Source organism: Kerstersia similis, assembly GCF_965139615.1.
GTDB lineage: Bacteria > Pseudomonadota > Gammaproteobacteria > Burkholderiales > Burkholderiaceae_B > Kerstersia > Kerstersia similis.
The window spans coordinates 1-57671 of the sequence record NZ_CBCSIQ010000002.1; the positions used below are offsets into that span (position 1 = coordinate 1).

The following is a 57671-nucleotide window of genomic DNA, read 5'->3' on the forward strand; positions in this document are numbered from 1 at the left end:
GGGAGGTGGTGCTAAGTCGCGCCGCGGTGGCTCGCCGGGCTTGGGGTGGGTCGNGTGGTTCCGGCTANACCNGAGCTTCNCGTGCCGGGAGGTGGTGCTAAGTCGCGCCGNGGNNGNTCGCCGGGCNNGGGGNNGNTCGCGTGGTTCCGGCTGCGCCGGAACTNCCCGTGCCNGGCGGCGCCAGCGGGGCGGACGCACAACTCGCGAGGCGGACAGTCCACCGGACTGTCCGCAAGCGTCTCGCTCAAACATGTGCGTCCTTGCTTCCCCGCTGACACCACCCGACACGGCACGCTCCACTGCCCCAGGCCCGACGACCTGCCACGACGCTGGCATGGCCAAGTGCCACGGTTAGAGGGGGCGTACGTATCAGGGTTGTACGTGTCAGGGGCGCGTGTAGCGGGAGTGTGTGTGTTGGGGCGTACCTATCTGGGGTGATGCATCGGGACGGTGTGCGTGGGCGATCGCGGCGTTTCGTGGTGTGTATTTGCCGGGATGACGGTTTGCGGTAGCGCTTGTTCGGTGTGTCAGCGCGTCGCCGCTTGCTTGTGTGCTTCGTGACTTGCCGGGGTAGAACCCCCGTCGCCAAGTGTTTAGAGGCCTCGTCGCTGCAGGGTGACGCTGGGGGTTTCGCCGAAGCGTTGGCGGTATTCGGCGCTGAAGCGTCCCAGGTGAGAGAAGCCCCAGCGCAGGGCGATGGTGGAGACGGAGTCGGCTTGCTGCGCGTCCAGCAGGTCGCGGCGGGCACGTTCCAGGCGAATGCCGCGCAGGTATTGCATGGGGCTGATGCCGCAGTATTCACGGAAGCCTGCATATAGGCTGCGTAGGCTGACGCCGGCAAAGTGAGCCAGGTCTTCGCCGCGTACCGCTGTGTGCGCGTGTTCCTGCAGGTAGGCTTCTACCCGTTTGATGTGGCGCGGCAGGATGCGTTGGGTGAGTGCAGGGCTGTCGTCAAGTTGGCGGTGCGGGTGCAGGCTGAGCAGGGTGGAGGCCGCAAGTTGTTCGATTTGTGTGAGCAGCAGGGGAGAGTCCGCGCCTTGCCCTTGTGTGTGGGCGCAGTCCAGCAGGTAGCGCATCATGCGTTTCCAGGGGGCACTGGTATGCGCTTCGAAGCGGACAGGGAAGCTGACGCTGCGAGGCGTTTCCACGCCGTCCATGGCGGCGGCCAGGCCTTCTACCAGGTTGCGGTCCAGTTTGAGCATGACCTGGTCGCTGTCGCCACGCCAGCGCATATCTATGTCTTCGTTGGGGTTGAGCAGGCTCGCCGCGTTGACGGTGGAGTCCACTTCGTCGTTACCGCAGCGGATGTTGGCCGAGCCGTAGAGCGGGATTTGTACGAGGTAGAAGCCGGCCAGATGTTCCGGCTGGATGCGTACGTCTGCGCCATAGCAGAGCCTGCTGAGCGTGATGCGGCCGAAGTCGGCGTGCCGGACGCGCGTGTTCAGCGCCTGCCCGGTATGCTGCATGCATAGGCGGTGCGGCTTGAGCATATTGCTGACGGCGGCCTGAGCCTGGTCCAGGTCACCGTAGGCGTGGTCTTCCCAATGGCTGAGCATGGTCTGCATGGTGAATTCCCTGTCGAGGCGGCAGGTGCCGGAAGTTGCGCGATGTATGCTGCCGCAGCGTCCTGGCCTTCCGCCGGACCATGGTGAAAACGTTATTTTAGTTGTAAAGTATTTGGGTTGACATCGGGGTTTCCCGGTGTTTTGGATAGATCAATAGCGGAACGCAGGCAGAAAATGGAAGATCGCAATTACCACTTTTACGAAACCGCCAAGGGCCATGGGTTGAAGCATGACCCGATTGCCGCGATTGTCGGTCCGAGGGTTATCGGCTGGATCGGGTCGCGTTCTACCGAGGGGCAGCTGAATTTGGCGCCATATAGTTTTTGCAATGTGTTCAATTACCGGCCGCCGGTCATCGCCTTTTCCAGCGTCGGGTACAAGGACAGTGTGCGCAATGCCATTGAAACCGGCGTGTTCACCTGGAATCTGGCAACGCGTGTGCTGGCCGAGAAGATGAACGAGACCAGCGTGGAGCGGGATGTGCGCGAGTTCGAGCTGGCAGGGCTGACACCGTTGACCGGGCGCCTGGTGGATGCGCCTCGTGTGGCGGAAAGTCCGGTGTCGCTGGAGTGCCGGCTGACGCAGCATTTCCGGTTGCAGAATGCCGCAGGTCAGGAGTTGGATACCTGGATGGTGCTGGGGGAAGTGGTGGCAGCACATATTTCCCGGCATTGCCTGGTGGATGGGGTGTATCAGACGGCTTTGCCCGGCCCGATCCTGCGCGCCGGCGGCCCTGGGGATTATTTCGAGGTGACGGAGGCGAACCGCTTTTTCATGCGGCGTCCAGTCTGACCCAGGGGGCGCGTGCCGTGCGTCGGTAGGCGATCTGTCTGCCTGCCGGTCGCGGTTTCTGCCGGGTGGTGCGTCGCTATTTGGTGACTTTTGTGGCGCTGCACAAAAAATGCTTGCCTATACGGAAAAATCTGGAAGAATAGTCCCATCGCCGGTCGTTCATGCTGCATTGCACAGTGTGTTGCCGGCGATCCTGGAATAGGCTTTCGATAACAGGCAGGCAGGCCGCAGCAAGCAGCCCTGTCCATGCGCTGGCAAGGAGACGACCGTGCAGGAAAAAGAAAAAAAAGCAGCAGTCTTGGCGCCCAGCGGTTCGCTGCGTGTCGCCATCAATCTCGGCAATGCCGTTCTGGCCGGGGTGACTGATAAAGGGGTATTGAAGGGCGTGACGGTAGATCTGGCACGGCGTCTGGCCAGTGAGCTGGGCGTACCGCTGGAGCTGATCGCCTGCCAGGCTGCACGTGAGTCGGTGGCGCTGGTATCGGGCGGCAAGGCCGACATCGGTTTTTTTGCCATCGACCCGCAGCGTAGCGGTAGCGGCATCGCTTTTACCGATCCCTATGTGCTGATCGAAGGTTGCTATGCGGTGCGCCGCGATTCTCCCTTGCAAGACAACGAAGATGTCGATGCCGAAGGCATAGATCTCGTGGTCGGCCAGGGCAGCGCTTATGACCTGCATTTGTCGCGCACCTTGCAACATGCGCGCCTGGTGCGGGCGCCCAGCCCGAGGGCCGTTCTGGATATCTTCCTGGAGGCCGGCTATCCCGTGATGGCAGGGGTGCGTCAGCAACTGGAGAAAGACCGCGATCATGTGCCGGGCTTGCGTCTGCTGCCGGGGCATTTCATGGTCATTCCTCAGGCCATGGGCGTGCCGCAGTCGCGCGGGCAGGAGGCGCTGGCCTATTTGCAGACGTTCATCGAGTCTTGCAAGGCCGACGGTTTTGTGGCTCAGGCGCTGGATCGCCATGGTATGCGAGGCGTTTCCGTGGCGCCTCTGGGCGAGTGGCTGGCAGCCTGAACCTGAAAGGCCCGCGTAACATCGGGCAACGCTTCGCGTAGGCAATCTGGAGGAATTTTCAGGCTGCCGTCCGGCGATCGGGTCGGGATCAGGGATAATTGCCATCAGTTTTTCCTGGCAGGAGTCGCCATGCCCATGATTTCCCCGTCCTTGCCCGTCGCCAGCGCCGAAGACACCCAGGGCGCTGCCGGCGCCGCCCGGTTGGCGCAGGCCTTTCAGCGTGCCTTGGTATCGCTCTGGCATCCGCGCATGCTGCTTGCATTGCTGCTGCCATTCATCATCATGGCGGTCGGCGGCGTGTTGCTGGTCTGGCTGGCCTGGACGCCGGTCAGTGAATGGTTGCTGCAGCAACAGTCCAACTGGTCACCGCTGGAAAGCGCCGATGCCTGGATGACAGGCATCGGGCTTTTCTCCCTGAAAGTCTGGCTGACGCCGCTGCTGGCTGCGTTGCTGCTGTTGCCGCTGGCCGGGTTGCTGGGCTTGTTGATTGCAGCCGTGTTCATTACGCCCATGGTCATGTCGCACCTGGAAAAGACCCGCTATCCTGGTTTGCAGCGGCGCGGCAGGCATGGCTGGGCTGTCAGCCTCTGGAATGCATGCTGGGTGGGCGTGGTGTTCTGCGTCGGCTGGTTGATCACTTTGCCTTTCTGGCTGCTGCCGCCCGCGGGCATGGTGCTGTCGATCTTCTGGTGGACGTTCGCCTTTACCCGTCTGATGCGTCTGGATGTACTGGTGGAGCATGCCAGCACGGCCGAACGTCAGGTGTTGTTGCAACGCCAGGGGAAGGGGTTCTGGTATGCCGGCCTGATCTGCGCGCTGCTTAATCTGCTGCCGCCCGCATGGCTGATATTGCCGGTGTATTCCGCGTTGGTGTTTGGCCATTACGGCCTGGACGGGCTGACGCGCTTGCGGGCGCAGGAGGCCGGCCGGACCACAGACATGCTGACCTGAAGGCTGGCGCCCGTCGCCGCATGAACGCTTGTGGGAAGCACAGGCCTTGCATCTGCCATGTGCCTGGTATCTGCCGGCAATGAGGCAGGCAGGACGCGCGGATCAGGAATAGGCGCGAGGGGGGCGAGGGCGTGGTCCAGGCCGCTGGCGCAGTATGATATGCACTCAACGGCGGGCACGGCGGTAAGCCGTGTCCATGATTGAATCCATGGATGCACATATGACTCACGAGTCCCCGGCACGACGCTTTTCCTTGATCCTCGTTGGCGACGAGATCCTTTCAGGCAGGCGTGAAGATAAACACCTTAGCAAAGTCATTGCCTTGCTGGGCGAACGCGGATTGTCCCTGTCGCATGCGGAGTTCCTGCCGGACGACTTCGATAGTCTGGTGGATGCTTACCGGCGCAGTTTTGCCAGCGGCGATATCGTTTTTTCGTGTGGCGGGATTGGCGCCACGCCGGACGATAAGACGCGTCAGGCGGTGGCTCGAGCGCTGGATGTGGATCTGGTGCTGCACCCGGAAGCGGCGCGCCTGATTACCGAGCGTTGCGCCGAAATGGCGGAAAAAGGTTCGGGCAGCGCCGATATGAATACGCCGGAGAACCAGCAGCGCCTGCAGATGGGCGTGTTTCCGGCAGGGGCAGAAGTGGTGCCCAACCCGTATAACCGGATACCCGGATTCTTTATTCATGACCATACCTTCCTGCCAGGCTTTCCGGTCATGGCCTGGCCCATGATCGAATGGACGCTGGATTACCGCTATGCAGAGTTGCAGCATAGGCAGAATCGCGTTGAATATTCGTTCCTGGTGTTCAAAATGCCGGAATCCCGCATTACGCCGGCCATGGAGGAAGTGGAACGCCGCTGGCCCGGCGTCAGCGTTTTCAGCTTGCCCACGGTGGGAGATGGCCAGAACATCATGCCGCACATCGACCTGGGGGTGAAAGGGGAGCCCGAGGCTGCCGCGCAAGCATTGGCCTATCTGCGCGATGAGGTAGTGCGATTGGGCGGCTTGTTGCAGGCGCCTGCCTCACAACGCGCTTGAGCGCTTGAAGCTTTCGGCAAGCATTTTGCCGTATTCCTGCGAGCTGCTGCGGCTGGCAGGGGTGCGGCTTTTTCTATGGCGGCGCGTACCTGGCCGAGGGCAATCGCATCCATGAATGGCGTTCATGGATGCCTAAGCATAATCCCTTGCATTTTGCATGGCACTTTTTCACGATATGGGATTACAATAAAAATTGCTGCACCGCCGCATGCGCTATTCCAGCTGCATGGACGCCATAGCCGATAAGAAAAATGACTCGACCCTCAGTCAAGCTATCGCCGGGAGATCAGGTGTCCCAGACCGAATCGTCAGGGATCGCCATACAGGTACTGGAGCGCGCCATGCGCCTGCTCGATGCGCTGGCCGCGCAGCCCGATCCCATCTCGCTCAAGGACCTATCGCTAGCCACCGGCCTGCATCCCTCGACGGCTCACCGGATATTGCATGATCTGGTGCAGGGCCGGTTTGTCGAGCGTGTGGATAGCGGCATGTACCAGCTGGGCATGCGCCTGCTGGAACTGGGCTCGCTGGTGAAAGGGCGCCTGGACGTGCGTGAAGCCTCGATTGCTGCCATGCGCAACCTGCATCGCTTGACGCGCCAGACCATCAATCTGTCAGTGCAGCAAGGCGATGAAATCGTCTATATCGACCGGGCCTGGAGCGAGCGCTCCGGCATGCAGGTGGTGCGAGCCATCGGTGGCCGCGCGCCCTTGCATCTGACATCGACGGGCAAGCTGTTCCTGTCCACGGTGGATAGCCGCCAGCTGCGTTCGTATGCCATGCGTACCGGTCTGGCCGGCAATACGCGCAACAGCATCACGGCCGTGGATGCGCTGGAACAGGAGCTGGCCAAGGTCAAGCGGCTGGGGTATGCGCGTGACAACGAAGAGTTGGAACCTGGCGTTTGCTGCATTGCGGCAGGAATACGCGACGACAGCGGCAAGCTGGTCGCCGGTCTGTCCATTTCGTCGCCTGCCAGCCGTATGCAGGATGAATGGGTGGATATGCTGGTGCAGGCCGCCGACAGCATTTCCGCAGCGCTGGGTTTCGAGCCTGAGCACGGCTGAGTGTTCCCGGCCCATGGGCGGTAGGGGAGCGGCAAGCCGTTTTCCTAAGTGTTTTTTGTAAAAGGGAAATGTTTCTGCTGCGGGGAAATATCACCGTCACCGACGGAAAAGCGGCGTGAATGCTTGCGTTGCAAAATCTGGGTGGCCGTGATGGCAGGTGACTGTAACAACTCCGTCATGGCTGTAGCGTTGACATTAATGAAGAAATGTATAAAATTCAGTTTGTGCAGCGCAACAACCGGCCTCTTTGGCTGGCAAGTGTGGTGATCGCGCTGCCTATCGCTACGATTCGCTGAGATTCACGTATTCCAGGGTCAACCTTTTCCGTCTCTGCCAGGAGAGACGGTATCCAGGAGATAAGCATGAGCGCCATTCCGCAACAATTCGCCGCCGGTCAGAAATCTGCCGTTGAAAGCATTGTCAATTTCCAACAATCCCTGTTCGGCGGCTTCGAGAAGCTGGTTGAACTGAACCTGAAGACCGTGCGCGCCTCGCTGGACGAAGCCGCACAACTGGCGCAACGCGCCCTGGAAGTGAAGGATCCCCAGCAGGCCGCCGGCCTGGTGTCGGGTCTGGCACAACCTTCCGCTGACAAGGCGCTGGCTTACAGCCGCCAGGTCTATGACATCATCGCCGCCGTGCAAGGCGAACTGACCCGCCAGGCGGAAGCCCGCGTGGCCGAACAGCAGCGTTTCGTGTCCGAGCTCGTCGAGCAAGTGGGCAAGAACTCCCCCGCTGGTTCCGAGCACGCCCAAGCCCTGCTGAAGTCGGCCCTGGCTTCGGTGAATGGCGCTTACGACACCTTCTCGAAGGCTGCCAAGCAAGCGGCTGACGTCGCTGAAAAGAATGTGCATGCCGCTGCCAACGCTTCGTTCCAGGCTGCTTCCGAAGCTGCCGGCGCTGCTGCCAAGGCTGCCAAGGTCGGCTGATTTCGCCCGGTTCAGCAGGTAAGAGCCGCCGCCCTGGCAACGGGGCGGCGGTTTTCGTTTATGGGTCGTATGGTTTGGCCCTGCTGCCTGTTGGCGTCAATACCGCGCACTCAAAGAGCCGGGCATCAATCCGTGCGGGGTCTTGCGGGTGTGCCGGCCCATCTTACTGTGGCGGAAGGCTGGCCCCGCCTAGATGGGCTCGGTTTCCGGAGCCGGGCCAGGGCGGTCCTGCATCACTTCGGCGCACACCTCCAGCCAGGCGCGCGCAGCGTGGGAAATATAGCGTTCGCGTGGCCAGATATGGCCAACCTGCCATTTCAGATCCGGCTTGACCAGACGCATCAAGCACATATCCGTCGTTTTCAGGCGGCGGATCAGCGGGTCGGGCAGCACCGCATACCCCAGTCCAGCAGAGGCCATGGACACCAGAAAATCCCAGTGCGCGCTGTGCGTGGCCACCTTGGGCGTGAAGCCGGCGCTGCGAAAGGCCTGGCGCAAACGTCGGGTCAGGGCGAAATCCTCGTCCAGCATCAAGAGGGGGAGTTCAGCCAGTTGCTCGAAGGCCAGCGTCTTGCGGCCACGCAAGGGTGAACGTGCCGGCCCGACCACCCACAATGGATAATCGCCAAAGGCCTGGGAAATCAATTCCGGATGATCGGCAGGCAGAATCGTCGCACCCACCTCAAGCTCGCCCGATGCGACGAGCCGCTCGACCCCCTGGCCGGTGGCCTCCCGTAGTTGCAGCTCGATGGCTGGATAGCGTTCCCTGAAGCGCTGTACCACCGGCGTGAACAACAGGTTGACCATAGGCGGGATGCCGACAGTCAGCGCGCCCCGGGTGAGACCCGTGGTTTCCTGGACTTCCAGGGTGATGCGCCGCATGCCGGCAAGGATTTCCTGGCCCCGTTCATAGACGATCTGCCCCACATCGGTCGTATGCACGCCGCGGGCCTCGCGTATCAACAACGGGGCGCCGATTTCCTCTTCCAGTTGCCGGACCATCTTGCTGATGGTGGATTGCGTGACGTAAAGCGCTTCTGCTGCCTGGGTGAAACTGGCGCGCTTCACCGTTTCGATGAAATAGCGCAAAGCCCGGATATCCATGCCTGGTTTTCCATGAAAAAAGCGAATGTCTGGAATGAGTTTAAGTCATAAACTGACTGATCACCAGTGCCTATACTCGGCTCATCGGCACTGTTCAATGCTTGTTTCCTGGAAAGAACGGCATTGCGCATACCCGCAAAAAGGGCGTTGCATCCGCAGTCAGCTGCGGCCTGGGCAACGGAAGAATGTCGCCGGGAGACCTTCTCAAGAAGGCCAAGGTTGGGCAATCCCGGCCAATAGCGATATCGGATCAGGAGACAACACACTATGCACAGCGATCGTATCCGCCTTGCTTCCCTGAAGGACAAGATCGTATCTGCCGAAGCGGCAGCAGAAATCTTCCGTGACGGCATGGTCGTCGGCATGAGCGGTTTTACCCGCGCCGGCGATTGCAAAGCCGTTCCGCATGCGCTGGCACGCCGCGCTGCCCGCGACCCCTTGAGCATCACGCTCATTACTGGCGCTTCGCTGGGTCATGACACCGACAAACTGCTGGCCGAGGCGGGAGTTCTGGGCCGCCGCTTGCCGTTCCAGGTGGACACCACCCTGCGGCGCAAGATCAACGCCGGCGAAGTGAAATTCATTGACCAGCATTTGTCGGAAACGGTAGAGCAATTGCGCGCCGGTTTCCTGGGCAAGCTGGACGTAGCCGTCATCGAAGCCTGTGCCATTACCGAAGATGGCGGTATTGTGCCCACCATGTCGGTCGGTAATTCCGCGACATTCGCGACCATGGCCGAGCGCATCATCATCGAGCTCAACACCCAGGTGCCAGCGGCGCTGGAAGGTTTCCACGACATCTATCTGCCGGAAAACCGCCCGCATCGCCAGCCGGTGCCGCTGACCGATATCGGTCAGCGCATAGGCAGCACCAGCATCAAGGTGGATCCTGCGCGTATTGCCGCCATTGTCATTACCGATCAGCCGGACAGCCCTTCCAACGTGCTGCCGCCGGACGATGAGACGGCCGCCATCGCCGGGCACATCAATGACTATCTGCTCAACGAAGTGCGCCAGGGCCGCCTGACGCATTCCCTGGTGCCACTGCAGGCGGGTATCGGTACCATTGCCAACGCCGTGCTGCATGGTCTGGTGGATTCGCCTTTCCACGACCTGACGATGTACTCCGAAGTGCTGCAGGACAGCACCTTCGCGCTGCTGGATTCGGGCCAGATGACGTTTGCCTCGGCTTCCTCCATCACCGTCTCCAAGCCGGTCTATGAACAGCTGATCCAGAACGTTGAAAAGTACCGTTCGCGCCTGGTGCTGCGTCCCCAGGAAATCAGCAACCTGCCCGAATTGGTGCGTCGTTTCGGCTTGATCACGCTGAACACCGCCCTGGAATTCGATATTTACGGCAATGTGAACTCCACCCATGTGGGCGGTACGCACATGATGAACGGCATTGGCGGTTCGGGCGACTTTGCCCGCAATGCGCATACGTCCATTTTCGTGACCAAGTCCATAGCCAAGGGTGGCGATATCTCCAGCGTGGTGCCGATGGTGCCGCATGTGGATCACTCAGCCCACGACGTTGACATCCTGGTGACGGAAACCGGGCTGGCGGATCTGCGTGGTCTGGCGCCGCGTGAACGTGCCGCGACCATTATCGAGAATTGCGTGCATCCCTTGTATCGCGATGAACTGCGCGAGTACTTCCGCGCCGCGTGCAAGCGTGGCGGCCAGACGCCGCATGTGCTGGAAGAAGCGTTTGCCTGGCATACGCGTTTCCAGCAAACGCACAGCATGCTGGCCAATCAGGAGCATGAAGTCGCCGTTGTTTGAGACCGCAACGGTATTTGCCTAGCGCCCGGAAATGTTCCGGGGCTTTTATCGGCCGTCACGGTGTGGCGGCCGTTTTTTTTGCACAGCGAATTTGTGGGTGCGGCCTGGCGCATTCATGGGCTGGCGCCTGAGGTTTCTCATGAACCTCAGGCGCCCAGGCACACGAAGTATGCAGGCAGGCAGTGGGGTCAGGTGGGCGTTTCAGCGATCTCGTAGTGGAAGACTTTGCTGACAATTTGCCAGCGCCCATCCAGCTTGAGCAAGGTCAGGAAGTCAGTGAAGTGCTTGGGAGGGATGGAGCATTCCGCCTTGACGAATGCCGTTACGGGGCCGGCGAACTCAATGGATAGGATACGGTCCGTGGGTTGCCAGCCCTGGCTGGCTGGAGAAGGGCGCTGATCCACGACAGGGAAATATTGCGTCATATCCCAATGCAGCAATGTTCCCGTGGTCGCGCAGAAATAATGCGCTTCCGGGTGGAACACCCGTTTCAGGCGGGCCGTGTCGCTATGGTGCAAGCCGGCAAAGTAGTCATCCAGCGCGGCAATGACATCGGCAAAATCGGTCTGGGCGCTCATGGGTTTTGCTTCCGGAAGTCAGGAACCGAGACACCGCCCAGGCCCCAGTTGTCCAAGTCCACCTCATCAATGACGACATGTGTGACGGCGGGCGGCTTTTGCAGGACTTGAAACAGCAGATCCGTGACACCGGCTATCAGTGCGGACTTCTGTTCGCGTGTCACGCCTTCTCGCGTGACCTTGATGTTGACGTAGGGCATGGTGTGTTCCTCAGTTCAAATGCCGCACGGTGTCGGCGATACGTTGGCCAAACAATGTCGCAGTGCGCAGGTCGCCCGCGCTCATTTCATCAGGAGAGGCATCGGCCGGCGTGGCCGTCATCAGGCCGGCGAAGGAGGCCAGGTAATTGATGTCATCGCGTGCGGAAGCTTTCACGTTGCTGGGCATCAGGCCGGTGCCTACCCACAACATGCCGTGCTGTTGTGACAGGGTAAAGAGGGCATGGAGCGTTGCCAGTTTGTCGCCGTTGATGCCAGCACTATTGGTAAAGCCTGCGGCCAGCTTGTTCTTCCAGGCTTGCTGGCTCCAGGCTGCAGCGCTGGCATCCATGAAGCGCTTGAACTGCCAGCTGACGCTGCCCATATAGGTGGGGGAACCGAAAACAATGGCGCGAGCACTTTCCAGGCGGTTCCAGCCATCAGCAGGCAGTTGGCCGTGCTCATCAATGGCAATGAGCACGGCTTGGCTGCCTGCGGCGACGGCTTGGGCAACTTTCGCGGTGTGGCCATAGCCACTGTGGTACACGATGGCAATAGAGGGTGGGGCTGTCATTCGAGGGGGCTCCTGTGTGGTGTTTGCAGGAGTCAAGAATATTCATCCCGGATGAATTGATAAACTGAGCAGATTTAATTTTATAAATTACATCAGGTAATTCATGATGCGTCAGTTTGACGATGTGATGATCGGCAGCCTCGAGCTTTTCTGTTTGGCCGCAGAGCTGGAGAGCTTTACGCTGGCTGCGACGCAGGCAGGTCTTACGCCCGCGGCAGTCAGCCGGGCGATCGGCCGGCTGGAAGATCGGCTGCAGGTGAAATTGTTCGTGCGCAGCACCCGGAAAATCCGTCTGACAGACGGGGGGCGCGCCTACTTTGCGCATTGCAAACAGGTGCTCAATCAACTGCTTGAAGCCGAGCGTGAACTGACCGGGCGGCAAACGGAGCCGGCAGGTATTGTGCGTATCAGTGTGCCCACCACCTTGGGGCATTATGGTTTGCTTGGCCTGCTGCCGGGTTTTCGCAAGCGCTATCCTCAGGTGAAAATCGAAGTGCAGTTGAGCAATCGCAATATTGATCTCACTGCGGATGGCTTCGATATCGCTGTGCGCGCCCGGACGCCGCCAGATTCCGGCATGATTGCCCGCAAGTTGATGGATGCCGCACTGGTGGTGGTGGCGACCCCCGAGTATCTGGCGCAGGCTGGGACACCCATGACGCTGGAGGACCTGACACAGCATGAGTGCATCCAGTTTGTCTTGCCCAGTACCGGCCAACGTGTTCCCTGGGAATTCTGCCGGGCAGGGGAAGATCTCGATGTCGTCACCGACGGCAGCTACACCTGTTCCGATGATTTGCTGGGTGTCGTTACGCTGGCCAGGGCGGGAGCGGGGCTACTGCAAACCTATCGCTTCATCGTGGATGAAGACATCCAATGCGGCCGGCTGGTGGAGTTGTTGCAGCCATTTGCCGGGCGTTCGCGGCCTTTTTCATTGATCTATCCCGGCAACCGGCACATGCCTTTGAGAGTCCGGGTTTTCATCGACTATATCCTGGCGTGCTTGGGAGACAGGCCCTTGCGGGGCCGCTAAGGGCCTGTCAAACATATCGGATCAGAGTTGCCGCAAGGCCTGGACGCACTCCTGCACCAGCCCTGGGCCGCGATAGATCATGCCGGTATAAATCTGTACCGCTTGCGCACCGGCAGCCAGCTTTTCCTGGGCGCGTTTGCCGGAGTCTATGCCGCCAACGCCGATGATGGCGCAGCCGCCAGCCAGGCGGGCGTGCAGACGCCGAATGACTTCCAGCGACAGTTCATGGACAGGGGGGCCAGAGAGCCCGCCTGCTTCTTCCGCATGCGCCTGGCCGGCGACAGCCGTGCGCGAGAGCGTCGTGTTGGTTGCGATCACACCGTCGATGCGGTGACGCAGCAGGGTGTCCGCAATGGCATCGACTTCTTCGGTGCTGAGGTCGGGTGCAATCTTTACCGCCAAGGGCACATTGCGTCCGTGATGGTCTGCGAGGGCCTGGCGCTTTTCCTGCAGGGCGCCCAGCAGGGCATCGAGCGCATCGCCGCTTTGCAGGCTGCGCAGGTTCTTGGTATTGGGCGAGGAAATATTGACGGTAACGTAGTCGGCATGAGGATAGACGCCCTCCAGGCCCAGCAGATAGTCATCCACGGCCCGTTCTACCGGCGTATCGGCATTCTTGCCGATATTCAGTCCCAGGATGCCGCCATGTTGACGCCACTGGCTGTTTTGCACGTTTTGCAGAAAAACTTCCAGGCCCTCATTGTTGAAACCCATGCGGTTGATCAGCGCCTGGCCCTGGGGCAGCCGGAACATGCGCGGCTTCGGGTTGCCGGGTTGCGGGCGTGGCGTGACGGTGCCGACTTCCACGAACCCGAATCCCAGGGCGCCCAGCGCGTCGATGCAAGCGCCATTTTTATCCAGGCCGGCAGCCAGGCCCACGCCATTGCGCAAAGACAAGCCCATGATTTCTACGGGTTTGCCGGCACAGCGTTGTTCCAGCAGCGGACGGGTCAACTGGCAGCGTTGCAGGCGAGCCAGATTGCGCAGCGTCATTTCGTGCGCGGTTTCCGCATCCATGGCAAAAAGGGCGCGGCGCGTCAAAGGGTAAAGAGAGGATAGCAAGGACATGGCTGGCGGTCAGGAGGTCAAGCGGGAAAGGGAGGGGCCGGAGAGGCGGCAGCATACGCCGGGCAAAGAAGTACTGGCGTATGGGCAGCAAGAGAGCAGCCGGCTGCCGGCCTTCCGGGGAAATCGGGTATTCATGGCTTTTGGCGTGGGGTGGCTAGCAGGCCGGGCCAGTGCTGTGGGGGCAGTTCATCAAAGGGGAGCCAATGCCCCTCGAACAAAATCTGTGCCGGCGTGTAGCTGGCCTTGTAGTGCATTTTCCCATGGCCAGGGATCCAATACCCCAGGTACAGCCAGGGGCGGCGATTTTCCTGGCATTGGGCGATCTGCCACAGAATGCTGTAGGCACCCAGGCTGCCGGGCGTGTCAGGGTCGTAGTAAGTGTAAACCGCCGATAGCCCGTCATCGAGCAAGTCGATGACAGACACCATGACCAGGCGATCGTCCGCCGGGTCGCGAAACTCGACCAGGCGGGTTTCGACCCGGGACGCCAACAGGAACTGCGCATATTGTTCCTGATCGCCGTCATCCATGCCGCCGCCAGGATGGCGCGAGGCTTGATAGCGCTGGTACAACGCATAGCTTTCCTCGGACCAGGTGGGCGTCAGGACACGGGCACGCAAATGGGCATGGCGTTTCCAGGCGCGCTTCTGGCTGCGGCTGGGCTGGAAATGCAGCGCATCAACCCGCAGCGGCGTACAGGCCTGGCAATGATCGCAGTGCGGACGATAAATATGCAGGCCGCTACGCCGGAAACCCAGCCGAATGAGCTGGCTATAGGCGTTTCCCAGCAGTTCCTGGCCGGATTGCACCACTTGCGAGCGGGCCTGGCGTTCGGGCCAGTAGCTGCACTCATAGCTTTCCGTGCCGTAGCAACGTAGCCAGGTGTTGGAGGCTGAGGCAGTCTCAGGCGCATGCATCACCGTGCTCCTTGTGCGGAGCTATCCGGGCGGGTGGGGCCAGTGGGCGGGGCCTTACCGATTGAACCTGGCTCCAGCGTGGCGCTGGTGGCATCCGGCAGCGGCCGGATGTGTCCGTAACTGTCTAGCCAGCCGGTTTGCCAGGGCGGCGTGGCTTGACCGATGGCGGACGCAACATGTGCCAGGAAGTCCTCGCGGCTGCGCGGCCGGGCGCCCAGGCTGGCCAGGTGAGAGGTTTGTTGCTGGCAGTCGATCCAGCTGACGCCGTGCCGCATCAGGAAACGAACCAGATAGGCCAGGGCGATTTTCGAGGCATTGCTGCGCCGGGTGAACATGGATTCACCGAAAAACATGCCACCCAGGCTGACGCCGTACAGGCCGCCTGCCAGCTGCCCGTCTATCCATGTTTCGACGCTGTGAACGGTGCCCGCCCGATGCCAGGCTTCATAGGCCTGGCGCATGGCAGGCACAATCCAGGTGCCGCCGTCGGCAGACCTGGGGGCCGCGCAGGCAGCGAGAACATGGGAAAACGCCGTATCCACCTGTACGCGTATATTCGTTGCGCCTGCTGCTTCATGGCGGGCTAGCTGGCGCAACTGCTTGCGCAAGGCATGGGGAGGCGCAAACTCGGCACAGGCAAGCACCATCCGTGGGTCGGGGCTCCACCAGAGCACCGGGTCACCGGCAGAAAACCAGGGGAAAATGCCCAGGCTGTAGGCTTGCTGCAAGCGAGCAACAGACAGATCGCCACCCGCGGCCAACAGGCCATCCGGCACGGTGAGTGCCTGGCTGGCGGGAGGGAAGGGGGTATCGGCTTCCAGCCAGGGAATGCGCATATCGGTCAATGCACAGGCAAGGTATAGCGGTGCACCCCAAATTCTGGTTGCTTGCGGTCTTCAAAAAAGTGCCGCAAGGTGGAGGACACACTGAGAAAAGATAGCTGATCCCATGGGATATCCGCCTCGTCAAAAAAGGCGGCTTCCAGGCTTTCCGGGCCGGGATCCAAGGTTTCGCTCAGGACATTGGCCAGATAATAGAAGTGCACCTGGTTCACGCCGGGCACATCTATGACGGTAAATAACGGGCCGGCTTCCACCTGGGCGCCAGCTTCTTCCAGGGTTTCGCGCAATGCTCCCTGTTCTGTGGTTTCTTCCAGTTCCATGAAGCCGGCCGGCAAGGTCCACGCGCCATAGCGCGGTTCAATCGCGCGGCGGCAAAGCAGCACTTTGCCGCGCCAGACGGGCACGCAACCCACGACCATGCGCGGATTTTGATAATGCACCGCGCCACAATGCCGGCATAGATCGCGCACACGATTGTCGCCAGGCGGCGTCGCCCGCGTCAGCAGGTTTCCGCATTGGCTGCAATAGCGTTGCTGGCGTGGTGCCGGAAAATAGAAATCAGCAGGGAGGTCGCTCATGCAGGCATTTTAGCGATAGACGCCGCTGCCGGGGGAGTCTGGCGTGCCAGAAGGCTTCATCCAGCGCTGAGGGCGGGGCCAGGATGCCGTCGATGAACTGGAAACGCTGCCGGACGCGGCTGGCTGGGGCCGTTGACAGGTATGTGGTTGCTACTCGGACGGAAAACGCTGAAACCCCAGTGCAGCGGGCAGCAAGGTTGCCCCTATTCCCATCAGGGGCGCGCCGGGGGCGTGTTGATCCAGCCGGAGTGCCGGCAGCAAATGCCGGGCCGGGGCGTCCGGCGCCAGGGGCGGGTAGTGCGTTTGCCAGTGATCGAGCAACGAGCTGCCATCAGGCAGGCTAAGGCGGCTGGCAGTGGTTTCCAGTTCGCGGTCGTCCAGTGCTGCCGGGCCGATGGCGGTTTGCGCGTACAGCCGTCCGTCGCTGCTCAGCCACCAGCAGGCAATCGCGCCGGCTGCTTGGCCCAAATGCGTTTCCAGCCGGGTCTGGGTGGCATTCCAGCGCAGGATGTAAGGCGCTGTCTGCAAGGTGACGAAGACACGTTGCGGGCCGTTCTGAAAGAACCAGCGGCCTTGAGCGTCATGACCGTAATTGCGGTTGATGAACGCCAGCAGGCCATCATGAGCAATGCGTTCGCCCTGGCTATTCTGGTTGGCATCGCCATGTTCATGCAGGCGCCAGGCACCGCGTGCATCCAGCGAAAGCCAGCCGTACGCGGCCGGCACATCCGGCCAGCGTTGCATGGCCTGAAGGACTTGCTTATCCATGGTCGGTGAGCCTCAGCGGGAGCTTGTGCAATATGTGCACACAATCATGATAAAGATGATTCTTTAGAAGCATAATGAAAAGATTGGAGGTATAAATATAGTCACTGATGTGCGACAAAATCTGTACGGCAAGTTAGCATATAGGCCAGTTGTCAGGGATTGTCCGGGTGTAGCGCCAGGCGTCTCTTGAATAACGGCAAGGATTCATGCCACGCTGCTTGTGATTGCATACCTGCAAGGCATGCAACATGGTGGCCTGGGGGCTGTTACTTAGGATACAGACGGAAACTGACGGTGGTGGAATCTGCCTTTCTTTCTTGGGATGAAGCGAACAGCACGGCGCGTTTGAGCGGTGAGTGGACGCTCGCCCATTATTCGCAGTTGCAGGCTGCCACAGGGAACTATCAGGCAGCCAAAGTCAAAGCGCTGGAACTCGGTGCCATCCAATCCCTGGATACCGCTGGTGCGGCCATGTTGCTGGAATGGCTGGGCAAGGACACCCTGGAACGTTTGCTGGGGCAGGGGGATGGGCTGGAGCCCGCGCGCCTGGCCTTGTTGCAGGCCGTCATTCAGGCCGACCCGCCCTTGCAGGTGGTGAGCGACAAGAAAGGCAACGCGTTCAGCCAGTTTCTGGAAAATGTCGGCACAGCCACGGAAAACATCTGGCGCAATCTGGTTGGCTTGATGGGTTTCATCGGCCTCATCATCCAATGCACGGTGGGCGTCATCATTCGGCCGCGGCGCTGGCGGGTGACTGCCATGGTGGCACAGATCGAACAGGCTGGCTTCAATGCCATTCCCATCGTGATCATGTTGTCATTCATGGTCGGTGCGGTGGTGGCATTCCTGGGGTCAACCATCCTCGCGGATTTTGGCGCTTCCATCTATACCGTCAGCCTGGTGGGCTTTTCGTTCCTGCGCGAATTCGGTGTCTTGCTGACGGCCATCCTGATGGCAGGCCGCACGGCCAGTTCTTTCACTGCGCAGATAGGCGCAATGAAATCCAACGAGGAAATCGACGCAATACGCGCTCAGGGGCTGGACCCCATGGAGATGCTGGTCGTGCCTCGGGTGCTGGCAATGTTGATTGCACTGCCCATACTGACTTTCATTGCCATGATGTCCGGTATCCTGGGTGGCATGCTGGTCTGCGCGTTCAGCCTGGATATTTCCCCGACCATGTTCCTGGCCATCATGCAGGAAAATATTCCGGTGCGGCATTTCGTGCTGGGCATGGTCAAGGCACCGATATTCGCGTTCATGATTGCAGCCATCGGGTGCCGTGAAGGTTTCTGCGTGCGTGGCAGCGCGCAGTCGGTGGGCGAACACACGACATCAAGCGTGGTGCAGTCGATCTTCCTTGTCATCCTGCTGGACGCTGTGGCTGCATTGTTCTACATGGAGATGGGATGGTGACGGAACAGGATGTTGCTGCCGCCAGCGCTGCGGCAGCTGCGCAGCATGCAGCGGGCACTGCTGATGCCGAACCCATTATCCAAGTGCGCGGCGTGCGCAATCAGTTCGGCAAGCAAGTCGTGCATGACAAGCTGGATCTGGATGTGCGCCGGGGCGAGATTCTGGGCGTCGTTGGCGGGTCGGGCACCGGGAAGTCGGTGCTGCTGCGCACGATAGTCGGTTTGCAACGGCCTGCGGCTGGCGAGGTCAAGGTGTTTGGCCAGAACTTGCTGGCATTGCCTGAAGCACAGCGTTCCAAACTGGAGCGCCGCTTCGGTGTGCTGTTTCAAAGCGGCGCCTTGTTTTCCTCGCTGACGGTGACGGAAAACGTTGCATTGCCGCTGATTGAACATGCAGGGCTGTCGCGCCCTGAAGCCGAGCGTCTGGCGGGCTTGAAGCTGGCGCTTGCCGGTTTGCCCCCGGATGCTGGGCCGAAATCGCCGTCTTCGCTATCCGGTGGCATGGTCAAGCGCGCTGCGCTGGCACGTGCGTTGGCGCTGGATCCCGACATCCTGTTCCTGGATGAACCCACGGCAGGCCTGGACCCCATCGGCGCGGCGGCATTCGACCAATTGATTCTGACCCTGCGCGGTGCGTTGGGTTTTACCGTGTTTCTCGTGACTCACGACCTGGACACGCTCTATACGATTTGCGACCGCGTCGCCGTGCTGTCCGATAAGCGCGTACTGGTCGCTGACAGCCTGGATGTCGTGGAGGAGGTTGATAATGACTGGATTCGCGCCTATTTCCACGGCCCGCGTGGGCGCTCAGCCGAGCGTGCGGCACGGCAAGTGAAGGAGAGCAACTGATATGGAAACCCGCGCCCATCATATTCTGATCGGCACCTTTGTCACGCTGGCCGTGGCCGCCATCATGCTGTTTGCGTTGTGGCTCCACAAATCCTACGGGGATGGTGCCGTTAAACAATACGAAGTTGTATTCAACGAGACCGTGCGCGGTTTGTCGCAAGGCAGCTCGGTGGAATACAGCGGCATTGTGGTCGGGGAGGTGGCGGCCTTGCGCCTGGATCCGAACGACCCGCGCCGCGTGCTGGCTCGTATTTCGATCAAGAGCGATATTCCTGTCCGCAAGGACACCACCGCTGTGCTGGCCCTGACAGGCCTGACGGGCACGTCGGTGATTCAGCTGGGGGGCGGCTCGCCCGGGAGCCCGTTGCTGGAAGGGCAGCATGGCCAGATCCCGGTCATCGTCGCCGGCCCATCGCCGTTCGCCCGCATCCTCAATAGTGGCGAAAACACCGTCGCCAATATCAACGATCTGCTGCGCAATGCCAACCGCGTGTTCTCGGAAGAGAACGTGGACAACGTCAGTAAAATCCTGGCCAACGTTGAGCAGGTCAGCCAGACCATGGCACAGCAAAGCGGCCATGTGTCGGGTATGCTGGAAGCGCTGGCGGACGCAGGCAGGGGGGCGGACCAAGCACTGTCGCAGATTTCCCAGCTCGCCAGTACGGCAGAGAAGGCCGTTGGCGAACGGGGGGCGGCGATCATGGATAACGTACGTAAGACCACGGAATCCCTGTCGCGTATCTCGGCAGAAACCGAACACCTGCTGGCCAATCATTATGGCGCGCTGGCCAGCGGCATGCAGGGGCTGAGCGATATCGGCCCGGCGATCCGCGAGCTGCGCAGCACGCTGGTCACCCTGCGCGCGCTTATTCAGCGTCTGAATGAAGACCCGGCAGGCTATTTGCTGGGCCGCGACACCATACAGGAGTTCAAACCATGAGCGCAATCCTTCGTGGCCGCGTGCTGGCTGCTGCTGCCATCCTGGCCGGCCTGGGCGCGTGCTCCATCTTGCCGCCGCCGGTTGTGCGGACGCCCTATGTTCTGCCTATGACAACGACATCTGCTGATGCGCAGTTGCCGCAAGCGGGCTGGAGTGTGCGGGTCGTGACGCCGAATGCGGTACGTTCGCTGGCTAGCCGCCAATGGTGGGTGGTGGCGCCTGATGCCAGCGTGAGCGCATACAAAGATGTACTTTGGGCAGAGGCGGCCCCGGTCATGGTGCGTGAGCGCCTGATTACCGCATTTGTCGATGCGCGCCGTTTCAGTGGCGTCAGCAACGAACTCTCCGGCTTGCCGGCGGATTTTGAGCTGGAGTCCAGCCTGCGTGCGTTCCAGGTGTTAAGCCAGCCGGATGGCACTGGGACGGTCTATGTTCGCCTGGATGCCGATTTGCTGCACCTGGATTCCCGCCGTGTCGTCTCGGACAAAGTGTTTGAAGAACGGGTAACAGTGCCCAACCTGAACGCTGAAACCTTGGTGCAAGCCTATGGCCGGGCAACGGATGCCCTGGCGACGGATGTCCTCAGCTGGGCGATTACTGAGGGCAACAAGAACTGGAAAACTGCCGCTACGCAGGTAGAGCCGGTGCTGCTGCGCAAGCTGCAGTAAGTCGAGCGGTTAACGACAGCCGGGGTATTGCCCTGGTAGTTCGGAAGAACAGGCCCCTGCCTTAACGGCAGGGGCCTGTTTTTTTATGCCCCGCAAGCCCGCAACGCGTGGATGGGGGAGGGCGATCCTTCATCTGATATGCTTTTTTTTCTGATTTCTGATTCTGTACTGAAAAAGCGCTGGCGCTTAAGGTTCAGGTGTGGTCATGAGCAGCTTTCAAGCCTGGATGTGGCCACCTGTGCCACGTTGCAGCGCCGTGCCTGGAAACCGGGGAAGGCGCCGCGCTCTTGGGAGTTTCATGATGGAAGCAAGCGCATTACTGCTGGCGCGCATCCAGTTTGGTTTTACTGTTTCGTTCCATATTATTTTTCCAGCCATCACAATCGGGCTGGCCAGCTATCTGGCGGTGCTGGAAGCCTGTTGGCTGAAAACCCGCCGGCCGGAGTATCGCGATCTGTATCATTACTGGAGCCGTATTTTTGCCGTCAATTTCGGCATGGGCGTGGTATCCGGCCTGGTCATGGCATATCAGTTTGGTACAAACTGGAGCTATTTTTCTGAATATGCCGGCAGCATCACCGGCCCGCTGCTCGCCTATGAAGTGCTGACGGCCTTCTTCCTGGAAGCCGGTTTTCTCGGGGTCATGCTGTTTGGCTGGCAGCGGGTCGGCCCTGGCCTGCATTTCTTTTCCACCGTCATGGTGGCGATTGGAACGCTGATTTCCGCCACCTGGATTCTGGCCTCCAACAGCTGGATGCAGACGCCTGCCGGTTACGCGATAGAGGCGGGCAGAATCATTCCTACCGACTGGTTGGCCGTCATTTTCAACCCCTCGTTCCCGTATCGCTTGGCGCATATGGGCCTGGCTGCCTTTGTGGCGACGGCGTTGCTGGTGGCGGCAACCGGTGCATGGCATCTGCGCCAGGGGAATCAGAATATCCGCGTGCGCCGCATGTTTGCGATGGCGCTGGGCATGTTGCTGCTGGTGGCGCCGCTGCAGGCGGTGGTAGGGGATATGCATGGTCTGAACACCCTGAAGCATCAGCCTGCCAAAATTGCGGCCATGGAAGGGCATTGGGAAAATCATCCCGGCGAAGGCTTTCCGCTGCTGCTGTTTGCCGTGCCGGATATGGAAACCGAATCCAACCGTTATGAAATCGGCATTCCGCGGTTGGGCAGCCTGATTCTCACGCACAGCCTGGATGGCGAAATTCCGGGCTTGAAGGATTTCCCGGCGGCGGATCGGCCGAATGCCACCGTCGTGTTCTGGTCGTTCCGCATCATGGTGGGGTTGGGCCTGCTGATGATCCTGCTGGCGCTGTGGGCCGCCTGGGCACGGTGGCGGGGGAAGCTGTATCACGCCAGACGCTTGCAGACATTCGCAATATGGATGGGCCCCACCGGATTGATTGCGATCCTGGCCGGTTGGTACACCACGGAAATCGGCCGCCAGCCCTGGGTGGTCTATGGCCTGATGCGCACTTCCGATGCGGCGACACCGCACAGCACGCTGACCATGGGCATCACTCTGGCAGTATTCATCGCGGTGTATTTGCTCGTGTTCGGCGTGGGGATCTGGTATCTGCTGCGTTTGTTGGCCCAGCCGCCGGAAATCAGCGGCCCGGACGGGCATGAGCCGGATGACAAAGCGCCCGGCATGTTGCATGCGCATGGCATGGCCGTGCCTGCAAACTTCCCGGCAGCCACTGCAACGCACCGGAATACGGAGGCCTGAATGGGCATTGATCTGGCAGTTCTTTGGGCGATCATCATCCTCTTCGGTGTGCTGATGTACGTCATCCTGGATGGTTTCGATCTCGGGGTTGGCATTCTGTTTCCCTTCGTCAGCGAACGCGAGGATAGGGATGTCATGGTCAATACCGTGGCGCCGGTCTGGGATGGCAATGAAACCTGGCTGGTCTTGGGCGGTGCTGGCCTGATGGCGGCTTTCCCCCTGGCCTATGCTGTCTTGCTGCATGCCTTCTATATCCCGTTGCTGCTCATGCTGCTGGGGCTGATCTTCCGGGGTGTGGCCTTTGAGTTCCGCTTCAAGGCCACTCCGGGCCATCAGCGCTACTGGGATATCGCCTTCATGGGCGGCTCGCTGGTCGCTGCGCTGTGCCAGGGCATTGTCCTGGGCGCGTTTGTGGAAGGTATCACCATGGATGGCCATCGCTACGCTGGCGGTATTTTCGACTGGGCAACACCCTTTTCACTGCTGTCTGGTGTCGGGGTTGTCGTGGCGTATGCCTTGCTGGGCAGCACCTGGCTGGTGCTGAAAACAGAAGGTGCCTTGCAGCGCCGGATGGCCCGCCTGGCACGGCCGCTGACCTGGCTGATGCTGGCATGCATCGCGTTGGTCAGCCTGTTCACGCCGCTAGTGCAAGGCCATATTGCCCAGCACTGGTTCAGCTGGCCCGGGATGTTGTGGCTGGCGCCCGTGCCGATACTGGTAGTGCTCCTGGCCATGGGGCTGTTGCGCGCACTGGGCCGGCATGCGGATGGCGCACCATTTGTCTTGGCCTTGTGCCTGATTTTATTGGGCTATGGCGGCCTGGGGGCAGCGATCTGGCCGTACATCATCTTGCCTGGCATCACGATCTGGGACGCCGCTGCACCGGCGCAGAGCCAGGGCTTCGCATTGGTAGGCGCCTTGCTGATCGTACCCGTCATCCTGATGTACACGGCATGGTCATATTTTGTGTTTCGCGGGAAAGTCAAACGCGGTGAGGGGTATCATTAATGGTAACTAAACAGCGGGCAATCAGACTGCAGGCAATCGAACTGCAAAAACCGATGTCAGGCGAGGTGCGCCCGGCATCCTGGGGCAAGCGGCTGGCCTGGCTGGCGGGGATATGGCTGGCAAGTATCCTGGTGCTGACGCTCATGGCCTATGGCATGCGGCTGCTGATGTCAGCCGCAGGCATGACGGCAGGGCAGGATCGCAGCGTCGCGGTGATGGAAAGCATGGTGCCCGGCCCAGGCCGGCTGATGTTCAAGGCGCCGCCGGACGCCGTCTCCGGGCAGGCAGCCACTGCGCAAGCGACTGTGCTTGCCTCGGGCGAGAGGGCAGGCACAGCTTTGCAGGCAAGGGGAATGGAACGCTCATGAAGCGCTACGAAGTCCTGGCCAATGAATTTTCAGAGGCCATCCGTAACGGCATCTGGCGTGCGGGCGACCGCCTGCCGTCGGTGCGCAGCCTGGCCCGCGAGCGCGGCGTCAGCCCGACCACGATTTTCAGCGCCTACTATCTGTTGGAATCCTGGGGGCTGGTGCGGGCCCAGGATCGTTCGGGCTATTACGTTGTAGGCCATCCCGTTGTACGCCCGCCAGAGTTCGACGGCACGCAGGCTGAAGTGGCGGGCCAGGTGGTGCAGGCCAAAGTGATTGACCGGGTATTCGATCTCCTGAGCGCCATGCTGCGCCGGGATGTGGTGCCGCTGGGCGCCGCTTTCCCCAGCGCGCGCCTGTTCCCGCTGGAGCGCCTGGGGCAGTTGGTAGGAAAGGCCGCCAGGAATGTTGATCCCTGGTCCACGGTGGATAATCTCAGCATGGGCGATTTGCGCCTGCGCCGCAATATCGCGCGCCGCTATGCGGCGACAGGCAAGGCCGTGCATGCGGATGAGGTCATCATCACCAACGGGGCGATGGAAGCGCTGAACCTGTGCCTGATGTCGGTGGCCCGGCCGGGCGACGCCGTGGCGGTGGAGTCGCCGGCATTCTATGGCGTATTCCAGGCGCTGGAACGCCTGGGCCTGCGTGCCATCGAAATCCCGACTCACCCGGAACACGGTATGGATCTGCAGGTGCTGGAACAGGTGTTCGCCGAGCAGCGTCCTGCTGCCTGCTGGGTCATGAGCCATTTCCAGAATCCGCTGGGCAGTCTCATGCCCGAAGCCAAGAAAAAAGCCATGGCAGACCTGGCTGCCAAGTATCGCATCCCGCTCATCGAGGATGATGTCTATGGCGAGCTGCATTTCAGCAATGAAGCGCTGCAACCCATCAAAACCTACGACCGCGACGGCTGGGTGCTGCACTGTTCATCATTTTCCAAAACCCTGGCGCCGCATTATCGCGTGGGCTGGGCCATTCCAGGCCGCTTCATCGACCGCATGGCCCGACAGAAACTGACCTTCAGCCTGGCAGCCTCCATGCCGGCGCAGGTGGCGCTGGCTGCCTACCTGGAACAAGGCAGCTACGACAAGCAGCTGCGCCTGTTGCGCCGTACCCTGCAAGCCTCGCAGGGGGAAATGCTGCATGCCATTGCCGACAGCTTTCCCGCTGAAACGCGATGCACCCGGCCGGAAGGCGGTTATTTCCTGTGGCTGGAACTGCCGCAGGATGTCGATGCCATGGCCTTGTTCCAGACCGCGCTGGAGGGTGGCGTCTCGCTTGCGCCCGGCACCATGTTCACGGCCAAAGACGGTGCCTATGGCCACTGCGTGCGTCTGAACTACGGGCTGGAATGGAATGACGCCGTCGCCCGGGCCGTGCAATGGCTGGGGCGCAGCGTCCGGGCCGTCGTTCCCTTGCAGGCGGCCTGAGGCTTTCTATTGGCAGTGGCAGCGCCTGGCCTGGCCAGCCTGCCTGATTTTCATACTGCCGGTATCAGCTTATAGAAAAACTGTCTAAGAGCGGGGTGGGGTGTTCTTATATCCTTGTCACTCCCCATTCCCGCCTTCATGCGGGGAAAACGGTCGCCTGGGGCCCGCAGGCAGCTGCTGATGGTACTGCCTGACCATAGGTTTGGCGTCCTGGCGCATCTGGATTCCTGTATGTACATTTACGATGAAATAGATCAACAGCTGGTCGAGCAGCGTGTCACGCAGTTCGCGGACCAGACCCGCCGCTTTCTGGCCAATGAACTGACAGAAGACGAATTCCGCGTCTTGCGATTGCAGAACGGCTTGTATGTGCAACGCCATGCACCCATGCTGCGCGTTGCCATTCCTTATGGCATGCTGGCATCGCGCCAGCTGCGCAAACTGGCCTTCATTGCGCGCAAATATGACAGGGGCTACGGGCATTTCAGCACGCGCCAGAACATACAGTTCAACTGGCCCAAACTGGAAACCGTGCCGGAAATCCTGGGCGAACTGGCCACGGTGCAAATGCACGCCATTCAAACCAGCGGCAACTGCATTCGCAATACCACCACGGATCACTTTGCCGGCATTGCGCCCGATGAACTGGTCAACCCACTGGTCTGGTGTGAAATCATTCGCCAATGGTCCACACTGCACCCGGAATTTGCCTTCTTGCCGCGCAAGTTCAAGATCGCCGTCAGTGGTGCAGTCGTTGACCGGGCTGCCGTTGGCGTGCATGACATCGGCTTGCAGGCTGTCGAACAAGATGGTGAAATCGGTTTCAGGGTCTGGATCGGCGGCGGCATGGGGCGCACCCCCATCGTCGGCAAACTGGTCAAGCCCTTTGTCGCCTGGTACGACTTGCTGACCTACCTGCAGGCCGCGCTGCGCGTCTATAACCTGCATGGCCGGCGCGACAACAAATACAAAGCCCGCATCAAGATTCTGGTCAAAGACCTGGGTGTCGAAGCCTATGCGGAACAAGTGGAAGAACAATGGCGGCACATCCGTGGCGGCCCGGACACCATTCCCCAGGCAGAACTGGATCGCATCGCAGCGCGTTTCACCTGGCCCGCCTATGAAACGCTGAGCACACAGGCCGGCATTCATGATGCCCAGGCTCAGGCGCACCCCTTGTTTGCACGCTGGCTGCGCACCAATGTCCACCCGCACAAAGTACCGGGTTATGCAGCCGTCACCGTATCGCTCAAAGCCACCGGCATTCCTCCGGGGGACATCACCGCGGACCAAATGGACTATGTGGCCGACCTGGCCGATGAATATGGCTTTGGCGAACTGCGGGTATCGCATGAACAGAACCTGATCCTGGCCGATGTGCGGCATGATCGCCTCTTCGAACTCTGGCAACAGCTGCGCGAACAAAACCTGGCAACGCCCAACATCGGCTTGCTGACCAACATCATCGCCTGTCCTGGGGGAGATTTCTGTGCATTGGCCAATGCCGTATCCATCCCCGTTGCCGAGGCCATCCAACAGCGTTTCGACAATCTCGACTACCTGTACGACATAGGCGAACTGGATCTGAACATCTCCGGCTGCATCAACTCCTGCGGCCACCACCACGTGGGCCACATCGGCATCCTGGGCGTGGATAAGGCCGGGGAAGAATGGTATCAAGTCACGCTGGGTGGCCGCCAGAGCGGCGCCGGTGGGTTGGCGGATGGCGGGGCGGCCATAGGCAAAATCATCGGCCCATCCTTTGCCCGTGAACATGTTCCCATTGTCGTGGAACGGCTGGTGGAAACCTATCTTTCATCGCGTGACAGCGAAGCCGAACGCTTCATTGATGTGGTGGAACGCCTAGGCATTGCGCCGTTCAAGGAACATGTCTATGCCGACCCCACGTTGAACCCCAAGAAAACCGCAGGAGCCGTCCATGCCTGATCAAGTCGCAGAAAATGTCGTCGTGGAGGCCTTGCCCGACGCTGCCCCTGGCGCAGTCAGAACTGCTGCTGCCGGGCAGCAGCAAGCCCACCTGATTTATCACGGGCAGCTGGTGGACAACGACGCCAGGCTGTATGAAGCCGGTGATGCAGAAACTGCCCTGCCAGCGGATGAACCTGGCTGGCTGGTGCGGCTGCCCGTATGGCTGGCAAACCAGGCCGAGGCAAAAAACCGCCAGCACCCATTGGGCATATGGATAGCACCGGATGATGACATCGCCAGCCTGCCGGGCGCGGAAAACGCGGCCATCGACCCGCAAGGCATCTGGCTACTGGCCATCGACTTCCCGCAATACACGGACGGCCGAGGCTATTCCTTCGCGCAGATATTGCGTAATCAATACGGATGGAAAGGGCAATTGCGCGCGGTGGGGGATGTGATGATAGACACCATTCACTACCAGGCGCGTTGTGGCTTTGACAGCTTTCTGGTCAAACCCGGCCATGATCCGCAGCTGGCCTTGAAGGCTTTCCAGGCGTTTACGGTGCGGTATCAGCGGTCTTATCCGGCTGCGGAGACTATGGCTATAAACTAATAAAATTTTCTGGAGAGCAGGGTAATGAATTAAATCTCATCGTAGGTGGGATTTAATTCCCACTCGGATCTAAGAATTGCGACAACTGATCGCCCTTTTATTTCTCCGTGTGAGTAAACATCATCTTTAAGAAAGCCCTCCACAGACCAGCCTATTTTTTTTACCGAATTGTGTGCCTTGTGATTGTGGCCTAATTGATAACCGTACACTCTATTAAGACCGAGTTCGATGAAGCCATAATTTGTAAGCAGTTTGTAAGCTTCCCGACCATAGCCCCCCGACCAGAAATCCCTGCCGATAAAAATATACAGCTCTGCTTTTTTTGTAGTACGGTCAATATTTATATAACCAGCAAATCCAATGGTATTGCCTTCTGTATCTACAATGGCGAAATCCATTCTATTGGAAACTAACAAATTTTTTGAAAACCATGCCTCTGTTTTTGCCAATGAGGTAGGGTAGTCGAAATTTAGGGTCGCTTGTACTGCTTCGTCATTGATATATTCAACCCGTTTTTCTAAATGTTTTTTTTCTAGTGGCGTTAGTTTTATACGTGAACCTTGAAGGATATTCCTTTGAGTGCTAGTCATGTGTATTATTCTCTTTGGGTAAAGTACGCGGTTCTCTTTTTAAAAGAGGTTGTTTTTAGATGGTGTGTTGGTGGAGGCTGTTTGAGAGGCGCTTTGATTCATCTGGGCGCGTCTTTCTTCGCTGAGTTTTTTATATACTGACGAAGGTACAACCACAACTCCTTCGCGTTTAAATACTTGATATACGGTTTTGACGATTATTTTTATATCTAGTGACATCGTTCGGGTGTTAACGTACACAATGTCATAAGCAAGTCTATCATTCCAGGTTGTTGCATTGCGACCATTAATTTGTGCTAGGCCCGTGATTCCCGGGCGAACGTGATGTCGACGCATCTCTTCAGGGGTATAGTATTCTAGATACTCTAGTAGTAAAGGTCTGGGGCCAACTATACTCATATTTCCCTTTAGAACATTCCAAAGTTCGGGCAATTCATCCAAGCTTGTTGAACGCAAGAAGCGACCGAAGGGTGTTATTCTTTCCGAATCAGGCAAAGGGTTTCCATTGCGGTCACAAGCGTCTCGCATTGTGCGGAATTTTATCATTTTGAATGGCTTTCCAGCTAATCCTGGGCGTACTTGTTGAAATAAAACAGGAGAGCCGAGTTTGCGTTTAACTTGCCAGCCAATGATGATTAGGAAGGGGGAAAGAAAAATTAATGCAGTAGCGGATACAAATATATCGAAGGTACGTTTGATCATCAATGTCGCCTCTTGCGTGAAATGCTTCACCAAAAGCATATGGAATATGTCATTTAATCGGAAATGACGGCAATGAATAGGTGCTCAAGTGGGGCTTACTGAACGTTAGAGGTAAGTAGATTAATTAATCCACCAGTATGTAAAAAAAGGATTTTTTTATATTGAAATATTGATGAGTTTTTTATTATTGACATCATTCCAAAAAAAGCTTTGGCAGTGTATGTTGGATCTAGAATGAGGCCGGTTTGTTGAGCGACATCTTTTATTAGTGCACTTAATTCTGGTGAATGTTTTTCATATCCACCAAATGTCCATGCATCATGGAAGAGTACTTCCCGTTCGATTGGGTGCTGAATTCCTAAATGGACACGAGTTTCCATGTAAGAGTCATGGATCACTGCTTTTGCACGACCAGCTGTACGGGCTACCGAAATGCCTATGACTTTTGTATTCCATTGGCGTAAGTCTAGTCCAGCCATTAGTCCTGCTTGTGTTGTGCCAGTTCCACTAGCAAGAAAGATGTAATCAGGCTCTTCTGGAAGTTCCTTAATTGCATCGACATATGCAAGAGAACCTTCTAGGCAGTGGCCTCCTCCAGGAATAATAACTGGGGTTTTGTTCGCGTCTATGAGTGCGGAGCTAATTTCTTCAATTTTTTTTGCTATCTGATCTGCATGGACTATATGGATACTTGCACCAGCTATTTTTGAGATTAAATAGTTGCCTTGTGCACATATATGATTGCCATCTTGGGCGTCTGAGTGTAATACGAGATGGCATTCGTATTTATGCTTTGCTGCCATTAATGCACATACACGAGCATGGTTAGACTGCAGACCGCCATTTGTTATAATAACTGGGTTTTTAGTGGCATGGATATTGGAAAATATTTTTTGTGTCTTCCTGCCTTTATTTCCGCCGCCGGCTATCGGATATAAGTCATCTCTTTTGACATGAATCTGAATGCCTTGGTAAGTTATTTTTTCAAGAGGCGTCATGATTTAAATATATGTGTATGTGCTGTACGCAAATATGTATTTTTATTTACTGAGAGTATTTATTGGTTGGGAAACTTAACAATGGTGTCACATTTTGTATAGGTGTAGTCTGTGTTGTACTTATATGCTTTTGATTTATTGGTTACGCTGTCAGCGGTTAATAAAAGACTGATATGATTGGCGCCTGCGTAATGAGTAAAAGGATATCCGCCACCAAATCGCGGATTTAGTTCAAGAAAATATAACTTGCCGTCTCTCTCTAAGACATCGCAGTCCAAATTTCCAATGTGTTTAAGTGTTTGGGCTATTTTTTTTACTGGATCATCAAATCTCTCGTCTTTGATTGGGGTGGATTTGTCTGTTTCGCCTGAACGCATAGCTAATTTTTTCTTGCTGCAATATCCAATATATTCGGAATTTAGGCTATTGAGTATATCTATTCCATATTCTTGTCCTTCGATGAATTCTTGAATTATTACACTATTGTCAGGGCTAAAATGATTGAGTATGCTGTTTTTTACGGCTTCAATGCATGTTTGGTATGCGCTATCTAGCTCGCTGGCTGCGCTAACTTTGATTATTGAAATGGATGCACTCCCCCAGCGCGGCTTAATTATTAGGGGGAAGTGTATTGTGTCTTTTTTTAATGCCTCTTTGGCCTCTCCTAAGCTGATGTAGGTTTTGGGAGAGGGTATTCCACATTGTTCGAAAAATTCATGGGTTTTGTACTTGTCTGCAGCAATTTCGATTGCATCACGATTGGATACTACAGCAATGGCTCCGGATTTTTGTTTTATTATTTCTTTGTTCTCGGCTAGAAGGGCCAGTTCCAGATCATTTACGGAAAAAATATAATTTATCTTTTCGGTTAGGCAGATTTCGATTAGCTGGTTGATGTAATCTGGATGGCTGACAGAATGGCAAAGGATAGATTTGTCGCATGCTGCTAAAGCAGGTGCATAAGGTGACATATCTGTGCCGATTATTGATCCCGTTGAGCCTACAAAGTCTTTGAAAAATTCGACTAAATAATGTCGACGGCCAGCACAAGTAATAAGAATGTTCATTTTTAATTTTCTGTGAAAATCTATATTGAATTATTGGGGGTGTACTCTGGAATCCATTGTTTTAGTGTTGCTCGAACTTCGTCATCACTCATGGGGGTATGTTGCTCATACCATTCCAGCAAGAAGTTAAAGAGTGTTGCGGGGGTCTGTCTAGCTCGGGCAATACGCAGCTTTGGATGCGTGGTTTCCAATGTTTCTTCAGCATCAGCTAGTAGCTCTTCGTATAATTTTTCGCCTGGACGCAAACCGGTGAACTCAATGCCTATTTGTTCCTCCGTCAATCCCGCCAGACGAATCATATTACGCGCCATATCGGTAATTTTTACCGGTTCACCCATATCAAGTACAAAGACCTCGCCACCTTTCCCCATGGCGGAGGCTTGCAGTACTAATTGCGCGGCCTCGGGAATAGACATGAAGTAGCGTGTGATGTCAGGGTGCGTGACAGTGATGGGGCCACCCGATTCAATTTGCTGCTTGAATTTCGGGATAACACTGCCGGTACTGCCCAGCACATTGCCGAAACGTACCATCTGGAAAATGGTTTGATTATCCGGGCAAGTTTGTAGATCCAGGCAGGTCATTTCTGCCATGCGCTTGGTGGCACCCATCACGTTGGTAGGATTCACCGCTTTATCTGTAGAAATCAGCACAAAACGCTTGACGCCGTGGGTTTGCGCAAGACGCGCAACAGTCAGCGTACCGAAGACGTTGTTGCGGACGGCTTGCCAAGCATTACGCTGCTCCATCAGGGGAACGTGTTTGTATGCCGCTGCATGAAAAACGACTTCAGGTTTGTATTCAGTGAAAATCTGATCCATGCGCACCTCATCCTTGATATCGGCGGCCAGCGGCACGATTTCAATTTCTGAACGGTGGGTACGGAACCATTGCTCAATGGTATAGAGTGCAAACTCACTGGCTTCCACCAGCAAGATCTGGGCAGGGTGGAAGCGAGCCAATTGCCGGCACAATTCGCTTCCGATGGAACCTCCCGCGCCAGTGACGAGAATACGCCGACCAGCCAAAAGAGTGCTGACATTTTCGTCGTCGATCTTGACGGCTTCCCGGCCCAGCAAATCTTCTACTTTAACTGGCCGCATGCTGTTGATGGCAACGCGCCCACTCATCAGTTCCGACAGGCTGGGAATTGTCAGCACGGTGGCGCGTGCGGAAGTGGCGGTCTGAGTGATGTGTTGAAATGCTTCGCGATTGGCAGTGGGAATGGCAATGATCACATGCCGTGCATCATAACGAGCCAGTATCTCGGGCAAATTTTCCGTTGCACCTTCAACAAGATAACCATGCAGCTCTTTGCCGTGCATGGCCGGATTATCATCGACGAGCGCAACTACGTTCCATTCGTTGCTGCGTTGTAGCTCTTTCACCATCAAGGCGCCTGCGGCACCAGCACCCACAATGACGACTGGCTTGCCTGAGCCCTCGCCAGCTTTGCGTTCCATGCTGGCTTCACGGTACATGCGCCAGGCGACACGGCCCCCCCCCATGATCAGCAACAGCAGGATGGGGTACAGAAAGATGACCGATCGGGGAACCAGATGCTGCTCTGTAGGGGAAAAAACAGTTGTAAGCAGGAGCACAACGGTAGGAACCAAAACCGCTTTGATAACGCGTTTCAAATCAGGTAGGCTGGCAAAAATCCAGATGCCGCGGTACAGGCCTGCGTAACGGCACACGATGAGCTGTATAACCAGCAGTATCAATAAACCGACCAAAATCGGCGTATTTTGATCCGAGGGCCACTCGAAATTGAAGCGCAATAAGTAGGCGCCCAGCCAGGCCAGGACGACGGCAATAAGGTCAAAAGCGACAGCGCTGAGCGCGCGCAGGCGTACGGGAGAGATCATGCGGCGAAGGAAAGGAAACTCAAGGAAGCCATCAAAAACAGCAGAAAAAATCCTGTTAATCCGGTTTTAACTAGGGATTGTCGCATACCTGCCAATATGTTACGCAATTTTGCTATTCTAAGTGCGTATTGTCTTGTTCAGGTGAGAATAAAAACCCAGTGAAGTTATACCTTGATGACGCTGAAACGGGCCGTATTCACTCCGGCACACGGCGGATACAAGCTAGTGTGCCAGAGGAAAAAACGTGTTACATCACTAGGACGGGGGATGCGGGATTCACCGTGTCTGGCAAAATCCCGCTACCTTTGTCCGATGAAGGTAACAGCCTAGGCCGTTGCTTGTTGTACGACCGACGTAATCACTTCATTGGTGAGAGCGATATTCGCGTCAGTCAATGTTGGGTGCACCAGGAACATCATGCTGGTTTCCCCCAGGGCTTTAGCGACAGGCAGGCTCTCCTTGGGGCGCCAAGGCGTACCATCAAAGGCTTTTTCCAGGTAAACCTCTGAACAAGAACCCGAATAGGCGGGCACGCCCGCTGCATTGATTTCATGCAAAATGCGGTCGCGATTCCAATCTGCCTTCAAGGCCTGCGGTTCGACAAAAACGTAAGTTTTATAGGCTGCATGGGTGATGTGCGCGGGCACTTCCGGCACGCGCAGCGCAGGCAGCTTTCGAGCGTTGTTCCAGATGCGGTTGGCGTATTCAAGCCGAGTGCGGTGCCAGGCGGGCATACGCTTGAGCTGGATGCGGCCGATCACCGCCTGCATTTCCAGCATGCGCCAGTTTGTTCCGAAGCTTTCATGCAGCCAACGGAAGCCTGGCGGGTGCTGGCGGTTATAAACCGCGTCCCAGGATTTCCCGTGGTCTTTATAAGACCACATCTTCTTCCAAAGGGCTTCATCATTTGTCGTGACCATGCCACCTTCGCCGCCGGTAGTCATGATTTTGTCCTGGCAGAAAGACCAGGCACTGACATGGCCGATAGAACCAACAGGCTTGCCACGGTACAGGGCGCCGTGTGCTTGTGCGCAGTCTTCAATCACATACAAGCCGTGCTTGTCTGCCAGAGCCATGATGTCATCCATCTCGCACGGCCAGCCAGCCAGATGTACCGTAATGATGGCCTTGGTACGCGGAGAGAGTACGGCTGCGATGGTTGCAGAGGAAATATTCTGCGTATCCGGATCGACGTCAGCAAAGACCGGAGTTGCGCCGGTATTGACAATAGACGACACGGAAGCCAGGAAGGTACGGGATGTAACGATGACCTCGTCCCCGACACCGATACCCAACGCAATCAAGGCGACATCCAGAGCTACGGTACCGTTGGTCATTGCTACCGCATGGCTGGTACCTGCCCAGACGGCAAATTCTTTTTCGAATTCACGGGTTTCCTGGCCCGTCCAGTAGTTGACCTTGTTAGAGAGCAAAACTTGTCGCACAGCATCTGCTTCGTCTTCCGTGAAGCTGGGCCATGGAGGGAAAGGAGTGTTAAGCATGAATAGAAGTGAAAGAATATTAAAAAATATTTCAGAAATTAGGAGGTCCGTGTGATACGGAACGGATTATAGGGCGCTAACCCTCCGATTGCGAAAAAAAATAGAAATTTTGCGAGATGAGTATTCGTTGAAGCGGTATCATACGCACCGTTCAACGGCGGAACGACAGGCCCGTATGCATAAAGATATAAGCGATGAATATCATTTGATAGTGATGCGGATGCCTGTCAAGTAGCCCGGCATCGGCGAGCGAGAGCTGGTTGCGAGCTTGAGTGTGGGTGCAACTACTATATGTAAGAATTGGTAGGCAAAGGTTTTGGCTAAGATTCATATTTCGTAATAGTTGCAATAAAATCGCTTGCGCTTATTTATTGTCGTCAGATGTAGTGAACGGCAAATTAAAGCAAGCTTTGCAATATTCGATTTGGCGTATAAAAGGATATGGTGGATTAAAAGAAGGGGTTGGGTTTCTTCGGTTGGGAGTTGGTTTAGGCTTTTCGAAAAAACAAATTCGAGTGCTAATATTAAGTGCTTGAATTTAATGGTGGATTGTGTTGTCCGGGTTTAGGATTTTAAAAGCATAGAGATTTTTATGAAAATTACGGTGGTTGGAACTGGTTATGTGGGCTTGTCTAACGCAATATTACTAGCTCAGCACAATGAAGTGGTGGCGCTTGATATTGATGAGCGCAAAGTGGCTTTGTTGAATAACAAATTATCGCCAATTGAAGATCGTGAAGTTAGCGATTTTCTGGAAAACAAGAAATTGAAATTACGAGCGACAACGGATAAGAAAGATGCATATGCAGATGCTGATTTTATTGTCATAGCTACACCTACTGATTACGATCCAAAAACCAACTACTTTAATACGTCTAGTGTAGAGTCTGTGTTGTGCGATATCGAGTTGCATAATAAAAAGGCGATTGTCGTGATTAAGTCAACGGTGCCTGTGGGTTTTACGGAGGAGATAAAGAAAAAAATGACGGGTGTGCATATTTTGTTCTCGCCTGAATTTTTAAGAGAGGGGCGGGCGCTATATGATAATTTGCATCCGTCTCGTATAATAGTTGGTGAAAATTCGGCGCAGGCCCAAGAATTTGCGAATCTCTTAAAGCAAGGTGCGATTAAAAAAGAGGTTTCTGTTTTATTTACCAATGCAACTGAGGCTGAGGCGATAAAGCTATTTTCGAATACTTATTTAGCGATGCGGGTGGCTTATTTTAATGAGTTGGATAGTTATGCTGAGTATTACGGTTTAGATAGTCGCCAAATTATTAATGGTGTTGGCTTGGATCCTAGAATTGGTGGGCATTATAATAATCCAAGTTTTGGCTATGGTGGGTATTGCTTACCTAAAGATACTAAGCAGTTATTGGCTAATTATGATGCGGTGCCTAATAATATTATCCGGGCTATTGTGGAGGCAAATCGTACCCGCAAAGATTTTATAGCGGATAGTATTATTAAAAGACTTGATCAGGTAGAGCGGCCTATCGTTGGTATTTATCGGTTGGTAATGAAAGAGGGGAGTGATAATTTTCGAGCGTCTGCGATTCAGGGGATTATGAAACGTATAAAGGCTAAAGGAATTGAGCTGGTTGTATATGAGCCGGTGCTGAAAGAGAAGAGTTTTTATAATAGTCGTGTGATTGAAGATATTAATGTTTTTAAAGCAACAGCGAGCGTGATAGTTGCAAATAGACTGTCTGAGGAGCTAGTTGATGTTAAGGGGAAGGTTTATACGCGAGACTTATTTCAATCGGATGCTTAAGGATGATTTGCAAAACCTTACCCTGGTTAGTGAGCTAATTTCTGTTCGGTGCAGAAGCAGCATGAGAAATTGAGGGTGTGGAGCAGATGGTCTGTAGGTTTGACCCGTAGCTGAGGAAGGCGCGCAAAGAGGTATTTTGGAAGAAATGGATTGCGTGATATCGCTGATCCAACCTTACGCGTGCATTGTGGATCTGGCTTGGGGCGGTCTGCCGTTTTCGACCGAAGTCATACTGCTATTTACTGTGTACTGCAGCGGTGTAGCCAGAGTAATCTGGCGATGGGGGAGGTGCTGTACGAATGCCTGCTGTATTGTCGGTTTGTAGGCTGGGATGGGTATCTGGCATCTGTCCGAGAAGAGCACGATCTTGCGGTTTTGGTATGTGCTGAAGAAATACGATCTGGCACGACATGTATTGGTGACGATCGACGGCTCGTTGTCTGAACAGGGACCGATGTTCAAGGCCGGCATGGTGTTGAGGGTGACAATTATTGCCGTACCTAGTTTGGCGAAGAACCATGAGAGCAAGCGTGGCGCACAGATGCAACAGATCAAGACGGGTAATTAATGGGTACTTTGGCATGGAGCGCCGTTCTGCGTCGATGTGGATTCATGCTTGGTGTATATGGTAATTAGCACTTCGACCAATGTGAAGAGTCTGACACAGGCGGCAGATCTATGACATGGACAAGGAAAAGATGCCTGGCGCGATGCCGGTTATCAGGGCATTCAAAAGTGCGAGGAAGATGCTGATAATGAGGTGAATGGACATGTGGCCTTGCTCCTTGGTAAACGCTGAGCTTTCAATCTTGCCTGAGGTTAGCATCAGTTGCGTGAGACTATTGAGAAAATCAAAGCTAACGTCCGAGCGAAGACTAAGTCACTGTTCCGGATCATCAAGCAGCAGTATGGTTATGCCAAGGTGTTCTACTGAGGATTGGTCAAGAATACGGCGTCACTGGCTATGCAGTTTGCACTGAACGATTCATGATTGATGATTCGATAGGTGGCGGGAGCACAGGAATGAGTCAAATGAGTGTAAAAATGTCCGTTATCTGTTAGGCACTAGGCCAATTATGAGTGTAACTATAAAAGAAACGTCGAAAATTGTGGTGCAATGCACTGGGCGATCTTTAACCAGGTTCTGCAGACTCTCTCTGGAGTGTTAAGGTTATATTTTATGCTAAAGAATTTATTAAAGACTGCGTCAACATTGGCGACTGGAGCGATTTCTGGGCAACTGGTTGTTTTGATGGTCTCGCCTATACTGACTAGAATTTATTCTCCTGATGCTTTTGGGGTTTTTGGTGGCTATGTCGCATGTCTTTATATTTTGGGTTGTGTGTCCGCGTTGAAGTATGATGTTGCCATTCCTTTGGTTAAAAGTAGTCGGCAGGCAAATTCATTAATTGCTCTTGCGGTTTTTATTAATGTAATTTTTTCTGTTTTGATTTTTTTTATTATTTTTTGTGTATTGGCGCTGTATCCGAACAAAGAATATGAGTTTGTGCTTTGGGCCTTGCCGTTAGGTTTGCTTTTGTCGGGTGTTTATAGTGTTTTTATGTATTATAATCTCAGGCTTCGGAAGGCTGGTCTAATAGCAAAAACTAGATTTATTCAGTCGCTCTCTGGTGCTATGGCGCAAGTGTCGCTGGGATATTTAATGGCTGGTGTTTCTGCGCTTGTAATTGGCCAGATTGTTAGTATTTCCGCGGGAGGAGGGCGCCTCATGCGTGCTAGTAGGTTAAAAAATATGCGCTGTTATTTCAGCGCTTCTTTGTTATGGGCTACAGCTAGGCGATATATTGATTTTGCTAAATATAATAGTCCGTCGGCGCTGCTAAGTGTGGGAAATAATCACTTGCCTGTGATTTTAATAGGAGGTCTTTTTTCACCTGCGGCTGCTGGTGTCTATGTAATTGTTCATCGTATATTAATCACTCCTTTGTCTATAGTGTCGAGTTCAATATCATCAGCCATACTTTCTTTTGGGGCAGATTCTTCCAAAATGTCATTTGGAAGAAATGTTGTATTGGTTTTTTTGTGCCTGTCGCCACTATCAGTTTTTGCTGCAGTTTTTGGCTATCATGTTTTTGGCTATGTTTTCGGTGCTGAGTGGGCTTCCGGAGGCCAGGTGGTTGCATGGATGATGTTGTTTTTATCATATAAGTTTATGTATGATGCGACTTTTATGCTGTATGCGGCAAGAAATAATTTAAAAGAAGGGTTGGGGACTCAAATAATAGTTTTTGTAATACGTTTGGGTGGGTTGGTAGTTTGTTCCGTTTTTTTTGATTTCGATGTCAGTATATTTATTTTTTCAATTTCCAGCTCTCTGACATATTTATTTTTATGTTTTTTTGGGCATGCGGGTCGTATGTTCGGATTCACTGGAAAAGATCTTTTAGGTTTGCTCGCGGACTTGGTTGTTGCTTACGTTTTGATCTACTTTTACATTGGTTCAGGTGTATTTTCAGGTTTTTACTTGGGAGTTGGGGTTGTATCTTGGTGGTTAATGCGGATATTGTTGGTGTTGCGAAATGGTAGGGGTGTTTGAGAATGGGAAATATATTGGCTCGTTATTATTTTCCATTTATTATTTATTTGGTTTTTTCAGTTGGTGGGGTGATTCCGCTCAGTGTTGAGGATCCATTGGTTTTGATTCTCTCGGGCTTTGTTTTTGTAAATGTAGTAGGTATGGGGTTTATTTATTTTAGGGATTTTAAAAAAGAACGGGTGCAGGTTGTTTTTTTGTTCTTCTTTATTTCGTTTTTGGTTTCTGCCTTGGGCTTGTTGGCAACCAACGATCTTGTGGTGTCTTTTGAAAAAATAAATGGGGCTGTATTTTGTTCTGTTGTAATTTCGGTGTTTTGGGTTGTTGGGGTTAGGCGTTACGGCGAACATGGTTTTTTGAGGTCATTTTTATTTGTTATGTTTGCATTTTTTGTGCTAACGGTTTTGTATAAGATGCAAATGGGGTTTGGGAGCCGAAGTGTACGATTTTTCATTAATGGGCCTATTGTTTATGGATGGTTGATGGCTCTAGGGTTTGTATTGGCGTTCCATTGCTGGTCGGTAGAGTCTAAGATTAGTTACTTGATTCTTGCTTTGGTTTTTCTGTTTGGAGTCTTTTGGACTGAGTCTAAAGGAGCGCTTGCTGCTTTGGCTTTTTCGTTGTGTGTGTATTTTTTTTCCTATTTTAGGAAAAATATTAAATATTTCCTTTTTTTGGGTTTTTCTTTGTTGGCTATATTTTTTGTGTTCGGGGAGCAAATATCTGCCGCGCTGGATGGTTCTCGTCTCCAAGCTGTTTCTCGAATTTTTTCGGGTGATTTGGGGGAATCGGATTATGGTTCTATCGGTGTTCGCTCAGAGCTTATTAATGCTGCTGTAGCTTCATTTTTAGATTCGCCTATGCTTGGTATAGGAATGGGTAATTTTTCATACCAACAATTTTTTTATCCACATAATCAGCATTTGGAGTTGTTTGCTGAGTTTGGTTTTTTTGTTGGTGTGCTGCACGTGCTTTTTATTGTGTATGCCATATGCAGGTCAAATAGTTTGTATCGTGTTCTTATAATTTTGTTTTCTATTTCAGCGAGTTTTAGTGGTGATGCCTCGTATTTGAGGTTTGTCTATGCGTTCTGCATGATTGGATTAATGCTCCCTGTTAGAAAATCCTGAGTCTCTCTGCTAGGCTAACGGTATTTGTCAACAAAGATATGTACTGACCCAGTAAAAACCACCCAAGAAAACGTTTGAATCCCCAGGTCATAATCTAAGAAAAATGACATGAGCAAGACGATGGAAGAAGACATCAAACGTTGGGCGGCCAAGCGCAAAAGCGCGTTGGTATTCGACATCATCCAGGGCAAAACGACGGTTTCAGCAGCGAGCCGGCAATACGATCTGTCGCCGTCTGAGGTCGAACAGTTGGTTGATGGTGCCAAGCGAGGGATGGAGAACGCCTTGCGTGCCAACCCGTTGAACATCAAGGAACAGTACGCGCGCCAGCTGAAAGATCTGCAGGAAGCGTACGGCGAAGCGATGTTGGAGCTGTGCGCTCGAAAAAAGCTGCAAGTCCTGTTGGGCGAGGAAGGGAAATGATCCTTCGCATGCAGCGGGGCCCGGCTGCTGAGGGTTTCGAGGTGTCGGTGTCAAAGCTCTGCCGCTGGTTTGGTGTGCCGCGTCGAACGGTGTATTACCGACCGGTGAAGTCGGCACCGAAGGTCGATCCCAAGTATGTCGAACCGATCAAAGCAATGATTGAGGAGTCGCCGTTGTTTGGGTACCGGACGGTGGCCTGGCTGCTGGGGTTCAACAAGAACACCGTCCAGCGCATCTTCCAGATCAAGGGCTGGCAGGTGCGCAAGCGTCCGATTGGCTTCAGGCCACGGATCCAGGCATTGCCTTCAGCGGCAACAATGCCGAACGACCGTTGGTCCACCGATCTCTGCCGTATCTGGGCAGGCCGGGACGGCTGGGCTGATTATCTGAAAGAGGCTGTGCACATCTGTTGATTTTTTTTGTTTTGCGATATGGGTGGTGACCTCTTTATTTAGTGATGCTTGAATAAGCGGCCTTCGTAAATTGATGAGTGACTATGCTAGCTTGGCTACAATCAGAATTCGATTTGGTTGTTTGGCGCGTGAAGGGTGTTTGGGATTTGGGTTGATTGGAGTTATTAATATGTGCGTCAAAAAATGAGGATTTGTAATATTTTCTTCTTGTATTGATTGCATTGAAAGAAAATTGTCATTTTTTGATGTGTGCCCCTGTTTAACGGATAAGTTTGGATTATCAGTCTGAGGTTTAAGATTCGCGTAAATCAAGGGTTTGAACGATGGTGGTGACCGTATATTGGTCTTAGGTCGCATGACTTTTTGCATGAGCGCCACGTCCGAGCGTACTGATCATGTTTGTCTACGCACATGCAAAATGTTGGCTATTTTGAACTATGCACTAGTTGTCTTCGCTCAGGCTGTGAAATAATAGCAACGATTTTTCTTGCTGATAACTTTAGAAATACATGAATTGGGGGATGCCTGACATGGCAAAAACGCTGAAGCTGGCTGCGCTGCTGCCGGTTGCGTTGTTGAGTGCTTGCACTGGTATGTATGTAGGCGTGCAAGCGCCGGAGCAGGCGCAGGAAGCTGAGTTGACCGGTGAGGATATTGCGTCCAGGGCGGATATCCGTAGTATCAATGCACAGTCCTTGGCGGAGCTTGTGGCCGCTCAGCGTGCCGCCTCTGCCAAGCAAAGACAGGGGATCGTCTCAGGGCAGCATGAGCAGGCTGCTGTCTATCAGTACCTTTTGGCCCCCCAGGATGTGCTGAATATCACGGTATGGAACCACCCGGAACTGAATAATCCTGCGGGACAACTGAGTAGTGACCTGGCAGGCAGACCCATCAATGATGAGGGTTATTTCTTTTATCCTTACGTTGGGCGCATCAAAGCCGCCGGCCGTACGCCGGCCCAGATTCGCACAGAATTGACCCAGAAATTGACGCGCTACCTGACTGAGCCGCAGGTAGATGTGTCGGTGCTTAGCTATCGTGGCCGCAGGGCGTTTGCATCTGGAGAGTTGAAAAACCCTGGGCCTAGGCCAATCACAGATGTGCCCTTGCGTGTAACCGACCTGGTTGCTCAATCAGGTGGTTTGACGGAGAAGGCTGATCTGCGGAACGCTATCTTGACCCGTAAGGGGGTTGCTCAGCCTTTGGATTTGTATGCTCTGTACTATGAGGGCGACCTCGGGCAGGACGTATTGCTGCTGGAAGGGGATATCGTCACGGTGCCGGAGCGTCGTTTCGATAAGGTATTCCTCTTGGGTGAAGTGCTTGTTCCCCAGTCGAAGATCATGCCTTTGGGGCGCTATACCTTGTCGGAAGCGCTTAGCGATGCAGGTGGGCTGAATCAGACTACCTCCAACGCTGCTCAAGTGTATGTGTTGCGCGGCACGGACACAGGCCGTCCACAAATATGGCATTTGAATGCAAAAGCTCCAGATGCTCTGATTCTTGCGGATAGCTTTGAATTGAAGCCTCGAGATGTGGTGTTCGTTGATCCGGCCGCAGTTACGCGCTGGTCGCGTGTGCTGAATCAGATTTTGCCTACATCTACCTTTCTGGTAACAGGCGCAAAGAATATCAACGATATCGGCAACTAATTTTCCAGCCTAGACGTTTCCAATGACTGAATCAAAAAATGTTCGTACCGATGTCGGCGGTTCCGATGAAATTAGCCTTGGTGAAATTTTTAACGCGTTATTGCAGCGTTGGATTTTAATCGCCAGTATTTTTGTTGCGGTGGTTGTGATAGGCGTGGCTTATGCGCTTTTGGCTAGGCCGGTCTATCAGGCTGATGCGCTGATTCAAGTAGAAGATCAAAAGGGCTCAGCACTTAGCGGGCTGTCACAACTTTCGGAATTCATCGGTGTCCAGCAGAGCTCCGTAGCTGGAGAGCTGGAGATCCTGCGCTCGCGTGAAGTATTGATGAAGGCAGTGCAGGGGACACGTGCAGATTTGTTGGTTGAGGTGGATAATCGGTTTCCCATTATCGGAGACTGGTTGGCTCGTCGGTACTCTGATGATGGAGTGGCTGAACCTACGCTGGGTTTGAGCGGCTATGCTTGGGGGGGGGAGCAGATAGATGTTGCGGAATTTAACGTACCTTCAAGTTTTTGGGGCCAGCCTATTTTTGTCGTAGCCTCCGATCATGGTTTTATCCTGGTTGATGAAGATGGCAAGAAACTGGGTGAAGGTGTTGTGGGTGAGCGGGTTAATTTTTCTATTAATGGCCAGGATGCAACGCTTGCTCTGAAGGGACTCCAAGCACGTACAGGAACTCGGTTCAAGGTACAAAAAAATTCACCTTACGAAACTACGGAACTCATCCGTCAAGAACTTTCAGCAGCAGAGGCAGGTAAGCAAAGCAACGTCATTCGCCTCCGCTACGAAGCTCACGACCAACAATTTGCTCAAGACTTGGTCAATGCCATCGCGCGCGCCTATCTAGCCCAGAACGTTGAGCGCCGCAGCGCCGAAGCCCGTAGCAGCTTGCAGTTCCTGGAAACCCAGTTGCCAGAGCTGAAGCGAACCGTGGACTCCATGGAAGAGTCGCTCAGTAATTACCGTTCGAAGAGTGGCACAATCGCCATAAATAAGGAAGCTGAAGGACTGCTGCAGCAATCCATCAGCCTGGAAAACAGCCGCCTGGAGCTGGAGCTCAAGCGGGATGAGCTTTTACAGCGTTTCAAGCCTGAACATCCCTCGGTCAAGGCGATTCAGCAGCAGTTGGCCCAGGTGCAACAGGCGAGCAACAGGCTGAACAGTAGTATCGACAAGCTGCCGCAGGCGCAAAAAGATTTGTTGCGTTTGGAGCGTGATGCCAAGGTCAACACTGAGTTGTATATTTCGTTGTTGAATAACGCCCAGGAATTGAAGATCGCCGAAGCCGGTACGGTGGGTAACGTTCGAATCATTGATTTTGCGGTTCCGAACAATAGACCGGTGGCGCCCAAGAAGGCTTTGATCGTTGCTGTCAGCGCAGTCTTGGGTTTGATGCTTGGCGTCTTTGCTGCCTTGGTCATGCGCTTCCTTCGCCCCGCTATCCAGCGCAGCGAGCAGATCGAGCAAGGTACTGGCCTGACCACCTATGTCACGGTGCCGGAGTCTGATACCCAGCGTCGTTTCCGTATTTCCACCAAGCGCTCGCGCAGGATGCAGGCAGGCGAAGCTGCCGGCGCCAACGTGCTTGCACTGTCACAACCGGACGATCCAGCGGTCGAAAGCCTGCGTTCCCTTCGTACCGGCTTGGCATTTGCCTTGATGGGTGCCGAAGGCAAGGTGCTGGTGATTACTGGCGCGACTGCTGGGGTGGGTAAGAGCTTTATCTCCACCAACTTGGCTGCCTTGTTGGCCGCCAATGGCAAGCGGGTGTTGTTGGTGGATACGGACTTGCGTCGTCCGCGCCTGGCGGAATATTTCGCCTACGAACGCAAGGAAAACGGTTTGTCCAATGTGCTTGCCGGTACTGCTGAGCTGGATGCGGTCATCCGTCCGATCGTGCAGAATCTGGATGTGATGCCGGCAGGCGCTACACCGCCGAATCCCGGTGAGTTGCTGCTGAGCAAGCGTTTTGCCGAGATGCTCAAGCAGCTGGAAGAGCGTTACGACCATATCCTGCTGGATACGCCACCCATCCTGCCTGTGGCGGATACCTTGGCTGTCATGCAGTATGCCGCGGTGGCCTTCATGGTGGCGCGTGCCGAGCAGACCACGGTGAACGAGTTGCGCGATGCCATGGCCAAGCTGAATAGCGCCGGGGTGGCGGAACCCATGAAGGGTGTGATTTTCAACGGTGTTCGTCGCAATCGCATTGGCTACGGCTCGTCTTACAAGTATTACTATAGTTACAAATAAGTACGAGTTACGAGGGTGTTGCGATATGTTTGAATGTTTGACGCAACCCTCGTTTTCCAATAGGTTAACGGTGGGGATGGGTATAATCCCCGCTTGCTTGTGAGTTTTTGGTTAATTTTAAAAAGGGGCTTATATGAAAGTTCAACAACTGATCGCTTTCGCCGCTGCTGCGATGATCAGCACGGGTGCTATCGCTGCTGAAGGCGCAGCTGCCAGCACCAACGCCGCTGCCAGCACCGCTGGTACCACCACGACTGCTGCAGCTTCCGGTGGCGCTGCCGCTGGCGTGGGTGCTGCGGGCGTCAGCACTGCCGTCATCGGCGCTGGCGTGGCGGCGATTGCTGGCGCTGCCATCATCGGTGGCATTGTCTCGTCCAGCACCGAATCGTCGTCCACCAGCCACCACTAAGCTGCTGATAGCCTTTACATGTTTATGGGCTTTGTAGCCTGGGTGGTATGTTGATGTATGAGCATAAGCCGGGCGGGCTTCCGCCCGTCCGACTTGTCGCTGCACTTGTGCTGGGGGCAATGGCCGTTATGGCTTCCCCAGTTCAGGCGCAGCCTGCTTCCAGCGGCCTGACTGGCCTGATTAATATGCCTTCGGGCCGCATGGAAGAAGAGGGCATGTTTACGGGGGGGTATAGCCGTACGCCGCCTTACAGTGCACCGTATCTGAATGTGCAGATGTTTTCCTGGCTGCAGGTGGCCGGGCGCTATACACGGATCAGCGGTACCAAAGCGCTGACGGATGATTACGGGGCCAATAAGGACAAGGCCGCAGCAGTCAAGCTGCGCTTGTTGCCAGAGAACGCCTGGGGCGTGTCATGGTTGCCTGAAGTGTCTGTGGGGATGGATGATTTCCACGGGACGAAACTTTTTCATAATGAATTCATAGCGGCTTCCAAGCGTTTCCAGCTTTGGAATCTGGGTAGCGCGGATGTGACGCTGGGCTATGGCCGCAAGCGTATTGATGGCGCTTTTGGCGGCTTGCGTTTTACACCCAGTGCCTTGCCTTCCTGGAGCGTGGTGGCTGAGTACGACGCGACCAATTTCCAGAAAGACAATAGTTTCGAAATTACCGGTGTGAATGAGCGCAAAACCGGCAATGTACATGCTGCGCTGGAATATCGTTGGGGTGGTTTTGCGGTACGTGCCGGGCGCGAACATGGTAATACCGCATTCAATCTGGCGGTCAGTATTCCTTTGCAGCAGCGCGATTTGATTCCGAAAATGGATGAAACCGGGCCTTTTGCTGATGGCAATTGGTTCCTGGGGGAACCGCGCCCCACGGCATTGCAGTGGGAGCAGGACAGATCCTATCGCCAGGGTATGCTGCGCAGCCTGCATGATGAAGGTTTGCGTGATGTGCGGATTGCGTATGTGGATGGCGTGATGTCGCTATCTATCGCCGGTTCCCGGCACTTGCATCCGTCGCGTGCCGCTGGCCGTGCCGCGCGTATTGCGATGGCCTATGCGCCGATTGAAACCAGCACGCTGGAGATTACCTGGGAAGCCCTGGATTTGCAGGGTTTGACCTGGACGTTCTACAACGTGCCGATGTTGTCCCGTTATTTTGCGGGCACGGCAACACGCAAGGATTTGCGTCATAGCGTCCGTATTACCTATGCCGACCCGGATGGCCGTACGGCTGCCAGCCAGCAGAATGACCTGGATGCCGTGCTGGATGCTGCGGCATTGGCGGGCGGTGGTTATACCGGCGGAATGGGGGGCAGCCCCTTTGCGTGGAGTTTGGGTTCGCATGGGCAAACGACGCTATCTTTGTCGCCCTATCTGCATTCCTATCTGAACGATCCGAGTGGGGCTTTCAAATACGATATCGGCTTGAGCGCGGATGCGCGTGTGCACATGGCGCGGGGCTGGTGGCTGGATGGCGCCGTGAAGGCGTCGGTACTGGAGAATGTCAGCGATGTGACGCAGGCTTCCAATTCCTTGCTGCCGCATGTGCGTTCCGATCTGGCAGAGTATCGGCAGGCATCGCGGGTCAAACTGTCCAAGTTGTTGGTGAATAAGTACTGGCAACCTGCCGAACGCGTGTATCTGCGTGCGTCCGGTGGTTTGTATGAGGAAATGTTCGGTGGTGCCGGCGGTCAGGCTCTGTATTTGGGCCGCGATGGTAGCTGGGGCGCCGATCTGGCCGTGGATTTCCTGAAGCAGCGTAATTTCAAGGGGACGGGATTCATGGATTACCGTACGCATACGGTGATCGGGTCTTTGCATTACCGTTTGCCGGTGGTGCCGGATACCACTGCCACGATACGCGCCGGCCGCTTCCTGGCGGGCGATCGTGGGGCGCGGTTTGAGATCAAGCGTACTTTCCGCTCGGGGGTCGAGCTGGGGCTGTGGTACACGCGTACCAATGGCGATGACATTACTACGCCGGGTAGTCCCGGTAGTCCTTATTACGACAAGGGCGTGTTCATGCGCATTCCGTTGGCGACGTTGTCCACGCGTGATAACGGTTCGGTGGTGCATATGTCGCTTTCACCCTGGAATCGGGATGTGGGGCAGATGGTTGAGTCGCCGGGGGATCTGTACCAGATGGCTGAGCAGCATTGGCTGCAGAATGCGCTGGATGGCGATGGCTTGCGTGGCTTCGGTGATGTGTATGGCGAGGAGGATCTGCCATGATGTCGCCCTGGTGGTTGCGGGCTGCCGTATGCCTGATGCTTGGCTCAGGAATGAGCCAGGCGGCTTGGGCTGCGGATGAAACTGATTGCTGGGTGGCGGATGAGTCACTGCGAGGGCATTTCCAGGGCATTTGCGTGAATGGCAAGGCGCAGGGCGAAGGCCGTGCCTGGCAGCCCGGTGGCGCGTATTACGAAGGTGAGTTCGAGCAAGGCATGCGCCATGGCAAAGGGGTGCATGTCTATGCCAATGGGGATACCTACTCTGGCGAATGGGTGAGCGATAAGCGTGAAGGCACGGGCCGTTATGCTTATGGTGATTTGTCCCCATGGCGCGGGGATGTGTATTTTGGCGGCTGGCGCAACGATATGCGCGAAGGGCGGGGAACCTATGTGTTCTGGCCCTCAGGCGAGCGTTTTGTCGCGCAATGGCATGAAAATGCCACGGAAACGCCTGCCGGCCCGACCATGACGCGGCGCAAGCAGGCGGTAGAGAGCCTGGCGCCGGTGATAGGCAAGCTGGATACGGAAGTCTGCTCGATTTCCACTGAAGGGGCGAGCCCGGATCAGGTCGCGCACGGTGTGGTGCGTGGTGTGGTGGATGACCGCTTGTTGGTGGAAATTCAGAATGGCGCTGTGCTGGCCGCCAGTAAGAAACCGGCATTGAACCCACGTTGGGAAATTTTGACTGATTGGATGTTATGCCCCCGCAAATGAATGCTGTCTCTTCGGGTAGAAATGCCGGAACCGGTTCGGCGCCGCAATTGCTAGTGATGTGTACCGGCAATGTGTGCCGCAGCCCCATCGGGGAAGTCATGTTGCGGCATCATCTGGCGCTGGCCGGTGCCGATGCCGAAGTCTTTTCGCGTGGCTTGGGTGCGCCGGCTGGCCGGGCGCCGCACCCATTTGCCGTGCAGGTTTCGGACGCACATGGCGTGCCCATCCCGGAAGATAAGCGGGCAGCGCAGGTCAATGATATTGACCTGCGTATGGCGGTGGCGGTACTGGTGATGGATAACGGCCATCGTCATGAAATACAGCGGCGTTATCCTTTTGCCAGTGGCAAGACTTTTCTGATGGCGCACTGGCAGGGCAATAAGGAAATTGATGACCCTATCCATTCCCCAGTCGAGGCATTCGAGCAGTGCTGGGTGGATATTGACGCCGGCTGCAAGAGCTGGGTCGAGAAATTGCTGGAAATGGGTTTGATCAAGCGCAAGGCTTGATTCGTTGCCGTGCAGGTCTATGTCCTGCACGGCGCGCCTGGCTCGAATGGCTAGGGGAAACACCCACATAGGCAGGTTTTCAGACAGTTCGCTGGCACAATGAGGGGAGAAGGTTTGATCTGCCTCATGTGCCAGAATGATTCATTTCATTTTTGAATGTATCATCATGTGTCAGAATGCCTATAATTAATGACAATTCTTCTGGTGTTTCAGGCGTGTTGCCTGGAATCTGGTACAAATTCGCAAATCATCAGGATGCGGCGATCGCATCAGGCTGCGCAGAATTGGCATGATGTGTTCGATATCATGGGCGGCTTGAGGATCTGCTTCTCCAGATCGTTTCTGTATCCCCGAATTCAATTGGAGTCAGTGTGATAGTTACCAAAGCCGTTTTGCCCGTTGCGGGCCTGGGTACGCGTTTCCTGCCGGCCAGCAAGGCCATTCCCAAGGAAATGGTCACGGTGGTGGATAAGCCGGTGATTCAGTACGTGGTGGAAGAAGCTCTGGCGGCTGGTATTGATGAAATCGTGCTGGTCACACACGCCAGCAAGCGCGCCATTGAAGACCATTTCGATACCAACTACGAGCTGGAAGCCGAGTTGGAGCGCCGTGGCAAGAAGGAATTGCTGCAGGTGCTGCGTGATATCGCGCCTGCACGGTTGAAAGTATCGGCTGTCCGCCAGGGGCGGGCGCTGGGCTTGGGGCATGCGGTTGCGCGTGCACGTGAGATCGTGGGCGATGCGCCGTTTGCGGTGATGTTGCCGGATGTGCTGGTGCCGCATAACGGCCAGCCGGATCTGGCTGGCATGGTGACGCGTTTTGTCGCCGGTGGGAATGCACAGATTCTGGTTGAACCTGTGCCGGAAGAACTGGCCCATCAGTACGGGGTGGTGGATCTTGGCGGCGCCAGGCTCCAGGCAGGGGACGCAGCGGTGATCCGTCAGGTGGTGGAAAAACCGCCGCGTGGCCAGGCGCCGTCGAATCTGGCGATTGTCGGCCGCTATGTGCTGCCGCCGCGGATTTTTGAGTTGTTGGAGCAAACCCAGCCGGGCGCTGGCGGCGAGATCCAGCTGACGGATGCGATTGCCGCCCTGATGCGCGAGCAAGGCGCCGAGGCCTGGCATATCAGCGGGCGTTCCTTCGATTGCGGCAGCAAGATCGGTTATCTGGAAGCGACACTGGCCTACGCCTTGCGCCATCAGCAATTGGGCGCCGAGTTTCGCAGCCTGCTGGCCCAGTATTCCAATCAAGGTTAATGCCTCATGCATTTGGCGATCTACGGCGATACCACGGGCGCGTTCGTTAGCGCCGGAGCCCTGGCTTCATCGGGCCACTTTATTTCTTTGCATGTGCCTGGCGGGCGCCAGGCTTTCAATGCTTCGGAAGTGCCCAGCCGTGAACCCGGCCTGAGTACCTTGCTGAACGAACAGTTGGCAGCCGGCACCCTGGTGGTGGAAGATTTCGATGCGCCGCGGCCGGCGGAAGTGGCGGTGATCTGGGTGGCGCTGGCGCCGGCACAGTTCGAGCTGGCCTATAACATCGTGGCGCGCCTGCAACCCCGTAGTGACGTTCCTTGGCTGGTGGTGAATCAGTCCACCTTCCCGGTGGGCAGCTCGGAGGCACTGCAGGAAGTGCTGATCGAGGCTGTGGGCGAGGGCGATGATGCCGTGCTCTGCTTGCCTGATTTGCTGGTGGAAGGGGCCGCGCTGTCCGGTTTCACCAGGGCGGAACACTGGTTGGCAGGGTCGGATTCGTTCTGGGCGCAGCGTATGCTGGCCGAGATTCTGCGGCCGTTCAATCGCCGGCGCGACAACATCATGTGGATGACCACGCGTGAAGCCGAATTTACCAAGCTGGCGATCAGCGGCATGCTGGCCACGCGCTTGAGCTTCATGAATGATATGGCCAATCTGGCCGATACCCTGGGCGTGGATATCGAAAATGTTCGTCAGGGGATGGGCGCCGATCAGCGGATTGGTTCCGCTTACCTGTACCCGGGCTGCGGTTTTGGCGGCCCGGCATTTTCACGGGATGTGCTGAGCCTGGCGCGTGAATTGCAGCGCAGTGGCATGCAGTCTGAATTGCTCAATCAGGTGTGGCGCATCAATGAGCGGCAAAAAGAAGTGCTGTTTCATAAATTGTGGCAGCACTATGAGGCGGATTTGCAGGGGCGGCGTATTGCCTTGTGGGGAGCCGCCTTCAAGCCCGGTACGGCGCGTATCGACAATGCGCCGGCGCTGCGCTTGATTCAGGCCTTGTGGGCGCAGGGGGCAGAAGTGCATGTGCACGACCCCAAGGCCATGAATGCCTTGGCGGCCTGGGCCAAAGAGCAGGGCCAGCCGCTGGCTTTGCATGACGACCCCTACGATGCCTTGCAGCAGGCTGACGCCTTGCTGCTGGTGACGGAATGGAAGGGGTACTGGAGCCCCGATTTTGCCAAAATGGCTACCCTGATGCGCCACGGCGTGCTGCTGGACGGCCGCAATATCTGGGACCCGGAGTTCGTCAAGGAACGTGGTTTTGTCTATCACGGAATTGGCCGGCATTGATTGCGTCGCCCGCGACTCTTCCTGTCGGGCATAAGGATGTGAATATATGAGCTGGAACGCATTGCTGCAGCATGCGCTGGATATGAAGGGGCGCCATATCTCGTCCCTGTTTGCCGATGATCCGGCGCGGTTCGAGGCATTGCACTGCCGCTTCGGTCCGTTGCTGTTCGATTATTCCAAGCAACGCCTGGTGCCGCAGACACTGGATATGTTGTGCGAAGTGGCCCGGGAAGCCGGGCTGGAGCATTGGATGTCCGAGCTGTTTTCGGGTGCGCCCGTGAACGCCACGGAAGACCGAGCGGCCTTGCATTGGGCCTTGCGCATTCCCGACGATGTGCCCTGCGTACTGGATGGCGATGATATTGGTGTGCAGGTGCATGAGCAGCTGCGCCATATGGAACGCATCGTGCGCAAAGTGCATGCCGGGCAATGGCGTGGCGTAACGGGCGAGGCCATTACCAATGTCGTGAATATCGGCGTGGGGGGGTCGGATCTGGGACCGCAGATGGTCTGCCGCGCCTTGACGGCAGATTTCGGCGATACGCCGGTGCGCCTGCATTTCGCCTCGACCATGGATGGTAGCCAACTGGCTTATCTGTTGCGCACGCTGAATCCGCATACGACGCTTTTCATCATTTCTTCCAAATCGTTCACCACGGTGGATACCCTGGCCAATGCCGAAACGGCCTTGCATTGGTTGCGCCGTTCCCTGGGGGATATGGAAGGCTTGCTGCGCTGCCATTTCATCGGGGTGTCGTCCTCCGCAGAAAAAATGGCGCAATGGGGCATTCCGGAAGAAAACCAGCTGCGTATCTGGGATTGGGTCGGGGGCCGTTTTTCTCTTTGGTCAGCCATCGGCTTGCCGATTGCGCTGGCCTTGGGCATGGAGGGTTTCCGTAGCCTGCTGCGCGGCGCGCGCGATATGGATCAGCATTTCCGGCACGCGCCCTGGCGCGAGAACCTGCCCGTGCTGATGGCTTTGATTGGTGTCTGGAATATCAATGCCCTGGGCGTGCATGCCTTGGCGGTCTTGCCTTATGACGGGCGGCTGCATCACTTGCCGGCCTATCTGGAACAGCTGGAGATGGAATCCAACGGCAAGAGTACCGGCCGTGACGGCAAGCCCGTCAGTCGGGCAACATGCCCCATCATCTGGGGCGGTGTCGGGCCGAATGCCCAGCACGCGTTTTACCAGTTGCTGCACCAGGGGACGGAGGCAGTCGCCTGCGATTTCATTGTGCCGGTGCGCCGCTACCGTGAACAGGCCTATACCGAGGCCATGCGTGAACTGGTGGCGCAGCATGAACTGGCCTTGGCCAACTGCCTGGCGCAGTCGCGCTTGCTGGCGCTGGGCGACGCCGCCTTGCCCGGCGCGGTGGCGGATTTGCCGGTGCATATGCGCTATCGCGGCAATCAGGCATGTTCCACGCTGCTGCTCGATGAGTTGTCGCCGTATAGCCTGGGTGCCGTGATTGCCATGTACGAACACAAGGTGTTTGTGCAATCCGTGATCTGGGGTATCAACCCATTTGATCAATGGGGGGTGGAGATGGGCAAGCGTATCGCGACTGAAACCTTGAAGCGTATTCGTGCGCCCCAGGAAGACTTTCGCGGTACGGACGCCTCCACGGCGGGTTTGCTGCGCCGTATCCGGCAAGCCTGAGCGGTTTGTTTGACAAAGGCCTGGGGGGCGGATGGTGGCGTATTCAGCGCCATCCGCCCCCCAGGTCGTCTGCACAGGCTAGGCTGTCACGGTGATGGAAGTGATGCCGTGGACTTCCACGCGGTTACGGCCATTGTGCTTGGCCTGATACAGCATGATATCCGCGTATTTGAGGACGGTTCCAATATCGGCGGCGTCTTCGGGCCAGCTGGCAACACCCAGTGAAATCGTGATGTGGCCCACCTTTTCGAATTCCACTGCCGCGATGCGCAAGCGCAGCCTTTCTGCGACATGGGCGGCCAGGGCTTTATCGGTATGCGGCAGCAGGATCAGGAACTCTTCACCGCCGACCCGGCATGGCAGGTCCATCTGGCGGGACGCATTCATCATTTCCTGGGCAAGAATCTGCAACACGATATCCCCGTTGTCATGGCCATAGGTATCGTTGATCCGCTTGAAGTGGTCGATATCTACCGAAATGATGGAAAACGCCGTACGGGTTTGAAGACTATGCTCCAGTGCAGCGTCCAGGCTGCGGCGATTGGGTAGCTTGGTCAGGGCATCGGTTTCGGCATCTTCCCGCAGCTTGATGATTTTCTTGTTCAGCAGATTCACGCCAAACAGCATCATACGCTTGAGTTCATGCGCTTCGAAGTACCAGGATTTGACGCGGTTGATCTTTTCGCCGGTGCGCGGGTCGTCCATATTGCCGGCCTCGTTGGCGAGAAATTGCAGCGGCTGCGACACCTTGCTGGCACACCACCAGATCAGGACGAAAATCAGAATGGCGAAGGGCACGGTCCGGAACAGCATTTGCTGCATCAGGGCGTCGAGAGGCGCCAGCGTCGCGCTGAGCGGGCGCTGGGCCACAATGCCCCAGTTGGTCAGCGGCATGACGGCATAGCCGGTGATCATTTCGATTCCTTTGCTGTTGGTGACGACACCGCTGCCGGAGCGTTGTTGCAGCAAATTTTCTATCGTGGCATTTTTGCGGGCAGGTTCGCCGACTCGGGTCGTGTCGGGATGGTAGAGAATGGTGCCATGCTGATCCACGACGTACAGATAGGAACCGTCGCGATAATAATGCGTGCCCAGCAAGCGGTGCAGAATGCTGTCCTGTTTGAGATAGATAGAGCCGCCTACGGTTCCCAGGAATTTGCCCTCTGTGCTGTATATGGGCTGTGACAAAAAAATCAGGAAATTGCCGACGGCGGAGAGATAGGGCTCACTGATTAAAGGCTTACGTAACTTCAGGGATTCCTGAACGCCGGGAGTGTTCAGACGAAGGCCGACGATGCCCAGGGTGTTGGGCGAGGCCGCCAGCACATCGCCTTCGGTATCGGTAATGACAACCGAGTTGAAACTGTCGGTCTGGGTATGCAGGCGTTCGGCTTCTTCCGCCAGCCGCGGTATGTTGTCCATTTGATTGGCCAGCACGCCCGCAGCGACATGAAGTTGCTGCAGCGAGGAGTTCAGGAACTCGTTGGTACTGGTCGCCAGCTTGTTGGCATACATATAGCTGCTTTCCAGCGTCTGGTCGATCAGCTGTTGCCGCTGCACGGTATAGCCGGAATGAAAGGTGCTGATCAGCGCAGCAAGGGCGCTGAGGAGCGAGAGAAAAAGGATCAGGCGGCGAAGATTGATCCGAGGAGGGGAAGAGTCGGGCATCCTGTCATTCCGCGCGGATGGGTTAAGGCAACGCCACAACGGATGGGGCGCATCGAGCATGGGGGTGTCTGGTGGTCGGCAGCGGCTCGGGTTGCGAACCGCGCGGGGGCCGGATAATTATGGCGTGGTGGCAGTGTGATCGTGACCGGCGTGTTCGGAAAGGCTGCCATCGCATTGCGCGCAGTGCGATAGCCCCTGAATAATCGCACATTCTTCGACAGGATGGTCGCCGTTGCATTGACGCCGCAAGCTGTCTAGCCGGGCCCGCAGTGCGCTCAGCGCCGCCATGCGTTGCTCGATTTCCTCAATGTGGCGATCCAGCAGGGTGTTGACCTGCTGGCAACCTTGCCGAGGCTCTTCGCGCAAGGCCAGCAAGGTGCGGATTTCGTCCAGCGACATGTCCAGCGAACGGCAATGGCGCACGAAGAGCAGGCGCTCATGGTGTTCCGCCCCGTAAACACGATAATTGCTGCTGTTGCGCAGTGGTGGTGGCAGCAGGCCGATCTGTTCGTAATAGCGGATGGTTTCAACCCCGCAACCGGTATGCTGGGCGAGCTGGCCGATTTTCATGGCATTCTCCGGAACGGAAGGTAGGAAGAGGCACCAGCCACGCTGGCGCACAAGCGTGTTGGCAGGCGCATGATACGCGGTACTGATTGGCGGCAGGCGTCTGGCAAGCAGGTTTTCTCGCGCTTCTCATTATAGCGCTTGACCCTATAGCCGCTACAGGGTTTGTAATGAGGGCAAGATCAAACCAAGAGCAGGATGCATGCGATGGAAAAGAATCACGCCCACAGCCATGAACATGACCATGCGGCCGGTCGCGCGCATCGGCGCACACATCAGCATGCGCCTGAGCACACGCATGATAGCGGCGCGGCATGCTGCACGCCAGCTCAGGGCGCCGCGTGCAGCGCAAGCGAGGAAGGGGATGCGCTGGCCTGCTGCGACCATGGCGACCACGGACATGGCACCGAGTTTGGCTGGATGCTCTGGGTGGCGGGTGCGGCAGCCTTGGGTTCGGAGATCGCGCACTGGGTGCTGGGTGATGGCAACTGGCTGGTCTTGCTGCTGGCGGTCGTAGCGATTGCCTGCAGCGGTTTTTCTACCTACAAGGCTGGCCTGTCAGCCTTGGCGCGTCTTGATCTCAATATGAATGCGCTGATGACCGTTGCCGTGACGGGCGCGGTGCTGATCGGGCAATGGCCCGAGGCAGCCATGGTCATGTTTCTGTTCACGCTGGCAGAGTTGATCGAGGCGCGCTCGCTGGAGCGTGCCCGCAATGCGGTGCGCACCCTGATGGATATCGCACCGGAGACGGTGGATGTGCAGCAAGCTGACGGCAGCTGGTTGCCGCAAGCGGCGGCGCAGGTGCCGGTCGGCAGCCTGGTCAGGGCGCGGCCTGGTGAGCGTATTGCGCTGGATGGCGAGATTGTCGAAGGGAGGGCGGCGCTGGACCAATCACCCATTACCGGCGAGAGCCTGCCGGTGGAAAAGGGCCCGGGGGATACTGTCTTTGCAGGTAGCATCAATACTTCCACGCTGGTGATTTACCGCAGCACGGCGCCCGCGGATGGTTCCAAACTGGCCCGTATCATCGCCGTGGTCGAAGGCGCGCAAGCCAGTCGCGCGCCGACGCAGCGTTTCGTGGATCGCTTCGCACGGATTTATACGCCCGCTGTGTTCGTGATTGCCTTGCTGGTCGCCATCCTGCCGCCGCTGTTGCTGGGGGGCGCCTGGATGGATTGGGTCTATCGGGCCTTGGTGCTGCTGGTGATTGCCTGCCCTTGCGCACTGGTGATTTCCACGCCGGTGACAATCGTCAGCGGGCTGGCTGCCGCAGCGCGTGTCGGGGTGCTGGTCAAGGGCGGCGCGTTCCTGGAGCAGGGGCGTAAATTGTCCTGGGTGGCCTTGGATAAGACGGGCACCCTGACGCATGGCAAGCCGGCGCTCACGGATATTCGTGTGCATGACGGCATGGGGATGGCAACGCCGCAGGATGTTGCCACGGGCGATGCGTTCCTGGCCTTGGCGGCCAGCCTGGCGGCCTTGTCGGATCACCCGGTTTCGCAGGCGGTGGCAAGGCACGCTGCGGAGCGCGGCCTGGTGCTGCATGATGTGGATGGTTTTGAAGCCGTCAGCGGGCAAGGAACGCAAGGCCGGATCAGCGGACAGGACTACCGCCTGGGCAATTGGAAGCTGATGGCCGCAGGCGGAGTGGCGGACGGTACGGCGCAGGCGGCCATGGATGCCTTGGCCAGCGAAGGCAAGACGGTTGTGGCCTTGGCATCCGGCAAGCAAATGCTGGCGCTCTTCGGCGTGGCCGATACGCTGCGCGCTACCAGCCGCGATGCCATTGCCGAGTTGCATGCCTTGGGGGTTTCCACCTTGATGTTGAGTGGCGACAACCAGCACGTGGCCCAGGCCATTGCCCGGGAAGCCGGCATTGATGACGCGCGTGGCAACCAGTTGCCGGAAGATAAGTTGACGGCCGTGCGTGGGCTGCAGCAGCAGGGCATTGTGGTCGGCATGGTGGGGGATGGCATCAATGACGCCCCCGCGCTGGCGCAGGCAGATATTGGTTTTGCCATGGGGGCGGCAGGTTCGGATACCGCAATGGAAACTGCCGATGTTGCCCTGATGGATGACGACTTGCGCAAGTTGCCCTACTTTGTACGCCTGGCGCGCCGCACGGCCAGGGTGCTCTGGCAGAACATCGGCCTGGCGCTGGGAATCAAGGTGGTTTTCCTGGCGCTGGCGATTGCAGGGGAAGCCAGCATGTGGATGGCGGTCTTTGCCGACATGGGGGCAAGCCTGCTGGTGGTCTTCAACGGCCTGCGCCTGTTGCGCGCCAGGATGTAAGCCAGACATCGCATTGTTTCGAGTGCGCCGGCCCAGTGGCAAGTGCCCTGGGCCTTTTTTTGTGCGTTGCCTGGGTCGCCTATTGGGTGCAGCTGATTGCGTGCGGTGTAGTGGGCGCAGCCTGCCGTGCTGCCGTGCACGCAAGGTGGTCTGGAAATTGAGGGGAAACTGGTCTGTCTGCGGTTCGCGCTGGCGCGATATAAAACGGCTTCTTTCCTATGTGGTATGCACATATGAAGACTTTTTAATGAATGAAGCCGGCCATTTTTGCCGTCAGATAGTCGCCAGCCCTGGCTGGAAAGGATTCGCCCCATGACAAGCGCTGTACAAACCCAGATTTCGGTTCGTCCTGTATCCCCCGC

Annotated in this window: 53 protein-coding genes (1 of these 53 running past the window's edge); 35 read left to right on the forward strand and 18 right to left on the reverse strand. The window is 56.1% G+C overall.

Features of this window, described 5'->3' with window-relative positions; genetic code table 11:
- Positions 1–593: 593 nt before the first annotated feature.
- Positions 594–1565, reverse strand: a complete 972-nt coding sequence (locus ACNA1V_RS01305; RefSeq protein WP_415831775.1) for an AraC family transcriptional regulator — start codon at positions 1563–1565, stop codon at positions 594–596.
- 174 nt (positions 1566–1739) lie between these two features.
- Here ACNA1V_RS01305 and ACNA1V_RS01310 point away from each other — a divergent pair, with 174 nt between their 5' ends.
- The 6 genes from ACNA1V_RS01310 (at position 1740) to phaP (ending at position 7367) form a co-directional block, all read left to right on the forward strand.
- The gene (locus ACNA1V_RS01310; protein WP_415831776.1) at positions 1740–2357 is read left to right on the forward strand and encodes a flavin reductase family protein; all 618 of its coding nucleotides are present in this window, start codon (positions 1740–1742) and stop codon (positions 2355–2357) included.
- Positions 2358–2625: 268 nt separating this feature from the next.
- Entirely contained in the window at positions 2626–3375 is a 750-nt protein-coding gene (locus ACNA1V_RS01315; RefSeq protein WP_415831777.1) for an ABC transporter substrate-binding protein, read from the forward strand.
- 135 nt (positions 3376–3510) lie between these two features.
- The gene (locus ACNA1V_RS01320) at positions 3511–4326 is read left to right on the forward strand and encodes an EI24 domain-containing protein (RefSeq protein WP_415832018.1); all 816 of its coding nucleotides are present in this window, start codon (positions 3511–3513) and stop codon (positions 4324–4326) included.
- A 220-nt stretch (positions 4327–4546) separates the two neighbouring features.
- A complete protein-coding gene (locus ACNA1V_RS01325) occupies positions 4547–5371 on the forward strand; it encodes a competence/damage-inducible protein A (RefSeq protein ID WP_415831778.1) in 825 nt (274 codons plus the stop codon).
- Positions 5372–5622: 251 nt separating this feature from the next.
- Positions 5623–6438 carry an IclR family transcriptional regulator gene (locus tag ACNA1V_RS01330; RefSeq protein ID WP_415831779.1) on the forward strand — a complete coding sequence of 272 codons (816 nt, stop codon included), beginning with the start codon at positions 5623–5625 and terminating at the stop codon, positions 6436–6438.
- A gap of 362 nt (positions 6439–6800) precedes the next feature.
- Positions 6801–7367 (forward strand): TIGR01841 family phasin, encoded by a 567-nt coding sequence (gene phaP, locus ACNA1V_RS01335; protein ID WP_415831780.1) that lies wholly within the window; start codon positions 6801–6803, stop codon positions 7365–7367.
- Positions 7368–7556: 189 nt separating this feature from the next.
- On the opposite strand, the gene ACNA1V_RS01340 is transcribed toward phaP, so the two are convergent.
- Entirely contained in the window at positions 7557–8471 is a 915-nt protein-coding gene (locus tag ACNA1V_RS01340) for a LysR family transcriptional regulator (protein ID WP_415831781.1), read from the reverse strand.
- 267 nt (positions 8472–8738) lie between these two features.
- Here ACNA1V_RS01340 and ACNA1V_RS01345 point away from each other — a divergent pair, with 267 nt between their 5' ends.
- A complete protein-coding gene (locus ACNA1V_RS01345) occupies positions 8739–10256 on the forward strand; it encodes an acetyl-CoA hydrolase/transferase family protein (protein WP_415831782.1) in 1518 nt (505 codons plus the stop codon).
- A gap of 188 nt (positions 10257–10444) precedes the next feature.
- Here ACNA1V_RS01345 and ACNA1V_RS01350 read toward each other — a convergent pair whose 3' ends face one another.
- From ACNA1V_RS01350 to ACNA1V_RS01360, 3 genes are read right to left on the reverse strand one after another with little or no spacing between them, the layout of a single operon-like run.
- Positions 10445–10834, reverse strand: coding sequence for a nuclear transport factor 2 family protein (locus ACNA1V_RS01350; RefSeq protein WP_415831783.1), 390 nt, complete (start codon positions 10832–10834; stop codon positions 10445–10447).
- On the reverse strand, positions 10831–11034 hold the full coding sequence (locus ACNA1V_RS01355; protein WP_415831784.1) for a tautomerase family protein: 204 nt from the start codon (positions 11032–11034) through the stop codon (positions 10831–10833). The genes ACNA1V_RS01350 and ACNA1V_RS01355 overlap by 4 nt, the downstream gene beginning before the upstream one ends.
- A 10-nt stretch (positions 11035–11044) precedes the next feature.
- Positions 11045–11605, reverse strand: a complete 561-nt coding sequence (locus tag ACNA1V_RS01360; RefSeq protein WP_415831785.1) for a flavodoxin family protein — start codon at positions 11603–11605, stop codon at positions 11045–11047.
- A 103-nt stretch (positions 11606–11708) separates the two neighbouring features.
- Between ACNA1V_RS01360 and ACNA1V_RS01365 the strand changes: the two genes are divergently transcribed.
- Positions 11709–12638, forward strand: coding sequence for a LysR family transcriptional regulator (locus ACNA1V_RS01365; RefSeq protein ID WP_415831786.1), 930 nt, complete (start codon positions 11709–11711; stop codon positions 12636–12638).
- 21 nt (positions 12639–12659) lie between these two features.
- Here the strand turns inward: ACNA1V_RS01365 and ACNA1V_RS01370 are convergent, their stop codons facing one another.
- The 5 genes from ACNA1V_RS01370 to ACNA1V_RS01390 all read right to left on the reverse strand — a co-directional run bounded on the left by ACNA1V_RS01370 (position 12660) and on the right by ACNA1V_RS01390 (position 16811).
- Positions 12660–13706 carry a quinone-dependent dihydroorotate dehydrogenase gene (locus ACNA1V_RS01370; protein WP_415831787.1) on the reverse strand — a complete coding sequence of 349 codons (1047 nt, stop codon included), beginning with the start codon at positions 13704–13706 and terminating at the stop codon, positions 12660–12662.
- A 131-nt stretch (positions 13707–13837) separates the two neighbouring features.
- Positions 13838–14623, reverse strand: coding sequence for an arginyltransferase (locus ACNA1V_RS01375; RefSeq protein ID WP_415831788.1), 786 nt, complete (start codon positions 14621–14623; stop codon positions 13838–13840).
- Positions 14623–15459 (reverse strand): leucyl/phenylalanyl-tRNA--protein transferase, encoded by an 837-nt coding sequence (aat, locus tag ACNA1V_RS01380; protein ID WP_415831789.1) that lies wholly within the window; start codon positions 15457–15459, stop codon positions 14623–14625. Before aat ends, ACNA1V_RS01375 begins: the two co-directional genes overlap by 1 nt.
- A gap of 5 nt (positions 15460–15464) precedes the next feature.
- On the reverse strand, positions 15465–16043 hold the full coding sequence (locus ACNA1V_RS01385) for an NUDIX hydrolase (RefSeq protein ID WP_415831790.1): 579 nt from the start codon (positions 16041–16043) through the stop codon (positions 15465–15467).
- Positions 16044–16193: 150 nt separating this feature from the next.
- Positions 16194–16811 carry a DUF2946 family protein gene (locus ACNA1V_RS01390; RefSeq protein ID WP_415831791.1) on the reverse strand — a complete coding sequence of 206 codons (618 nt, stop codon included), beginning with the start codon at positions 16809–16811 and terminating at the stop codon, positions 16194–16196.
- Between the two features lie 294 nt (positions 16812–17105).
- On the opposite strand from ACNA1V_RS01390, the gene ACNA1V_RS01395 reads away from it, so the two are divergent.
- From ACNA1V_RS01395 to ACNA1V_RS01440, 10 genes are all read left to right on the forward strand, one after another.
- Positions 17106–18227, forward strand: a complete 1122-nt coding sequence (locus ACNA1V_RS01395) for an ABC transporter permease (protein ID WP_415831792.1) — start codon at positions 17106–17108, stop codon at positions 18225–18227.
- Positions 18221–19075 (forward strand): ABC transporter ATP-binding protein, encoded by an 855-nt coding sequence (locus ACNA1V_RS01400; protein ID WP_415831793.1) that lies wholly within the window; start codon positions 18221–18223, stop codon positions 19073–19075. Before ACNA1V_RS01395 ends, ACNA1V_RS01400 begins: the two co-directional genes overlap by 7 nt.
- Before the next feature lies 1 nt (position 19076).
- Positions 19077–20015, forward strand: a complete 939-nt coding sequence (locus tag ACNA1V_RS01405; RefSeq protein ID WP_415831794.1) for an MlaD family protein — start codon at positions 19077–19079, stop codon at positions 20013–20015.
- Entirely contained in the window at positions 20012–20683 is a 672-nt protein-coding gene (locus ACNA1V_RS01410) for an ABC-type transport auxiliary lipoprotein family protein (RefSeq protein WP_415831795.1), read from the forward strand. The genes ACNA1V_RS01405 and ACNA1V_RS01410 overlap by 4 nt, the downstream gene beginning before the upstream one ends.
- A gap of 298 nt (positions 20684–20981) precedes the next feature.
- Entirely contained in the window at positions 20982–22418 is a 1437-nt protein-coding gene (locus ACNA1V_RS01415) for a cytochrome ubiquinol oxidase subunit I (RefSeq protein ID WP_415831796.1), read from the forward strand.
- Positions 22419–23426 carry a cytochrome d ubiquinol oxidase subunit II gene (cydB, locus tag ACNA1V_RS01420; RefSeq protein ID WP_415831797.1) on the forward strand — a complete coding sequence of 336 codons (1008 nt, stop codon included), beginning with the start codon at positions 22419–22421 and terminating at the stop codon, positions 23424–23426.
- A gap of 53 nt (positions 23427–23479) precedes the next feature.
- Positions 23480–23794: a DUF2474 domain-containing protein gene (locus ACNA1V_RS01425; protein ID WP_415831798.1), complete on the forward strand. Its 315-nt coding sequence runs from the start codon at positions 23480–23482 to the stop codon at positions 23792–23794.
- Positions 23791–25227, forward strand: coding sequence for an aminotransferase-like domain-containing protein (locus tag ACNA1V_RS01430; RefSeq protein ID WP_415831799.1), 1437 nt, complete (start codon positions 23791–23793; stop codon positions 25225–25227). Before ACNA1V_RS01425 ends, ACNA1V_RS01430 begins: the two co-directional genes overlap by 4 nt.
- 231 nt (positions 25228–25458) lie before the next feature.
- Positions 25459–27174, forward strand: coding sequence for a nitrite/sulfite reductase (locus ACNA1V_RS01435; protein WP_415831800.1), 1716 nt, complete (start codon positions 25459–25461; stop codon positions 27172–27174).
- Positions 27167–27769 carry a DUF934 domain-containing protein gene (locus tag ACNA1V_RS01440; protein ID WP_415831801.1) on the forward strand — a complete coding sequence of 201 codons (603 nt, stop codon included), beginning with the start codon at positions 27167–27169 and terminating at the stop codon, positions 27767–27769. Before ACNA1V_RS01435 ends, ACNA1V_RS01440 begins: the two co-directional genes overlap by 8 nt.
- Before the next feature lie 29 nt (positions 27770–27798).
- Here the strand turns inward: ACNA1V_RS01440 and ACNA1V_RS01445 are convergent, their stop codons facing one another.
- The 6 genes from ACNA1V_RS01445 to ACNA1V_RS01470 form a co-directional block, all read right to left on the reverse strand.
- A complete protein-coding gene (locus ACNA1V_RS01445) occupies positions 27799–28359 on the reverse strand; it encodes a GNAT family N-acetyltransferase (protein ID WP_415831802.1) in 561 nt (186 codons plus the stop codon).
- Between the two features lie 39 nt (positions 28360–28398).
- Positions 28399–29061, reverse strand: coding sequence for a sugar transferase (locus tag ACNA1V_RS01450; protein ID WP_415831803.1), 663 nt, complete (start codon positions 29059–29061; stop codon positions 28399–28401).
- Between the two features lie 95 nt (positions 29062–29156).
- Positions 29157–30059: a 1-aminocyclopropane-1-carboxylate deaminase/D-cysteine desulfhydrase gene (locus tag ACNA1V_RS01455; protein ID WP_415831804.1), complete on the reverse strand. Its 903-nt coding sequence runs from the start codon at positions 30057–30059 to the stop codon at positions 29157–29159.
- Between the two features lie 59 nt (positions 30060–30118).
- Positions 30119–31126 (reverse strand): ATP-grasp domain-containing protein, encoded by a 1008-nt coding sequence (locus tag ACNA1V_RS01460; RefSeq protein ID WP_415831805.1) that lies wholly within the window; start codon positions 31124–31126, stop codon positions 30119–30121.
- Between the two features lie 20 nt (positions 31127–31146).
- Entirely contained in the window at positions 31147–32994 is a 1848-nt protein-coding gene (locus tag ACNA1V_RS01465) for a polysaccharide biosynthesis protein (RefSeq protein ID WP_415831806.1), read from the reverse strand.
- Positions 32995–33320: 326 nt separating this feature from the next.
- Entirely contained in the window at positions 33321–34496 is a 1176-nt protein-coding gene (locus ACNA1V_RS01470; RefSeq protein ID WP_415831807.1) for a DegT/DnrJ/EryC1/StrS family aminotransferase, read from the reverse strand.
- A 592-nt stretch (positions 34497–35088) separates the two neighbouring features.
- On the opposite strand from ACNA1V_RS01470, the gene ACNA1V_RS01475 reads away from it, so the two are divergent.
- From ACNA1V_RS01475 to pgi, 15 genes are all read left to right on the forward strand, one after another.
- A complete protein-coding gene (locus tag ACNA1V_RS01475; protein WP_415831808.1) occupies positions 35089–36270 on the forward strand; it encodes a nucleotide sugar dehydrogenase in 1182 nt (393 codons plus the stop codon).
- 331 nt (positions 36271–36601) lie between these two features.
- Complete coding sequence (locus tag ACNA1V_RS01480; protein ID WP_415831810.1) at positions 36602–36838, forward strand: hypothetical protein; 237 nt, start codon at positions 36602–36604, stop codon at positions 36836–36838.
- Between the two features lie 612 nt (positions 36839–37450).
- The gene (locus tag ACNA1V_RS01485; RefSeq protein WP_415831811.1) at positions 37451–38827 is read left to right on the forward strand and encodes a lipopolysaccharide biosynthesis protein; all 1377 of its coding nucleotides are present in this window, start codon (positions 37451–37453) and stop codon (positions 38825–38827) included.
- A 2-nt stretch (positions 38828–38829) separates the two neighbouring features.
- Positions 38830–39954 (forward strand): O-antigen ligase family protein, encoded by a 1125-nt coding sequence (locus ACNA1V_RS01490; protein WP_415831812.1) that lies wholly within the window; start codon positions 38830–38832, stop codon positions 39952–39954.
- 108 nt (positions 39955–40062) lie between these two features.
- Positions 40063–40377 carry a DUF1153 domain-containing protein gene (locus ACNA1V_RS01495; RefSeq protein ID WP_415831813.1) on the forward strand — a complete coding sequence of 105 codons (315 nt, stop codon included), beginning with the start codon at positions 40063–40065 and terminating at the stop codon, positions 40375–40377.
- Positions 40374–40790 (forward strand): hypothetical protein, encoded by a 417-nt coding sequence (locus ACNA1V_RS01500; protein WP_415831814.1) that lies wholly within the window; start codon positions 40374–40376, stop codon positions 40788–40790. The genes ACNA1V_RS01495 and ACNA1V_RS01500 overlap by 4 nt, the downstream gene beginning before the upstream one ends.
- A gap of 530 nt (positions 40791–41320) precedes the next feature.
- On the forward strand, positions 41321–42442 hold the full coding sequence (locus tag ACNA1V_RS01505; RefSeq protein ID WP_415831815.1) for a polysaccharide biosynthesis/export family protein: 1122 nt from the start codon (positions 41321–41323) through the stop codon (positions 42440–42442).
- A 22-nt stretch (positions 42443–42464) separates the two neighbouring features.
- Positions 42465–44696: a polysaccharide biosynthesis tyrosine autokinase gene (locus ACNA1V_RS01510; RefSeq protein WP_415831816.1), complete on the forward strand. Its 2232-nt coding sequence runs from the start codon at positions 42465–42467 to the stop codon at positions 44694–44696.
- Positions 44697–44829: 133 nt separating this feature from the next.
- The gene (locus ACNA1V_RS01515; protein ID WP_415831817.1) at positions 44830–45105 is read left to right on the forward strand and encodes a hypothetical protein; all 276 of its coding nucleotides are present in this window, start codon (positions 44830–44832) and stop codon (positions 45103–45105) included.
- A gap of 128 nt (positions 45106–45233) precedes the next feature.
- Positions 45234–47345, forward strand: a complete 2112-nt coding sequence (locus ACNA1V_RS01520) for a YjbH domain-containing protein (RefSeq protein WP_415831818.1) — start codon at positions 45234–45236, stop codon at positions 47343–47345.
- Positions 47342–48058 carry an MORN repeat-containing protein gene (locus tag ACNA1V_RS01525; RefSeq protein ID WP_415831819.1) on the forward strand — a complete coding sequence of 239 codons (717 nt, stop codon included), beginning with the start codon at positions 47342–47344 and terminating at the stop codon, positions 48056–48058. The genes ACNA1V_RS01520 and ACNA1V_RS01525 overlap by 4 nt, the downstream gene beginning before the upstream one ends.
- The gene (locus tag ACNA1V_RS01530) at positions 48055–48567 is read left to right on the forward strand and encodes a low molecular weight protein-tyrosine-phosphatase (protein WP_415831820.1); all 513 of its coding nucleotides are present in this window, start codon (positions 48055–48057) and stop codon (positions 48565–48567) included. The genes ACNA1V_RS01525 and ACNA1V_RS01530 overlap by 4 nt, the downstream gene beginning before the upstream one ends.
- Before the next feature lie 371 nt (positions 48568–48938).
- Entirely contained in the window at positions 48939–49823 is an 885-nt protein-coding gene (gene galU, locus ACNA1V_RS01535) for a UTP--glucose-1-phosphate uridylyltransferase GalU (protein WP_415831821.1), read from the forward strand.
- 6 nt (positions 49824–49829) lie between these two features.
- Entirely contained in the window at positions 49830–51116 is a 1287-nt protein-coding gene (locus tag ACNA1V_RS01540) for a UDP-glucose dehydrogenase family protein (RefSeq protein WP_415831822.1), read from the forward strand.
- Positions 51117–51162: 46 nt separating this feature from the next.
- Positions 51163–52779, forward strand: a complete 1617-nt coding sequence (gene pgi, locus ACNA1V_RS01545; RefSeq protein WP_415831823.1) for a glucose-6-phosphate isomerase — start codon at positions 51163–51165, stop codon at positions 52777–52779.
- Between the two features lie 78 nt (positions 52780–52857).
- Here pgi and ACNA1V_RS01550 read toward each other — a convergent pair whose 3' ends face one another.
- Together ACNA1V_RS01550 and cadR are read right to left on the reverse strand one after the other, a co-directional pair.
- Positions 52858–54447 (reverse strand): sensor domain-containing diguanylate cyclase, encoded by a 1590-nt coding sequence (locus ACNA1V_RS01550; RefSeq protein WP_415831824.1) that lies wholly within the window; start codon positions 54445–54447, stop codon positions 52858–52860.
- Between the two features lie 117 nt (positions 54448–54564).
- Positions 54565–55017, reverse strand: a complete 453-nt coding sequence (gene cadR, locus ACNA1V_RS01555; protein WP_415831825.1) for a Cd(II)/Pb(II)-responsive transcriptional regulator — start codon at positions 55015–55017, stop codon at positions 54565–54567.
- 204 nt (positions 55018–55221) lie between these two features.
- Here cadR and ACNA1V_RS01560 point away from each other — a divergent pair, with 204 nt between their 5' ends.
- Together ACNA1V_RS01560 and ACNA1V_RS01565 are read left to right on the forward strand one after the other, a co-directional pair.
- Entirely contained in the window at positions 55222–57309 is a 2088-nt protein-coding gene (locus ACNA1V_RS01560; protein WP_415831826.1) for a heavy metal translocating P-type ATPase, read from the forward strand.
- 312 nt (positions 57310–57621) lie between these two features.
- On the forward strand, positions 57622–57671 hold the 5' end (the start) of the coding sequence (locus ACNA1V_RS01565) for a GNAT family N-acetyltransferase (RefSeq protein ID WP_415831827.1). The gene runs 424 nt beyond the window's last position; only the first 50 of its 474 coding nucleotides appear in the window; its start codon is at positions 57622–57624; its stop codon lies beyond the right edge, outside the window.

Coding starts and splice junctions, on each gene's coding strand:
- ACNA1V_RS01305 (WP_415831775.1), bottom strand. CDS start 1,565: ATGCAGACCATGCTCAGCCATTGGGAAGACCACGCCTACGGTGACCTG.
- ACNA1V_RS01310 (WP_415831776.1), top strand. CDS start 1,740: ATGGAAGATCGCAATTACCACTTTTACGAAACCGCCAAGGGCCATGGG.
- ACNA1V_RS01320 (WP_415832018.1), top strand. CDS start 3,511: ATGATTTCCCCGTCCTTGCCCGTCGCCAGCGCCGAAGACACCCAGGGC.
- ACNA1V_RS01325 (WP_415831778.1), top strand. CDS start 4,547: ATGACTCACGAGTCCCCGGCACGACGCTTTTCCTTGATCCTCGTTGGC.
- ACNA1V_RS01330 (WP_415831779.1), top strand. CDS start 5,623: ATGACTCGACCCTCAGTCAAGCTATCGCCGGGAGATCAGGTGTCCCAG.
- phaP (WP_415831780.1), top strand. CDS start 6,801: ATGAGCGCCATTCCGCAACAATTCGCCGCCGGTCAGAAATCTGCCGTT.
- ACNA1V_RS01340 (WP_415831781.1), bottom strand. CDS start 8,471: ATGGATATCCGGGCTTTGCGCTATTTCATCGAAACGGTGAAGCGCGCC.
- ACNA1V_RS01345 (WP_415831782.1), top strand. CDS start 8,739: ATGCACAGCGATCGTATCCGCCTTGCTTCCCTGAAGGACAAGATCGTA.
- ACNA1V_RS01350 (WP_415831783.1), bottom strand. CDS start 10,834: ATGAGCGCCCAGACCGATTTTGCCGATGTCATTGCCGCGCTGGATGAC.
- ACNA1V_RS01355 (WP_415831784.1), bottom strand. CDS start 11,034: ATGCCCTACGTCAACATCAAGGTCACGCGAGAAGGCGTGACACGCGAA.
- ACNA1V_RS01360 (WP_415831785.1), bottom strand. CDS start 11,605: ATGACAGCCCCACCCTCTATTGCCATCGTGTACCACAGTGGCTATGGC.
- ACNA1V_RS01365 (WP_415831786.1), top strand. CDS start 11,709: ATGATGCGTCAGTTTGACGATGTGATGATCGGCAGCCTCGAGCTTTTC.
- ACNA1V_RS01370 (WP_415831787.1), bottom strand. CDS start 13,706: ATGTCCTTGCTATCCTCTCTTTACCCTTTGACGCGCCGCGCCCTTTTT.
- ACNA1V_RS01375 (WP_415831788.1), bottom strand. CDS start 14,623: ATGCATGCGCCTGAGACTGCCTCAGCCTCCAACACCTGGCTACGTTGC.
- aat (WP_415831789.1), bottom strand. CDS start 15,459: ATGCGCATTCCCTGGCTGGAAGCCGATACCCCCTTCCCTCCCGCCAGC.
- ACNA1V_RS01385 (WP_415831790.1), bottom strand. CDS start 16,043: ATGAGCGACCTCCCTGCTGATTTCTATTTTCCGGCACCACGCCAGCAA.
- ACNA1V_RS01390 (WP_415831791.1), bottom strand. CDS start 16,811: ATGGATAAGCAAGTCCTTCAGGCCATGCAACGCTGGCCGGATGTGCCG.
- ACNA1V_RS01400 (WP_415831793.1), top strand. CDS start 18,221: ATGGTGACGGAACAGGATGTTGCTGCCGCCAGCGCTGCGGCAGCTGCG.
- ACNA1V_RS01405 (WP_415831794.1), top strand. CDS start 19,077: ATGGAAACCCGCGCCCATCATATTCTGATCGGCACCTTTGTCACGCTG.
- ACNA1V_RS01410 (WP_415831795.1), top strand. CDS start 20,012: ATGAGCGCAATCCTTCGTGGCCGCGTGCTGGCTGCTGCTGCCATCCTG.
- ACNA1V_RS01415 (WP_415831796.1), top strand. CDS start 20,982: ATGATGGAAGCAAGCGCATTACTGCTGGCGCGCATCCAGTTTGGTTTT.
- cydB (WP_415831797.1), top strand. CDS start 22,419: ATGGGCATTGATCTGGCAGTTCTTTGGGCGATCATCATCCTCTTCGGT.
- ACNA1V_RS01425 (WP_415831798.1), top strand. CDS start 23,480: ATGTCAGGCGAGGTGCGCCCGGCATCCTGGGGCAAGCGGCTGGCCTGG.
- ACNA1V_RS01430 (WP_415831799.1), top strand. CDS start 23,791: ATGAAGCGCTACGAAGTCCTGGCCAATGAATTTTCAGAGGCCATCCGT.
- ACNA1V_RS01435 (WP_415831800.1), top strand. CDS start 25,459: ATGTACATTTACGATGAAATAGATCAACAGCTGGTCGAGCAGCGTGTC.
- ACNA1V_RS01440 (WP_415831801.1), top strand. CDS start 27,167: ATGCCTGATCAAGTCGCAGAAAATGTCGTCGTGGAGGCCTTGCCCGAC.
- ACNA1V_RS01445 (WP_415831802.1), bottom strand. CDS start 28,359: ATGACTAGCACTCAAAGGAATATCCTTCAAGGTTCACGTATAAAACTA.
- ACNA1V_RS01450 (WP_415831803.1), bottom strand. CDS start 29,061: ATGATCAAACGTACCTTCGATATATTTGTATCCGCTACTGCATTAATT.
- ACNA1V_RS01455 (WP_415831804.1), bottom strand. CDS start 30,059: ATGACGCCTCTTGAAAAAATAACTTACCAAGGCATTCAGATTCATGTC.
- ACNA1V_RS01460 (WP_415831805.1), bottom strand. CDS start 31,126: ATGAACATTCTTATTACTTGTGCTGGCCGTCGACATTATTTAGTCGAA.
- ACNA1V_RS01465 (WP_415831806.1), bottom strand. CDS start 32,994: ATGATCTCTCCCGTACGCCTGCGCGCGCTCAGCGCTGTCGCTTTTGAC.
- ACNA1V_RS01470 (WP_415831807.1), bottom strand. CDS start 34,496: ATGCTTAACACTCCTTTCCCTCCATGGCCCAGCTTCACGGAAGACGAA.
- ACNA1V_RS01475 (WP_415831808.1), top strand. CDS start 35,089: ATGAAAATTACGGTGGTTGGAACTGGTTATGTGGGCTTGTCTAACGCA.
- ACNA1V_RS01480 (WP_415831810.1), top strand. CDS start 36,602: ATGGGTATCTGGCATCTGTCCGAGAAGAGCACGATCTTGCGGTTTTGG.
- ACNA1V_RS01485 (WP_415831811.1), top strand. CDS start 37,451: ATGCTAAAGAATTTATTAAAGACTGCGTCAACATTGGCGACTGGAGCG.
- ACNA1V_RS01490 (WP_415831812.1), top strand. CDS start 38,830: ATGGGAAATATATTGGCTCGTTATTATTTTCCATTTATTATTTATTTG.
- ACNA1V_RS01495 (WP_415831813.1), top strand. CDS start 40,063: ATGAGCAAGACGATGGAAGAAGACATCAAACGTTGGGCGGCCAAGCGC.
- ACNA1V_RS01500 (WP_415831814.1), top strand. CDS start 40,374: ATGATCCTTCGCATGCAGCGGGGCCCGGCTGCTGAGGGTTTCGAGGTG.
- ACNA1V_RS01505 (WP_415831815.1), top strand. CDS start 41,321: ATGGCAAAAACGCTGAAGCTGGCTGCGCTGCTGCCGGTTGCGTTGTTG.
- ACNA1V_RS01510 (WP_415831816.1), top strand. CDS start 42,465: ATGACTGAATCAAAAAATGTTCGTACCGATGTCGGCGGTTCCGATGAA.
- ACNA1V_RS01515 (WP_415831817.1), top strand. CDS start 44,830: ATGAAAGTTCAACAACTGATCGCTTTCGCCGCTGCTGCGATGATCAGC.
- ACNA1V_RS01520 (WP_415831818.1), top strand. CDS start 45,234: ATGGCTTCCCCAGTTCAGGCGCAGCCTGCTTCCAGCGGCCTGACTGGC.
- ACNA1V_RS01525 (WP_415831819.1), top strand. CDS start 47,342: ATGATGTCGCCCTGGTGGTTGCGGGCTGCCGTATGCCTGATGCTTGGC.
- ACNA1V_RS01530 (WP_415831820.1), top strand. CDS start 48,055: ATGAATGCTGTCTCTTCGGGTAGAAATGCCGGAACCGGTTCGGCGCCG.
- ACNA1V_RS01540 (WP_415831822.1), top strand. CDS start 49,830: ATGCATTTGGCGATCTACGGCGATACCACGGGCGCGTTCGTTAGCGCC.
- pgi (WP_415831823.1), top strand. CDS start 51,163: ATGAGCTGGAACGCATTGCTGCAGCATGCGCTGGATATGAAGGGGCGC.
- ACNA1V_RS01550 (WP_415831824.1), bottom strand. CDS start 54,447: ATGCCCGACTCTTCCCCTCCTCGGATCAATCTTCGCCGCCTGATCCTT.
- cadR (WP_415831825.1), bottom strand. CDS start 55,017: ATGAAAATCGGCCAGCTCGCCCAGCATACCGGTTGCGGGGTTGAAACC.
- ACNA1V_RS01560 (WP_415831826.1), top strand. CDS start 55,222: ATGGAAAAGAATCACGCCCACAGCCATGAACATGACCATGCGGCCGGT.